Raw genomic sequence first — 54,670 nt, forward strand, 5'->3', positions numbered from 1 at the left:
ACGTGACCATCGTGCGCGCCGCGCAGTTCCACGAGTGGTCGGTCGACTTCTTCGAGGCGGGCTCGGCGCTCGGCGCGATCCCGGTGGTGCTCGGCGGCCGCCTGCAGCCGGTGGCGGTGAGCGAGGTCGCCGACCTCGTCGCCGACGAGGCGCTCGCGCCCTCGGGCGAGCGGATGCTCGAGATCGCGGGCCCGCAGGTGCGGGTCTCGCGCGACCTGGCGAGGGCCTGGCAGGCGGCGACGGGGGCGCGCGGCCTGATCGTCAACGGCCCGTTCCCGCCGTCGATGGTCGACTACCTGCGCTCGGGCGCCAACCTCTCGGAGCAGCGCAAGGGCACCGTCACCTTCGAGGAGTGGCTCGCGCGCCGTCGCTGATCCCCAGCGCCCGGGCCGCGTCGGGCGCGCGTGGGCGGTCGCGCCTAGGGTGGATGCGTGACGGCCGCGAAGGGGGACGCGTGACGGACGCGACGCACGACGGCTGGGCCCCGCCCAGCGACGACGACGCACCCGAGCCCTGGGACTCGTGGGGCGAGCCCGACGACGGCTGGGTGCCGCCGACGGACGACGACGCGCCCTCCACCGGGCACGGCGGCACGCGGACCGCGGTGCGCCGCGCTCCCGCGCCGGCGCGCGCGCCCGGCGTCGCCGCGACCGCCAAGGCCGCCACCCCGCTCGAGGCGCTCACGCGCGTGTGGGGCTACGACGCGTTCCGCGGGCAGCAGGCCGAGGTCATCGACGAGGTCGTCGCCGGCCGCGACGTGGTCGTGCTCATGCCCACGGGCGGCGGCAAGAGCCTCTGCTACCAGATCCCCTCGCTCGTGCGCGAGGGCACGGGCGTCGTCATCAGCCCGCTCATCGCCCTCATGCACGACCAGGTCGACGCGCTCGAGCAGCTGGGCGTGCGTGCCGCGTTCCTCAACTCCACGCAGTCGATCGACGAGCGGCGCGACGTCGAGCGGCGGCTGCTCGCGGGCGAGCTCGACATGCTCTACCTCGCGCCCGAGCGGCTGCCGGTGGCGCAGAGCCTGCTCGACGCGGCCCCCATCGCGCTCTTCGCGATCGACGAGGCCCACTGCGTCAGCCAGTGGGGGCACGACTTCCGGCCCGACTACCTGCAGCTGTCGGTGCTCGGCGAGCGCTGGCCCGACGTGCCGCGCGTCGCGCTCACCGCGACGGCCACCGCCGAGACGCGCGCCGAGATCGTCGAGCGGCTCGGCCTGCGCGACGCGCGCGTCTTCGTCTCGAGCTTCGACCGGCCCAACATCCAGTACCGCATCGCCCCCAAGCAGGACGCCAAGGCGCAGCTGCTGCGCATCATCCGCGACGAGCACCCGGGCGCCGCCGGCATCGTCTACTGCCTCTCCCGCAAGTCGGTCGAGGGCACGGCCGAGTGGCTGCGGGCGCAGGGCGTCGACGCGCTGCCGTACCACGCGGGCCTCGACGGCGCCGTGCGCGCCCGCAACCAGCAGCGCTTCCTGCGCGACGACGGCGTGGTGATGGTCGCGACGATCGCCTTCGGCATGGGCATCGACAAGCCCGACGTGCGCTTCGTCGCCCACCTCGACCTGCCCAAGTCGGTCGAGGGCTACTACCAGGAGACCGGCCGTGCCGGCCGCGACGGGGAGCCGTCGACCGCGTGGCTCGCCTACGGGCTGCAGGACGTCGTGCAGCAGCGCCGCATGATCGCCGACGGCGACGGCGATGCCCAGCGCAAGCGCAACCAGACGCTGCACCTCGACGCGATGCTCGCGCTCTGCGAGACGGTCGAGTGCCGCCGCCGGCAGCTGCTCGGCTACTTCGGCGAGCCGAGCGAGCCGTGCGGCAACTGCGACACGTGCCTCACCCCGCCCGACTCCTACGACGGCACGGTGCCGGCCCAGAAGCTGCTCTCGACCGTCGTGCGGCTGCAGCGCGAGCGCCGGCAGTCGTTCGGCGCCGGCCACCTGGTCGACATCCTCGTCGGGGCCGAGACCGAGCGCATCCGCCGCCTCGGGCACGACCAGCTCGCCACCTACGGCATCGGCGGCGACCTGCCGGCGACGCAGTGGCGCGGCATCGTGCGGCAGCTGCTCGCGCAGGGCCTGCTGCAAGTGCAGGGGGAGTACGGCGTGCTGGCGCTCACGGATGCGTCGGCGGCGGTGCTCGCGGGCGACCGGCAAGTGCGCCTGCGGCACGAGGCGAAGGCACTCCCGAAGGCGGCCAGGCGCTCGGCCAGCACCGCGCAGCTCGACGACGCCGACCAGGGCCGCTTCCAGGCGCTGCGCGCGTGGCGCGCGACGACGGCGAAGGAGCAGGCGGTGCCCGCCTACGTCGTCTTCAACGACCGCACGCTCGCGGCCATCGCCGAGCGGCGCCCCACGAGCCTCGTCGAGCTGTCGACCGTCTCGGGCGTGGGCGAGTCGAAGCTCGAGCGCTACGGCGAGGCCGTGCTCGAGGTGCTGGCGGCGGCATGAGCGAGCGGGTGCGGCTCGACGTCTGGATCTGGGCGGTGCGGCTCGTCAAGACGCGCGCGGCAGCGACGGCAGCCTGCCGCGGCGGGCACGTGAAGCTCAACGGCCAGGCCGCGAAGGCGGCGCAGCCCGTGCGGGTCGGCGACGAGGTGCGGGTGCGCATCTCGGGCTTCGACCGCGTGGTCGGCGTGCAGCAGCTGCTGTCGAAGCGCGTGAGCGCGCCGCTCGCCGCCGCCGCGATCGACGACCGCTCGCCGGAGCGGCCCACGGCGATCGACGCGGCGCAGGTGCCGCGCCGCGCGAAGGGCGCGGGGCGGCCGTCGAGCCGCGAGCGCCGCGAGATCGATCGGCTGCGGGGCCGCGCGGGCTGAGGGCTACGTCGTGACGACGAGCCCCATGACGAGCCACAGGAGCGCCGGCACCGTGAGCGATGTGCCCAGCACGAGCGCGGTGACGCCGAAGGCGAGCAGCGGCCGCGACGACGAGTCGTCGCGGCGCCGCGAGCCGCGCACGAGCAGGAGCGCGCCGACGACGAGCAGCAGCACGCCGGCGATGATGCTGAGCACGGCGAGCGGGGTGAAGGTCATCAGCGACATGGCGCGAGCGTAGCCCGCGGGGGCGGCGGAGCCCCCGCCGGCCGCCGCGCGGCGCCCGGCCCGGCCCGCGCATCCCGCTTCGATACCCTGGAGCACGTGCCCAGAACCGACATCTCGCCCCTGATCGCCCGCTCCTGGCTGCTCGTGCCCGCCTCGAAGCCCGAGCTCTTCGAGATCGCGCAGGCGAGCGACGCCGACGCGATCATCATCGACATCGAGGACGCGGTGGCGGCCAAGGACAAGGCGCAGGCCCGCGCCGACACCGTCGAGTGGCTGTCGACCGGCCACCGCGCGTGGGTGCGCATCAATGATGCCGCGAGCGAGTTCTGGAGCACCGACTGCGCGGCGCTCAAGGACGTCGAGGGCCTCGAGGGCATCATGCTCGCGAAGACCGAGTCGGCGAGCCACGTCGACGACACGGCGGACCGCCTGCCCGAGGGCACGCGCATCCTCGCGCTCGTCGAGACGGCCCGCGGCGTGCTGCACGTCGAGCGCATCGCGAACGCGCCCGCGACCTTCCGCCTCGCGTTCGGCACCGGCGACTTCAAGCGCGACACCGCCACCGGAGACGACCCGATCGCGCTCGCCTACGCGCGCTCGCAGCTCGTGATCGCCTCGCGCGCGGCCCGTCTGCCGGCGCCCATCGACGGCCCGACCCTGTCGACGGATGCGCTGGCCGACGGCACGAGGCTCGCGAAGGAGATGGGCATGTCGGGCAAGCTCTGCCTCACGCACACGCAGGCCGCCGCCATCAACGCGGGCCTCGCCCCGAGCCCGGAGGATGTCGCGTGGGCGCACGGGTTCGTGCGCGCGTTCGAGGAGTCGGGCGGGAAGATCACCGACGGGAGCGACCTGCCGCGGCTCGCGCGCGCCCAGAAGATCCAGGCGCAGGCGCGCGACTTCGGCATCGAGGCCGAGGCGACCGCACTGGAGCAGCTGAACTACTGAGCGGCGCACGCCGAGCACGGCAGAGGGCGGGGCGCCGAAGCGCCCCGCCCTCTGCGGTTCGAGCCGGTCGGCTCAGCGGAACGTGTCCTTGACGTCGTCGCCGGCGTCCTTCACGTGCTCGCCCGCCTGCTTGGCGTTCGCGACGTTCTGGTCGTGCTGACCCTGCGCCTCGAGGCGCTCGTTGTCGGTCGCGTCGCCGATGCCCTCCTTGGCGTTGCCGACTGCTTCCTTGGCTGCGTTCGAGATCTTGTCGTCGAGACCCATCTCAACCTCCTTGATCGGTGGGAGTCCGCCCGGTCTGAGCGGCTCCGGGGTACAACGTAGGCGGCGAGCCTGGGAGCCTGCTCAGGATGCGTCGGGCCGGGCCTCGCGCCCGGCGGCCGCCGGCCGCACGACGGGGATCGACGACGTCGTCACGGGAGGGGCGACGGATCCGGGGGCCGACGCATCCGCCTCGAGCTGCGCCTGGGCGGCGCGCTCGCCCATGGCCTCCTCCATCGCCGACTTCTGGCGCAGCGGCGGCGCCTTGAAGAAGAACGACAGCACGAGCGCCACCCCGACGACGGCGAGCGCCACCCAGAAGGGCCCGCTCGTGGCGTTGGAGAAGCCGTCGAGGAACGGCGCGGCGAGCCGCGGGTCGGCGGTGTTGAGGAACGAGGAGTCCTCGTTGAGCGCGCCGCCGATGCGCTCGGGGTGCTGCAGCACATCGAGGATGCGCTCGTTGCCCGGGTCGGCGAGCACCGCGGGATCCTGCATCGCCGCGGCCAGGTCGGTGCGGAGGTCCTGGCGGCCGAACGCGGTCTGCAGCGTCTCGGGCAGGCGCGCGAACAGCATCGAGAAGACGACCGCGACGCCGGCCGTGCCGCCGAGCTGGCGGAAGAACGTGGCGGCGCTCGTCGCGACGCCCATGTCCTTCGGCTGCACGGCGTTCTGGCTCGCGATCGTGAGCGTCTGCATGAGCTGCCCGAGGCCGAGGCCCAGCAGCAGCTGGCCGAGCAGCAGCACCCACAGCGGGCTGTCGAAGCGCAGCGTGACGAGCACGCCGTAGGCGACGGCCATGATCGCGAGCCCCGCGACCGGGAAGAAGCGGTAGCGGCCCGTGCGGGCGACGATCTGCCCGGAGGCGATCGACGCGATCATGAGGCCCAGGATCATCGGGAGCGTGGCGAGGCCCGCCTCGGTCGGGTTCATGCCGTGCACGATCTGCAGCACGAACGGGATCATCATCATGCCCGCGAACATGCCGAAGCCGGTGAAGACGCCGAGCACGGTCGCCATCGAGAAGGTGCTGCTGCCGAACAGGTGCAGCGGGATGAGCGCGGCATCGCCCATGCGGCGCTCGACGGCGATGAACGCCACGACGCCGAGCACGCCGACGACGTAGCAGGCGATGGCGGCGGGCGACGCCCATCCCCACTCCCGGCCCTGCTCGGCCACGAGCAGCAGCGGCACGACGCCGATGGCGAGCAGCGCCGCGCCCCACCAGTCGATGCGCACGCGCTCGTGGTGGGCGGGCAGGTGCAGGAACCGCCAGACCATCGTGAGCGCGGCGACGCCGATCGGCAGGTTGACGAGGAACACCCAGCGCCAGCCCTCGAGGAAGAGGATGCGGTCGGCGCCGGCGAGCACGCCGCCGATCAGCGGCCCGAGGATCGACGAGACGCCGAAGACGGCGAGGAAGTAGCCCTGGTACTTGGCGCGCTCGCGAGGGCTCAGCACGTCGGCCATGATCGTGAGCGGCAGCGACATGAGGCCGCCGGCGCCGAGGCCCTGGATCGCGCGGAACGCCGCGAGCTGGATCATGTCCTGCGCGAACGACGACAGGATCGAGCCGAGCAGGAACAGCACGATCGCGATGAGGAAGAGCGGCCTGCGGCCGAAGATGTCGCTGAGCTTGCCGTAGATGGGCGTGACGATCGTCGAGACGATGAGGAACGCGGTCACGACCCACACCTGCAGGTCGAGGCCCTGCAGGTCGTCGGCGATCGTGCGCATCGAGGTGCCGACGACGGTCTGCGAGAGCGACGACAGGAACATCGCGATCATGAGGCCGGCCAGCACGAGCATGATCTGGCGGTGGGTCATCAGGGGTGCGTCGGGCGCGTCGGCGCCCTCGACGGAGCGCGACTCGCGCTGCGACATGGGGGTCCTGCTCTCAAGGATTCGCGTGTGGGGAAGATCGTTAGTCTAGCGAATGGTCTGCGTGGGCGCCAGCCCGGCGCCACGGATGGCACGATGGATGCGTGCGGCGAGCGAGCGTGGTGGTGGCGGTGACGGCGGCGCTGGTCCTGGGCGGCTGCGCCGAGCCGGCCGACCCGGCACCGACGGCCTCGGCGCCCGCCTCGCCGAGCGCATCCGTCGCCCCGACGCCGACGCCGACGCCGACGCCCTCGCCGAGCCCGAGCGTCCCGCCGACGCCGGAGGCCGCGCCGACCGTGACGCCGAGCCCCTCGGCGACGCAGCAGCCGCCGCCGCCCCAGGCCGACGGGAGCGCGTCGAGCCTGCAGGTGCTCGTCAACAAGCGCCGGCCCCTGCAGCCGCAGGACTACGTGCCGGAGGTCGTCGCGGTCTCGATCTCGCGCGACGTCGACGGCGGCGGCGAGTGGGTGCGGCCCGAGGTCGATGCGGCCCTGCGCGAGCTCGACGCCGCGATGCGCGCCGAGCTGGGGGAGGGGCTGCACGTCTTCTCGTCGTACCGCAGCTTCGCGCGCCAGACCGAGCTCTACAACGGCTACGTCGCGAGCAGCGGGCAGGCCGCCGCCGACCGCACGAGCGCCCGGCCGGGCCACAGCGAGCACCAGACGGGCCTGGCCGTCGACGTCGTCGGCACGAGCGGCCAGTGCCGGCTCGACGTGTGCTTCGGCGGCACCGCCGCGGGCCGCTGGGTCGCCGCGGAGGCGTGGCGGTTCGGGTTCGTCGTGCGCTACCCCGACGGGCTGCAGGGCATCACGGGCTACCACTACGAGCCCTGGCACCTGCGCTACGTCGGCACCGACGTGTCGGTCGCGATGCACGAGCAGGGCACCCGCACGCTCGAGGAGCACTTCGGCGCCGGCAGCGCGCCGGACTACGGATGATGGGCATGCGGGCGGCTCGCAGGGTCGCGACGTAGCCTGCCGCCATGGCGAAGGCAGGACGCAGCATCGGCCGCAGCGGCGGCGGCGGAGGGTTCGGCGGCGGGTCGCGCAGCTTCTTCGGGGGCGGGTCGCGCTCGGGCGGCGGCGGCTCGTTCGGCGGCGGCTCCTGGGGGCGATCGTCGAGCTCGCGCTCGCGCAGCTCCTGGAACTGGAGCCCCTCCGCGGGCGGCTCCTCGCGCCCGCACCGCGGCAGCGGCCGCGAGTCGCCGAGCGCCGTCTCGTGGGTGCTCATCATCGCCATCCTCGCGATCGCGCTCTTCCTCACCTACGGCGTCGGCTGACGCGAGCCGGATGCGCCGACGCGTAGCCTGAGCGCATGACGTCGGCGCGCACGCGACTCCCGAGGCCGCTCCTCGCGGTGGTCGCTGCGACCGCGCTGCTGCTCTCCGGCTGCCAGGGGGCGTTCCAGCCCGCCACGGCCGAGCCCGGCGCGACCGCGACCGACCCCGCTGCCCAGCCCGAGGCATCCGCCACCCCGACGCCCACGCCGGAGCCGAGCATCGTCTCGGTGTCGGCGATGGGCGACATGCTGCCGCACGACTCGGTGACCGCCGACGCCCTGCAGCCCGACGGCAGCTACGACTACGGGCAGTTCTTCGACGCCGCGCGGCCGATCTGGGCCGACAGCGACCTCGTCTACTGCAACCAGGAGGCGCCGTCGGCGGGCGTCGAGCTGGGGCTCACCTACTACCCGGCGTTCAACGCGCCGCGCGAGTTCGCCGAGGGCATCGCCGACGCCGGCTGCAACGTGATCGGCTTCGGCAACAACCACACCTTCGACCGCGGCCAGGAGGGCGTCGACCGCACGCGCGCCGTGTGGGACGAGCTCGACCCGCTGCTCTTCTCGGGCGGCTTCCGGAGCCCCGAGGAGCAGGCGGAGGTGCCCGTGGCCGACGTCGACGGGCTCGCGGTGGCGTTCCTGAGCTTCGTCGACCTGTCGAACACGCCCACGAACGACCACGTCGTGACCTGGCTCGACGACCCGCTCGTCGAGCAGCAGCTCGCCGAGGCCGAGGACGTCGCCGATGCGACGATGGTCGCGGTGCACTGGGGGAACGAGTACTCGGCGGTCGTCAGCGACCGCCAGCGCGAGCAGGCGCAGCGGCTCGCCGACCTCGGCGCCGACGTGATCCTCGGCACGCACCCGCACGTGCTGCAGGAGGCCGAGTGGATCGAGCGCGCCGACGGCACGCGCGCGTTCGTGTACTACTCGCTCGGCAACGCGCTCTCGACGCAGATGGCCGTGCCGCGCGTCGTGAGCGCGGTCGCGCAGTTCGACCTCGTCGGGGAGCCCGGCGGCCCGGTCGAGGTGGTCGACCCCGCGGCGGTGCCGCTCTACATGCACTTCGACCTGACGCCCGCGCAGTTCCAGTCGGGCGCGTGGGTCAACCGGCGCAACCTGCAGCTGCACGCGCTCGTCGACGCGGCCGAGCCCATCACGCGCTCGGCGTGGCGCAACGAGCTGACGGTCGAGTCGGGCGTGCAGCTCGTGACGGATGTGCTCGGTCCCGACGTGCGCATCGTGACGGAGTCGTTCGCGCCCTGACCCGGCCCGGCGGGTCGCCCGCTATCCAGCGAGGGCCGTATCGACGATCTGCTTCGCCTCCGCCTGCACCTGCCGCAGGTGCTCCTCGCCCGCGAACGACTCGGCGTAGATCTTGTAGACGTCCTCCGTGCCCGACGGGCGGGCCGCGAACCAGGCGCGCTCGGTGACCACCTTCAGCCCGCCGATCGCGGCGCCGTTGCCGGGCGCCTCCGTGAGCTTCGCGACGATCGGGTCGCCGGCGAGCTCGGTCGCCGCGACCGCGTCGCCCGTCAGCTTCCCCAGCCGAGCCTTCTGCTCGCGCGACGCCGGCGCATCCACCCGCTCGTACACCGGCGCGCCGAAGCGCTCGGTCAGCTCGCCGTAGAGCTGCGACGGCGACTTGCCGGTCACCGCGCGGATCTCGGACGCGAGCAGGCACAGCAGGATGCCGTCCTTGTCGGTCGTCCAGACGGTGCCGTCCATCTGCAGGAACGAGGCGCCAGCGCTCTCCTCGCCGCCGAAGCCGACGGAGCCGTCGACGAGCCCCGGCACGAACCACTTGAACCCGACGGGCACCTCCCACAGCCGTCGCCCGAGCGACTCGGCCACCCGGTCGATCATCGAGGAGGAGACGAGCGTCTTTCCGATCGCGGCGTCGGCGCGCCAGTGCGGCCGGTGCGCGTAGAGGTACTCGATCGCGACGGCGAGGAAGTGGTTGGGGTTCATGAGCCCGCCGTCGGGCGTGACGATGCCGTGCCGGTCGGCGTCGGCGTCGTTGCCGGTGAGGATGTCGAACTCCTCGCGCCGCTCGAGCACCGACGCCATCGCGCTGGGGCTCGAGCAGTCCATGCGGATCTTCTCGTCCCAGTCGAGCGTCATGAACGACCACGTCGGGTCGACGGCCGGGTTCGTCACCGTCAGGTCGATGCCGTAGCGCTCGGCGATGGCGCCGTAGTAGTCGACCGCCGCGCCGCCGAGCGGGTCGGCGCCGATGTGGAGACCGGCGGCCGCGATCGCCTCGAAGTCGATGACCCGGCCGAGCGCCGAGACGTACTCCTCGCGGAAGTCGTAGAGCTCGACGCGGTGGTCGCTGCCGCCGGTCACCTCGACGCGCTGCACGCCCTCGAGGCCGGCGGCGATGAGCTCGTTGGCGCGCTTCGCGATCCACCCGGTCGCGTCGGAGTCGGCCGGGCCGCCGTGGGGCGGGTTGTACTTGAAGCCGCCGTCGCGCGGCGGGTTGTGCGACGGGGTCACGACGATGCCGTCGGCGCGGTCGTCGTCGGATGCCTCGGCGTTGTACGCGAGGATCGCCCGCGAGACCGCGGGGGTCGGCGTGACCGAGCCGCGCGCATCCGCCATCACCCGCACGCCGTTGGCGACGAGCACCTCGAGCGCGGAGCGCTCCGCCGGCAGCGACAGCGCGTGCGTGTCGCGGCCGATGAAGAGCGGCCCGGTGATGCCCTGGCTAGCGCGGTACTCGCAGATCGCCTGGGTGATCGCGAGGATGTGCGCCTCGTTGAAGGCGGTGTCGAGGGCGCTGCCGCGGTGGCCGCTCGTGCCGAACGCGACCGCCTGGTCGGGGTTCGTCACGTCGGGCGTCAGCTCGTAGTACGCGCGCTCGAGGGCGGCGACATCGATGAGGTCGTGGGGCTGGGCGACGGTGCCGGCTCTGCTCATGGCACCATCCAAGCACCGCGCGCCTGAGCCGCGGCGGCGGGATCTCACCCGTTGTCGCCGCCCGGCGCCGGTGCCACACTGTGGCCGTGGAAGACCGGGCGAGGGCGCTGGACGCCGCGCACCGCAGCGCGACGGCATTCCTCGGCACGCTCGACGAGCGGCCGGTGTGGCCGCGCGCGAGCCTCGACGAGATGCTCGACGTCTTCGGGGGTGCGCTGCCGGAGGAGGGCGCCGACCCGGCGGCGGTCGTGGAGGAGCTCGCGCGCGGCGCCGACGCGGGCCTGGCCGGCATCCCCGGCCCCCGCTTCTTCGGCTTCGTGATCGGCGGCACGCTGCCGGCGGCGCTCGCGGCCGACTGGCTCGTGTCGGCGTGGGACCAGAACTCCGGCTCGGCGATGCTGACCCCGGCGACGGTGGCGCTCGAGCGGGTCGCGGGGCAGTGGATGCTCGACCTCTTCGGCCTGCCGGCTACGGCGAGCGTCGGCTTCGTCACGGGCGGCCAGGTCGCCAACTTCACGTGCCTCGCCGCCGCCCGCAACGCCGTGCTCGCGCGGGCGGGCTGGGACCTGGCCGACCTCGGGCTGCACGGCGCCCCCGCGATCCGCCTCGTCGTCGGCGCCGACCGCCACGGCTCGATCGACCGCGCGGTGCGCTTCCTCGGCATCGGCCGCAGCGAGATCGTCGTCGTCGACGCCGACGACGAGGGGCGGATGCGCCCGGATGCCCTCGAGCGCACGCTCGAGCACGGCGAGGGGCCGCTCATCGTCTGCCTGCAGGCGGGCGAGGTGCACACGGGCGCCTTCGACGACTTCGCCGCGCTCATCCCGATCGCGCACCGCAATGCGGCGTGGGTGCACGTCGACGGCGCCTTCGGGCTGTGGGCGGCGGCGAGCCCGGCGCTGAGGCACCTCACCGAGGGCATGGCGCAGGCCGACTCGTGGGCGACCGATGCGCACAAGACCCTCAACGTGCCCTACGACTGCGGCATGGCGATCGTGCGCGACCCGGCCGACTCGATCGCGGCCTTCCGCACCGGCGGTGACTACCTCGTCTACACCGGCCTCGATCCGTGGGACGTGACCCCCGAGCTCTCGCGCCGCGCGCGCGGCGTGCCCGCCTGGGCGGCGCTGCGCAGCCTCGGCCGCACCGGCGTCGCGGCGCTCGTCGACCGGCTGCGGGCGAACGCGCTCGCGATGGCCGAAGGGCTCGGCGCGATCGACGGCGTCGAGGTGGTGGCCGAGGTGCCGTACACGCAGGTCATGTTCCGGATGGGCTCCGACGAGGCGACGCGGGCGCTCGGCGCCGCGATCCTCGCCGAGGGCACCGCGGTCGTGACGGGCGCCGAGTGGCGCGGCCGAGCGGCGCTGCGCTGCTCGATGTCGTCGTGGGCGACGCGACCGGCCGACGTCGAGCGCACGCTCGCCGCGATCCGCGCCCTCGCCGCCGCCTGACGTCGCGCCGCCGCGACCTAGGCTGGAGCCATGACCCAGCCCCGCGTCGTCACGTTCCTCGGCCCCCGCGGCACGTTCACCGAGGCGGCGCTCGAGCAGGTCCCCGGCCTCGAGGGCGCCGAGCGGGTGCCGGTCGCGAACGTCGCCGAGGCGATCGCGGCGGTCTCCGAGGGCCGCTCCGACGCGGCGATGATCGCGATCGAGAACTCGATCGAGGGCGGCGTCACCGCCGCCCAGGACGCGCTCGCCGCGACCCCGGGCATCCGCATCCTCTCCGAGCACGTCGTGAGCGTGAACTTCTCGCTCGTCGCACCCGCGGGCACGCGGCTCGACGACATCCGCGTCATCGCCGCCCACCCCGTCGCGTGGGCGCAGTGCGCCGGCTGGCTGCAGCGCGAGCTGCCGGGCCGCGCGCACCTGCCCGCCGCCTCCAACGTGACCGCGGCCGCCGACCTCGGCAGCGGCACCGCGCAGGCGGCGCTCTCGACGCCCACCATCGGCCACTGGGTCGAGGGGCTCGACGTGCTCGCCGACCGGATCGGCGACAACCCGGATGCGGTGACGCGGTTCCTGTTCGTCGGCCGCGCGGGCGCGCCCGGCGAGCCGACCGGCTCCGACAAGACGAGCCTCGTGGTCGAGCTGCCGAGCGACGAGCCGGGCATGCTGCTCGACATGCTCGAGCAGTTCGCCACCCGCGGCGTCAACCTCTCGCTCATCCAGTCGCGGCCCATCGGCGACCGGCTCGGCCGGTACCGCTTCGTCATGGACGCGGACGGGCACATCCGCGACGAGCGGGTGGCGGATGCGCTGCTCGGCCTCAAGCGCTTCAGCCCGTCGGTGACGTTCCTGGGCTCGTACCCGCGGGCCGACGGCCAGCGGATCGAGGTCGAGCACCGCTACTCGGACGCGTCGTTCGAGGACGCGCGCGACTGGCTGCGGGGGCTGCTCGCGGGGGAGCCGGACGCCTGATCGCTCGGCTCTGTTACGCGATATGACGATAGGAGCCATAAGCCTGCGTTAGGTTGGTCGGCGGCCCACTGCCCCCGACAGGAAGACAGGCTCACCGTGATCCTCACCGGTCTCGCGCTCGGCGCACTCCTCGGCTTCGCCCTGCAGCGGGGGAGGTTCTGCGTCACCGGCGCCTTCCGCGACGTGTGGCTCGTGCGGCAGTCGCGCTGGCTCACCGCCTTCTTCGTCACCATCGCCGTGCAGTCGGTCGGGGCCTTCGCGCTCGACGCCGCGGGCGTCATCGAGCTCGGCGGCGGCGCCTTCCCCTGGCTCGCGGCGATCCTCGGCGGGCTCGTGTTCGGCTTCGCGATCGTCTACGCCGGCGGCTGCGCCACCGGCACCTACTACCGGGCCGGCGAGGGCCTCATCGGCTCGTGGATCGCGCTCGGCGGGTACGCGCTCGCCGCGGCGATCATGAAGCACGGGCCCGGCGCGCCCGTCGTCGAGGCGCTGCGCGGCGTCTCGGCGCCCGTCGGCACCGTGCACGAGCTGCTCGGCGTGAGCCCGTGGTTCCTCGTCGCCCTGCTCGTCGCCGGCACGGCCGCAGCCGTCTGGCACCACCTCCGCAAGGACGCCGCCCGTCCGAAGCCGGTGCAGCTGCCGGCGCGGCGCACGGGCCTCGCGCGCATCCTCTTCGAGCGGCCCTGGAACGCGTTCGCCACGGCGCTCGTGATCGGCCTCATCGGCATCGCCGCGTTCCCGCTCTCGTGGGCGACCGGCCGCGAGTCGGGCCTCGGCATCACCACCCCGAGCGCCGACATCGTCGCCTTCCTCGTCACGGGCGACGTCGAGCTCGTCGACTGGGGCGTGATGCTCGTGCTCGGCATCCTGCTCGGCTCGTTCATCGCCGCGAAGGGCTCGGGCGAGTTCCGCGTGCGGGTGCCCGACGCCCAGACGGTGCTGCGCTCCACCGGCGGCGGGCTGCTCATGGGCGTCGGCGCCGCGATCGCGGGCGGCTGCACCATCGGCAACGCCATGGTGGGCTCGGCCACCTTCACGCTGCAGGGCTGGGTCTCGTTCGCGGCCATGCTGCTCGGCACCGGCATCGCCGTGCGCTTCGTGTTCGGCGCCAGGCGCGCCGACCGCACGGTCGCGGCACCGACGCCCGTCGGCGTCTGACGTCCCGCGCATCCGTCGACCATCCGCACCCTGCGGCCACCGCATCCATCGACCACTCGTCCATCCACCATCAGGAGGAATCGTGACCGTCCACGTGCTCGAGACCGAGGGCCAGGTGTGCCCGTTCCCGCTCGTCGAGGCGAAGCGCGCCATCGCGGGCATCGCATCCGGCGACGAGCTGCGCATCGACTTCGACTGCACCCAGGCGACCGACTCGCTGCCGCGCTGGGCGGCCGACGAGGGCTACCCCGTGACGGCCTTCGAGCGCACCGGCGACGCGAGCTGGACCATCACGGTGCAGAAGCCCTAGACCGCGACGCCCTCGTGCGAGCGGCGGTGCGGCACGCGCACCACGAGCGCGTCCTCGCGGACGCCGGCGCGCAGCGCGATCGCGTCGCCGACCACGTCGCCGTCGACCTGCACGGCGCGGGGCTCCTCGAGCCGCGCGTGCGTCTCCTTCGCCTGGCCGTAGCCGAGCGCGGCGCCGGTGCGCTGGCGCCCGAGGTGCCCGGTGCGGCGCAGCAGCTTCGTGACGAGCAGGTTGTTGCGGGCGACGTACCCGGCGACCTGCAGCCAGCCGCGCGCACCCTGCGGGCGGATGAGCGCGATGTCGAGCATGCCGTCGTCGACGACCGCATCGGGCAGCACCACGATGCCGTTCGTCACCGTGCCGCAGTTGCCGATCAGCATCGTGTTGACCGTCGAGCGGGTCGTGCGGCCGCCGTCGAGGCGCACCTGCACGCGCACCTTGTCGAGCCCCGAGATCACGCGACCCGCGGCGTCGACGTAGGCGAGCCATCCGACCTTCTTCTTCAGCTCCTCGTCGGTCTTCTCGATCATCTCGGCGTCGAGGCCGAAGCCGACCATCACCGCGAACGCGTGCTTCGAGCGGGTGCCGTCGGGAGCCTCGATCTCGAGCTCGCCGAGGTCGATCTCGCGCTCGTCGCCCTCGAAGGCGTTCACGACCGCGTTCTTCAGGCTCGTCACGTCGATGCCGAGGTTGCGGGCCAGCAGGTTGCCGGTGCCGGCCGGGATGATCGCGAGCGGCACGTGCGCGCGCGTCACCGCGTCGGCCGCGACTCGCACCGTGCCGTCGCCGCCGGCGACGAGCAGCAGGTCGACGCCCGCGTCGAGGGCCGACCGCACGGCGGCCTCGCCGGCGTCGTCGGCGGAGGTCTCGAACCAGATGGGCTCCGACCACTCGAGCGGCTGCGCCGACTCGACCTGGACCGCGAGCTCGTCGCGGTCGATCTTGATGGGGTTGTAGACGATCCCTGCGCGCATGCTCGAACAGTACCCCGCGGATGCTGGGCCGCAGCAGTCGGGGCGTTCACCTGCCGCTCGTAGACTTGGGGCGTGATCGATCCCCAGCTGCTGCGCGAGCAGCCCGACCTCGTCAAGGCCAGCCAGGAGCGCCGCGGCGACCCGGTGTCGTACGTCGACGAGGCGCTCGAGGCCGAGCGCGCCCGCCGCGCCGCCATCACCGAGTTCGAGCGGCTGCGCGCCGAGCAGAACGCGCACGGCAAGCTCGTCGGCGCGGCCGCCAAGGAGGACCGGCCGGCGCTCATCGAGCAGGGCAAGGCGCTCGCCGCGGGCGTCAAGGAGGCGCAGGCGCGCGTCACCGAGGCCGAGGCGGCCTTCGACGCCGCCGTGTCACGGCTCGGCAACGTCGTGCACCCCGACGTGCCCGCCGGCGAGGAGGCCAACTTCGTCACGCTCTCGACGCACGGCGAGGAACGCGCGTTCGACTTCGAGGCGCGCGACCACGTCGAGCTGGGCGAGAGCCTCCAGGCCTTCGACATCGTGCGCGGCGCCAAGGTCGCGGGCAGCCGCTTCTACTACCTGACCGGCATCGGCATGCGGCTCGAGCTGGCGATCATGCTCATGGGCCTCGACCAGGTGCTCGCCGACGGCTTCACGCCGCTCACGACGCCGACGCTCGTGCGGCCCGAGATCATGCGCGGCACCGGCTTCCTCGGCGAGCACGCCGACGAGGTCTACCACCTGCCCGCCGACGACCTCTACCTCACGGGCACGAGCGAGGTGGCGCTCGCGGGCTTCCACGCCGACGAGATCGTCGACCTCGAGCAGCCGAGGCGCTACGCCGGCTGGTCGACCTGCTACCGCCGCGAGGCGGGCTCGGCGGGCCGCGACACCCGCGGCATCCTGCGCGTCCACCAGTTCAACAAGCTCGAGATGTTCTCGTACGTGAAGCCCGACGAGGCCGAGGCCGAGCACGACCGCATGCGCGCGCTGCAGGAGCGCATGCTGCAGGCGTGCGAGCTCGACTACCGCGTCATCGACGTCGCGGCCGGCGACCTCGGCTCCTCCGCCGCCCGCAAGTTCGACATCGAGGCGTGGATCCCGTCGCAGCAGCAGTACCGCGAGCTCACCTCCACCTCGAACTGCACCACCTTCCAGGCGCGCCGCCTCGGCACCCGCTACCGCACCGAGACCGGCCGCACGGCGCCCGCCGCGACGCTCAACGGCACCGCCGCGACCACGCGCTGGCTCGTCGCGATCCTCGAGACGCACCAGCAGGCCGACGGCTCGGTGCGCGTGCCCGCCGCGCTGCAGCCCTACCTGGGCGGCATGGACGTCATCGAGCCGGTCGGCGCGAGCGCCTGATGGAGCCGCTGCTGATCGGCCTCGACATCGACGGCACCGTCGTGCACGAGGACGACTCGCTCTCGCCGAGGGTCGCGGATGCGGTGCGCCGCGTCGTCGAGGCCGGTCACGTCGTCGTGCTGGCCACGGGCCGCTCGCAGGCGACCACCGAGTCGACCGCGGTGCGGCTCGCCATCGAGCCGAGCCACCTCGTGTCGGCGAACGGCGCACTCGTGCTCGCGCGCCGCGGCGACGCGTACGAGCCGGTGCACGTCGAGACCTTCGACCCGTCGGACGCCCTCCGCACGATCGCGCAGGGGCTGCCCACCGGCTCCTTCATGGTCGAGGACGCCACGGGCCACCGCCGCTACACCGACGGCATGGTCGACTGGAACCTCGACGTCGCCGAGCGCGTCGAGTTCGAGGACCTGCTCGAGGTGCCGGCGCTGCGCGTCGTCGTGATGAGCCCCGACCACGAGGTCGACGAGTTCCTCGAGATCGTCGAGGGGATGGGCCTGCACAAGGTGTCCTACGCGATCGGCTACTCGTCGTGGCTCGACATCGCGCCGGAGGGCGTCAACAAGGCGACGGGGCTCGAGCACGTCGCCGAGGACCTCGGCATCCCGCGCGACCGCATCGTCGTCGTCGGCGACGGCCGCAACGACATCGAGATGTTCGAGTGGGTCGCCGAAGGCGGCGGCAGGGCCGTGGCGATGGGCCAGGCGCCCGACGAGGTGAAGGCCGCGGCGACCGAGGTCACCGCCGACGTGCAGGGCGACGGCCTGGCGCTCGTGCTCGAGGGGCTGCTCGTCCGGGCCTGAGGCCGCGATGGCGCGGCGAGGCCCGACCCCGCACCCACAGGATCCCGACAGCCCGCCGGTAGGTGGCGCATCCGCTCCGGCCGTAGAATCGTCCGAAGCCCCGCCGCATCCCAGCCGCGGAGGGAGCATCGGGAGGGCTGTCCGAGCGGCCGATGGAGCCGGTCTTGAAAACCGGTGGGCAGCGATGCCTCGTGGGTTCGAATCCCACGCCCTCCGCACCGCCGACAGCACGACGCACGAGAGGGGCAGGCCATGGCAGACGAGCGCACCGGCTCGGTCGTCGACACCACGGCGATGGCGCCCCGGCACGGCCGCCTGCGCCGGCACTCCGGCCTCGCGCACGTGCTGCGCTGGCTCGGCCTCGGCATGGCCGTCGTGCTCGTCGCCGTCGTCGGCGTCGCCGGCATCTCGCTGCTGCGGCTGACCACGGGCATCGCCACCGTCGACCTCGGCGGCGACGTGCCGCCCGCGCAGGCCGGCTTCGCGCCCTACGAGGGCGGGTTCACGATCCTGCTCGTCGGCTCCGACCAGCGCGAGGGCCAGGGCGCCGAGTTCGGCGAGGGCGCGTACGACGGGCAGCGCCTCAACGACGTCACGATGCTGCTGCACGTGAGCGACGACCACAGCCTCGCGCGGGTCGTCTCGTTCCCGCGCGACCTCGTGGTCGACTTCCCGGCGTGCGAGGACCCGGAGACGGGCGAGGTCGCCCCGGCGGCCGACGGTGTGCAGTTCAACCAGGCCCTCAACCGCGGCGGGCTCTCGTGCGTGGCCGAGGTCGTCACCGACCTCACGGGCATCGAGGTGCCGTACGCCGCGATGATCACGTTCCAGGGCGTCATCTCGATGTCGAGCGCCGTGGGCGGCGTGCCCGTGTGCTTCGCCGGCCCGATCGACGACCCGTGGACGGGCCTGCAGATCCCGGAGGCCGGCGTGCACGAGCTGGAGGGCGAGCAGGCGCTCGCGTTCCTCCGCTCGCGGCACGGCGTCGGCGACGGCTCCGACCTCGCGCGCATCTCGTCGCAGCAGGTGTTCCTGTCGTCGCTCGTGCGCACGCTCCAGTCGGATGCGGTGCTGACGGACGTGACGCGGCTGTACGCGATCTCGCAGGTGGCGATCGAGAACATGACCCTCTCGTCGGGCCTCGGCGACGTTGGCACGATGGTGTCGATGGCGCGGGTGCTCGCCGACATCCCGCTCGAGACGATGCAGTTCGTGCTCTACCCGAACGTGCCCGAGGGGGTGCGCGTGGTGCCCGACGAGGAGCGCGCCGACGAGCTCATGCGGCGCATCCGCCTCGAGCAGCCGATCGAGCTCGGCGAGGACTCGCTCGGCGTCGGCTCGACCGACGAGACGCCGGCGCCGACCGATGGCCCCGACGCGACCGCGACGGCCGAGCCCGAGGCCACCGAGACGGCGGCGCCGACCGAGACGCTCGAGCCGGGCGCGACCCCGACCCCGACGCCCACCGACGAGCTCGACGGCGTCATCGGCCAGGACGCGTCGCAGGAGTCGTGCGTGGTGCCGTTCGGCGGCTGAGGCGGCTCAGCAGGCTCAGCCCAGCAGGTCCTGGCGCGCCTCGGGGATGCCGTGGCGGTTGGGGCGCTCCGCGCGACGGGCGGCGAGGAGCATCGGCAGCGAGCCGGGGCACCAGCCGCGCACCGCGCCGACGAGCACGAGCGCCGCGAACGCGCCGACAGCCCCGGCCAGCAGGGGCTGGTCGAGGCTGTCGAGCGCGAAGGCGGCGAGCAGCAGGCCCACGAGGGCCTGCGCGATGCGCTCGCCGCGGCCGGCGCCGCAGGCGCGAGCTCGCGCCGGGCGACGGCCGTCGGTCATGACGCGGGCTGCGAGGCGCGCTGCTCGGCGATCTGACGACGCACGTCGTCCATGTCGAGCCCGCGCACGGCCTCGATGACGGAGTCGAGCTGCGGAGCGCCGAGCGCGCCGGGCTGCGAGAAGACGAGGACGCCCTCGCGGAACGCCATCAGCGTCGGGATGGAGGTGATGCGGAAGCCGGCGGCGAGGTCCTGCTGGGCCTCGGTGTCGACCTTCCCGAAGTGGATGTCGGGGTGCTTGGCCGCCGCCTGCTCGAAGATGGGCGCGAACATGCGGCAGGGGCCGCACCAGCCGGCCCAGAAGTCCAGCAGCACGATGTCGTTGCCGGTGATCGCGGCCTCGAGGTTCTGTGCGGTGATCTCGTGAGTGCTCATGGTTCGAGTATACCCCCTGGGGTATTTTTCCGCTAGGGCTGGACGATCGGGAGGCCGGTGGCGGCCGCCGCCTGGTCGAGCGAGCCGAGGTTGGTCACGTCGTCGAAGCCGGCCTGCTCCATGAGGGCCTCGGCCTGCGCGGCGCGGCTGCCCGAGCGGCAGTAGACGAGGTAGGCGGCATCCGGGTTCATCTCGGGCAGCGCCGCGGCGAGCTCGCCGCTGCTGACGTCGCGCAGCTCGGCGCCCTCGAGGTGGCCGCCGGCGAACTCCTCGGGCGTGCGCACGTCGAGCACGATCGTGTCGGCGGCGATGGGGGCGGATGCGGTGGGCTCGGCGGCGCTGGCGCAGCCGACGGCCGAGACGGCGACGGCGAGCACGGCGACGAGCGATGCGATGGTGCGGGGCGTGGTGGCCATGGTGGTTCCTTCGGTGGTGGGGAGGGTGCGGGGGAAGCGGTTCAGGAGGCGGCGCAGACGCCGCCGGGGCAGTGCTGGGGCGGCGTCGTGCCGAAGGTGCGCTGGAGGGCGCAGCCGACGCAGATGCCGAAGGCGGTCTCGGCGAAGAGCATGCCGAGGCAGAGGGCGCAGAGCGCGAGGGTGACCCAGAGCGGGGCGCCGAGCACGCCGAACGGCTGGAGCGGCGCCTGCGAGCCGGTCGCCGCGGCGAGCCCGAAGGCGATGCCGCCGGCGAGCAGCAGCAGGCCGGCGGCGGCGCGCACGGCGCGCTCGTCGACGACGGGCACGGCGTAGCCCGGCAGGTGCCGCCCGATGCGAGGGGCATCTGCCGGGCCGGTCGTCGTCATCGCGCCATCGGGAGGTCCGCCTCGACCCACGCGAGCATCCCGCCCTGCATGTTGTCGACGGCGAAGCCGGCATCCTCGAGGAACATCGCGGCGCGGCCCGAGCGGTTGCCGGAGCGGCAGATCGCGATGACCGGGCGCGCCTTGTCGAGCTCGTCGAAGCGGTACGGCAGGTCGCGCAGCGGGATGTGGCGGGCGCCGGGGATCATCCCCGCGGCGACCTCGGCGTCCTCGCGGACGTCGACCAGCTGCGCGTCGCCGCCGAGGCGGCGCTGCACGTCGTGCACGGTGATGTCAGCCATGCCGCTGCCTCACGCCGCCGCGCCGGCGAGCACGGGCTCGTTGCCCGCGACCGCCACCCAGCCCTGGTACGAGCCGTCGAGCTCGGCCACGTCGAAGCCCTCGCGCCGCAGCGCGCTCGCGACGACGCTGTTGCGCACGCCGCTCTGGCAGTACGTGACGATCGTGCCCTCGGCGGGCAGCTCGTCGGTGTGCCACAGGGCGCGGCCGCCGCTCAGGTGCTCGGAGCCGGGGATGCTGCCGTCGGCGTGCTCGGTGCGGTTCCGCACGTCGAGCAGCAGCACGTGCGGGAAGTCGCCGAGCGCGTCGGGCGAGACGAGCTTCGGCTCGACGAGCTCGAGCCCCTCGAGGCTCGTCACGAAGCCGGCGACCCGGTCGATGCCCACGCGCACCAGGTGGTCGCGCAGCTCGGCGGCCTCCTCGGCGTCGGCGGCGAGCAGCACGAGCGGGCGCTCCTCGGTCTGCGGGTCGTAGACCCACGCGCCGTAGCTCGCGGCCTTGGCGACGCCCGGCACGTTGAGCGAGCGGGGCACCGTGCCCTCGTGCACCGCGTGGTGGTCGCGGCTGTCGACGAAGATCGCCTCATCGGCTCCGAGGGCCGCGGTCAGCTCTGCCGCGGTGTACTCGCGCAGCTCGCCGCTGCCCTCGAGCAGCGCCGGGCCGACGCGGTTCTCGGTCTTCATGCGGGCGAAGTAGGCGTGCGCATCCGGCTGGCCGCCGAGCAGGTCGTCGATGAAGCCCTGCTCGTCGTCGTTGCGGAGGTAGGTGCTCCACCACGAGAACGCGCGCTCGTAGCCGACGGTCGACGCGGGGATCGCGCCGAGCGCCTTGCCGCACGCGCTGCCGGCGCCGTGCGCGGGCAGCACCTGCACGTAGTCGGGCAGCGTGAGGAAGCGGTCGCGGAGGCTCGCGAAGAGGTCCTTCGCTCCCTGGAAGCGGGTGTCGACGCCGCCGGCGGCCTCGTCGAGCAGGTCCGGGCGGCCCAGGTCGCCGACGAAGACGAAGTCGCCGGTCAGCATGAAGCCGGGCTCGTCCGCCTGCGCGCCGTCGGTCACGAGGAAGGAGAGGTGCTCGGGCGTGTGGCCCGGCGTGTGCACGGCCTCGACGGTGATGTTGCCGAGGCGGATGCGGTGGCCGTCCTTCATGCGCACGGCGTCGTCGAAGCCGTCGCCGTAGGTCCAGTCGGGACCGCCCTCGTCGGAGACGAACATCGTGGCGCCGGTGGCGGCCGCGAGCTCCCGGGTGCCCGACAGGTAGTCGGCGTGGATGTGCGTCTCGGTCACGGCGGCGATCCGCATGCCCTTGCGCTCGGCGAGCTCCAGGTAGACGCGGATGTCGCGGCGCGGGTCGACCACGACGGCCTCGCCGCTCGCCTGGCAGCCGATGACGTAGCTCGCCTGCGCGAGGTCCTCGTCGTAGATGCGTTCCAGCAGCATGGTGCTCCTTCTCTCGCTGTCAGTGGTGGGCTGCGCTGCTCAGCAGCTGCAGCGGTCGGCCTGCGCGACGCCGGCCAGCGCCTCGTCGACGTGCTGGCCGCAGCCGGCCCAGGTCGGCTTGCCGCAGGTGTCGCAGGTGATGCGCATGCACATGGTGTGGTCCTCTCGTCTGTCTGCTCTTGATACCCCGGGGGGTATGTCTCTACGATACCCCGAGGGGTATCCTTGTTGTCAACACCACGAAGGAAGCAGGTCAACATGGCGAGCGAACTGGCAGCCGGGCTCGACGCCGAGGCGCAGCGCAAGATCATCAACCGGCTCCGCCGCGCCCACGGGCAGCTCGGCGCCGTCATCGCGGCGGTCGAGCAGGAGGCGCACTGCCGCGACATCGTGCAGCAGCTCTCCGCGGTCTCGAAGGCGGTCGACCGGGCGGGCTTCCTCGTCGTCTCGACCGCGCTCCGCGAGTGCCTGACCGATCCCGAGGGCGACGACACCGCGCAGGTGGAGGAGCTCGAGAAGCTGTTCCTGTCGCTCGCCTGATCGGGCCCGCTCGCCCGGCGGCGAAGCGCATCCGCACCCTTTGGTAGCATTGCGGTCGGCCTGCCTGACGGCGGGCCGAGGAGACGTCGCATAGTCCGGCCTAGTGCACCACCCTGCTAAGGTGGAGTCCCCAATAGGGGACCGAGGGTTCAAATCCCTCCGTCTCCACGCATGCCCCTTCGTCTCGCCACGAAGGGGCATCGTCTGTTTCGGATGCGTCAGCGCGGCTCGTCGCGTCGCTGGCGCCCGGCACGCGCGCCCGGATACGCTCCGAACGGCGGTTCGCCGTCGCCCCTTGCCGCACCAGCATTGGACGCCGCATGCTCCGCAGACTGCTCGCCGTCACCGCCGCCGCCGCGCTCGCCGTCACCGGCATGGCCGCCGTGCCCACCGCGGCACCCGCCGCTGCCACGGGGGCGGTGCAGCTGCCCACCGGCGAGGTCGTGCCGGTCGAGCACCTCGACGAGGTGCGGGCCGTCTTCGACGCCATCAACGACTACCGGCAGGCGCAGGTGCCGCCCTTGCCGCGCCTGCGCTTCGCGCCCGACCTCTTCGCGCTCGCGCAGAGCTGGAGCGACCAGATGGCCGCGACCGGCAGCTTCGTGCACCGCCAGCAGCACTGGACCCTCTACCCGCCGGGCCTCACAGGCGGCGGCGAGATCATCGCCGCCCGCACGGGCGACAACGCCGCCGGACTGGTGCAGCAGTGGATCGACTCGCCGCCGCACCGGTCGATGATGCTGGAGCCGCGCCACTCCGTGATGGGCGTCGGCATCGCCTTCGGGCGCTACCTGTACGGCACCACGAACTTCGGCACCACACCCGAGGGCAGCCCGACGCCGACCTTCGCCTCGATCGACGACTGGATCGCGAGCGGCGGCGAGGTCTCGCGCCACGACGTCGTGGGTGCGCTCCGCGACGTCGGCGCATCCGCCCCCGACAGCATCCGCGTCTCCGGCTGGGCGTTCGACTTCACCCGGCGCGACCTCGCCTCGAGCGTGACCGTGACGGTCGACGGCACCCGTTCGGTGACGGTGGATGCGAGCGCTCGCCTCTGGCCCTGGGGTGCGGGGGAGTGGCGCGAGGGCCACGACTTCGAGGCGAGCATCGCGGGCGCGCCGGGCGCCGTGCATCGGGTGTGCGTGCGTGCCGAGGACTCGTTCGGCGCGGGCCAGCCGGAGTCGCTCGGCTGCCGCACGGTCGAGATGCCGATCGAGGCCGCGCGCCTCGCCGGCGCCAACCGCTACGAGACGGCCGTCGAGGTCTCGCGCGCCTACAACGACCCCGCGGCGGTCGACACCGTCTACCTCGCCACCGGCGAGCGCTATCCCGACGCCCTCGCGCTCGCGCCCGCCGCCGCCCGGGCGGGCAGCGCGCTGCTGCTGACGCCGCAGTCGGCGCTGCTGGACGTCGTCGCCGACGAGCTGCAGCGGCTGACACCGGATGCGGTGGTCATCGTGGGCGCGGAGGACTCGGTCTCGGCCGAGGTCGAGGCTCAGGTCGCCGCCGCGCTGCCGGGCGCGACGGTGGAGCGGCTGGCCGGATCGAACCGCTATGAGACGGCGGTGATGATCGCGCGCGAGGTCTTCCCCGACGCGACGACCGCCTACGTCGCATCCGGTCGCCTCTTCCCCGACGCGCTGTCGGCCGCGCCGGTCGCTGCCGCGGCGGATGCGCCGGTGCTGCTGACGCCGGCGGGGAGCCTGCCGGAGAGCGTGCGCGCCTACCTCGAGGAGAGCGGCATCGCGGCGACCGTCGTCGCGGGCGGCGAGCCCAGCGTGTCGGCTGATGTCGAGGCGCAGCTGCGCGAGCTCGTCGGGGCGGCGCCGGAGCGGCTCGCCGGCAGCGACCGCTACGAGACCAACCGGCTGCTCGCCGCATCCGCCGGTCTGGCGGGCTCGCCGAACGTGCTGCTCGCCTCGGGGCAGAACTTCCCCGACGCGCTCGCGGGCGCCGCGATCGCCGCGGGCGCGGGCCCGCTGCTGCTGGCCGGGCGGCTCTGCGTGCCCGACGGCACCGTCGCGATGATCCGCGAGCAGTACCGGCCAGAGCAGCTCGTGGTGCTCGGCGGCGAGCCGACGCTGTCCGCCGCCTCGGCGGCGCTCACGCGCTGCGGCTGAGGCCCGCGGCGGCCGGCGCTGGGGCCCTCTGCGAGATTTCTCAGCAGCGGAACGCGATGACCGCTACGCTTGCCGTGGCGCAGGACGATTCTTGTTCTGCGCTTTTCGCGCGGCTCAGGCCGCACAGCATGATTGAAGGAAATATGGCAACCGGCACCGTCAAGTGGTTCGACTCCGGCAAGGGCTTCGGCTTCATCGCTCCGGACGACGGCGGCAAGGATCTGTTCGCTCACTACAGCCAGATCCAGTCCAACGGCTTCAAGACCCTCGAAGAGGCTCAGGCAGTCGAGTTCGAGATCGTTGAGGGCAACAAGGGCCCGCAGGCTGCGAACATCCGCCCCCTGTGAGCCTGGGCGCGTCCATGACGCGCCTCGATTCGCGTCGACGGCCAGTGATCGGGTAGTCTGATCGCTGGCCGTTCGGCCAAGCGCCCGTAGCTCAACGGATAGAGCATCTGACTACGGATCAGAAGGTTGGGGGTTCGAGTCCCTCCGGGCGCGCACTGTGTTGAGACAGTAGAAGGCCACTTGCGGAAGCAGGTGGCCTTCGTGGTTGGCGCAGGTGTCCAAGAACGCGTCCAAGAACGTCGGATCCAGCGGCTAGCGGCACAGCGCCCTTGTCAGTCCCAGACTGTCCCGATGAGGCGGTGTGGCAAGTCCTCCGGAGCGGCACAGCAGGCGGTGTCGGCCGCCGAGCATGCCGGCGCTCCGTCCCGCCTGTCGTGGGAGCGAAGCGGTACGGTCCAAAGAGGACCCGTCCGAGGAGACTGCATGTACTACCTGATCCGTCCCGAGATCGCGGGAGCTGCGTTGTGCACGGTCCGTTCGTTCAGGGATCGCGCGCCGTCGACGGTTCCCGCACGCGCACTGTCGAACCTGTCCAGAGCTTCCGGATTCACAGTGTCCTGCGGGATCGCGTGAAAGCGATTCTCCGAGGCGGTGTCGGGCCCCTAATGGCGACTCCCAGCCGAATTATGAGCTGGCGGCTTTTGGGGTTGCGCTTCACGCCCGCGGTCACCTGCTCGATCTGATGTATCGCACCGCCGCGAGGCGAGAATCGGATACTGTCGGAGCAACCTTGCGTGAGGTGCACGTCAGTCTAAGGAGCCAAGGTTCTACTGCCGCAGCACTGCAGACGCCACTGATGGAGGAGCAGCCTTGCCCCGTAGCACGCCCGCGCTTGCTGCCGCCGCGATCGCACTGATCGCCCTCACCGCATGCGCGGCGACACCCCCGCCGGCACAGACCCCCGCACCTGCTGCCGAGTCGACTCAGGCGCCCGCGCCGAGCGCCGACCCGATGGCCGACCGCGACCCGACCGACGAGTTCGTGCCGCTCGAGGTCGTCACCGACGAGTACGGCACCTACCAGCGGCAGACGCTCGCCGACGACGCACCGCAGCTGCAGTGGGACGAGGAGCTCGTCGTATTCGACCTGCTCGAGGAGCACGGCTTCACGCCCGAGCAGGCGCACGGGGCGCAGCAGATCGCCGCCCGCTACTTCGCCGAGGAGTTCCTGGACAATGAGCGGCTCGACAATTACAACGCGCAGACCACACAGGAGTGGTTCGACGAGCTCGAGTTTCCGGTCACCCCGTCCTTCCGTGACGGCTCGATCGAGTCCGACGAGCCCTTTGCTGCTGGCCTCGCCCTCGGCGCATGGCTGCCGGAGAACACGTCGCGCGACGGCGGGCCGCGCGGCACGAGCACCTTCAGCGTGATCGGGGTAGAGGCGTTCGTCTCTGACGCTCCATACAACGTCCCGCAGATCAACCTCGGCTTCGATTTCACGCGGCAGCTGGAAACCACCGATGAAGCCGCGCTCGAGCTGTGGCGACGGCTCAGCCCTGACATCTCGGACGCCGAGCGCGAGGCGCGAGCGCCCGAGCTGTTCGACGGCGATGGCCGTGCGCAGATCGACGCAATCGGCAGCCTCTGGATGGGCTACGACCCGGTGCAGCGCGGCCTCGCGAGCACCGCCGGCAACTGGGTCCCCTACCTGCAGCCCAGCGGCACCTCGCTGTACCCGGACGTCGACGACCTGAAGTAGCGCCAGCGCACCCCTCCAGAGCGACAGGCACCCCAGCGCAGTCGCACCCACCGCCTGTCACGAAAGGCACCCCATGCGCCGTACCCGCGCCGCCCTCGCCCTCTCCGCATCCGCGATCGCGCTCGCAGTGGTGGGATGCACCGCCGCCGCCGAGCCCGCTCCGGGCGCCGACAGCGACTCGCCGGCACCGGAGGCCTCGGAGTCCGAGCCGCTCGCCCCGGTCGACGCCTACCCGGACGACGAGTTCGTCCCGCTCGAGCAGGTCACCGACGAGTACGGCACCTACACGCGCATGACGGTCGACCCCGAGTCGTCGCTGCTGCGCGCCGGCGACGGCGAGGCGGTGCAGGAGCTCCTGGCCGCGGGCGCCACGCAGGAGCAGCTCGACGCCGCGCAGCGCACCGCGGTCACTTACCTCGTGGAGAACTACCTCGACGGCACCCGCCTCGACAACTTCGCGCAGGACGAGGTCGACTGGATCGACGAGCACGCCGCGGACACGTTCGGCATCCCGCTGGATGAAGCGCACGACAGCCTGCTCTACGGCGGGCTCGCCGTGACCGACGTCGCGCCCGAGCCGATCAATCGCACCGGCGGTCAGCGCTTCCAGCTGGAGCTCCAGCCGCTCGAGCCGCTCGCTGCGTACGACGACGCAGGCACACCCGACGCCAGGCGCTGGTTCAACGTCGGCATGGTCTACGACGCCACCGCCGAGAGCACGGACGAGCTGGTGCTCGCCGCGGTGGTCCGCAACACCGGGCTCAGCGAGGCGGAGGTGCTCGAGCGCTTCCCGGCGCTTGCCGACGGCGACCCGGCCGCCGAGCTGCTCATCGCCGGTCACCACTGGCTCTTCGTCGACCTCGACACCAGCAAGATCATGCGTGCCCAGGGCGAAACCGACATCTACGAGGTCGCCTCCGGGCTGAGCCTCCACAGCGCGGAGGACAGGCTCGAGGATCGTGCGCCGACCGACTTCCTGTGGGGCGGCCAGTGAGCGCCTCCCTGCGCGCCGGCGCCGCGGCCGCGGTCGAGCACCTCTGCGACGAGGGCTGACCCTGGACGCGCTCGACCTCGCGCAGCTCGTGCTGCGAGTGCTGCTCGCCGTGGCGTTCATCGCGCTCGGGCTGTCGGCTCGCTGGTGGCGCATCCAGAAGCTGCTGATCGAGACGGCGATCCCGAGCTCGCTCATCGGCGGCGAGGGCGCGGCCGCGGGCCGGCGGGCCATGGCGATCGCGAACGGCCTGCTCGCGGCGAGCGTCATCGGCGGCGCTGGGCTGCTCGCGCCGTGGGAGCCGGTGCGCCTCGCCGCTGGACTGGGCCTCGCCGGCATCGTGCTCGCGGTCGGCATCTCGCGCTTCGTGGACTCGCGCGCGTCGTGGAGCGAGCCGGCCTTCCGGCGCGAGCTCGCGCTCGACTGGAGCGCGTCAGCGGCAGTGCCCGCCCTGATCGTGCTCTCGGTGCTCTAGCCGAGCAGGGGAGCGCCGCTCAACGGTCGCGGCCGAAGCCGGAGAATGAGTCCGCCGCTGCCTTGCCCGCGGGGCCCCACTGGTGGGTGACGTAGTCGCCGCTCGCGCCCCAGGCGTCCTCGTTGTGCTCGTTGTTGCCCCAGAAGATGCCGCCGGTGCCGCGCGTCCAGTCGATCGAGGCGAGAGCCCGCATCAGCGCCCGGGCCAGGAAGTCCTCGTGCGCGCCGGCGACGCTGTAGTTGTTCTCGTCCACCTGCCACGTGAGCTCGCGGCCCTCGATGCCGATGGAGGCGTGCCCGCAGCGGAACTCGGTGGTGCGGTTCGTGGGGCGCGGGCCGACGACGTGGTCGAGGTCGGTGGCGGTGAGGCGGCCCAGGCGCGCGGCGCCGGTGCGGCGGTGGAAGCGGTCGCTGATCGCCTGGTGCGCGTGGCGCTCCGCCTCGGTGCGGGGCTCCGGGAGCACGACCATGTAGCCGCGGCGGGGCTTCTGGTCGGCGTAGTCCGGCTCCCACCGCTTCACTGCGTCGAGCACCGCGTCGTGCATCTCGTTCTGCGCGCGGCGCAGCGCCTGCTTCAGCGGCGCCACCGCGGCGGTCGGGAGGGTGATCTTGCCCTGCTCCCACTCGTTGCGGCTCATCGTGCTCTCCTTCGGTCTCGTGCTCTCGAGACCGACATAGCCGGTGGGCTGGGGAGGGCTAGGGCCTGCCGGCTCGGCTCGCGCGCCACATGCCCCAGCGGCCGAGGGCGGCCAGCGCCACGGCGACGAGCAGCACCTTCGGGAGCACCGGATCGGGGAGCGGGCCAGGGGCCGAGGCCGATGAGGAGGCCGAGCGCGAGCCCGCCGATCGCGGATGCGGCGATGATGACGGCGAGGCCCGCCCACCATGCGGCGGCGCGGGCGCGGTGGATGGGCGTGACGGTCATCCGGCTCCTTCGCTCGGCCTGGCGTCATCCTCCATCTGCGAGCTCCGGTCGGTCAACGAGCCGCGGCCGAAGATCGGCTCAGCGCTTCTGGGCGGACCGGAGCGCTCTCGTCGCTCCAGAATGTGTCCAGCGATCGGGTGTTCACTGTACACGGGTACAATGAACACGGGTACAGTGAATACGGGTACAGTGAATACGGGTACAGTGAACATGCTATCGCTGGACAGTCGGGAGAGCAGCGGGTGAAGCGGGCAGACGCGTCGGCCTTCGGGGTGAGCAGGACCACGCTCGACAAATACATCCGGCAGGGGTGGCTGCAGGTCGATGAACGAGGAGCCGTCACTACCGCGAGAGACATCGACCCGCGACTGGCCCTCGTCGTTCCGTCCACACCCGAGGCGGCGCTCGAGCTGGCGCTGAACGACACCTACTCCCTGCGCGTCACCAAGGGTTCGGCCACCGCCCTCCGGCCCGGCGTGCTGGCGGTCGTGAGCATCGTGGCGGTAGAGCTCTACAGCGTCGAGGCGATCGAAGCACTCTCTGCCCGCACGCGCGAGCTCATCCCGGTCGGTGCCAGCTCCTTCCCGCGAGGGCAGAAGCCCTCACGATGGGCGCTCCGAGCCGTCGAAGCCGCGAACGACGCCGCGCTGGCCGGCGGCGAGAAGCCGAGCGACCTCATGGTGCTGAAGGTCACGAAGTCCGACTCACTCGTGCAACGGAACCGCCGGCTGCGGCGGCCGTTCTACGAATCGGCCGACGATGTGCGCTCTTCGGTTCGTCTTGCGGCGGCGGCCACCGGCTATGCAGAAGGCGCGCCGCGTCAGTCGGTTGCCGCACACTGATCAAAACTGGGTAGAAGGGCACGCATGGCGATCCGCACTGAGCACGGCGCGACGATCCGCGCCTTCGAGGAGCCTGCCCTGGACGTGCTTCGGTCCCGGCATGCGCCGTGGACGATCGCCCTGCTGCGCGAGGCCTTCGGCTCAGAGGCCGTGGCGGTCCCCGCAGAGGACATGATCGCGCTCGTCGAAGCCGGTGCGAACGCCCTGCGCGCCGACGACTACGACGTGCCCGACGACCCGCCCAACCGAGTCGTCCATGCCCTGGTCAAGCGCGGACTGCTCAGTCGCTACAACGACCCTGACGGTCGGCAGATGGTGCGGCCCACCAGCGCGGCCCAGCGGGCGCTCGAGTACGTCCGCGAGCTCAGCGGTGACCACCGCATGATCTCCGCCAGCCGCGTGAAGACGATCGTGGAGGTAGCCCGCGTGGCCGCCTTCGACGCCACCGAGTCGCGCTCGGAGCGCATCGCCGCGCTCGAGCAGCAGCGCGCCGGGATCGACGCCGAGATCGACAGGCTGCGTGCAGGTGGCGAGGTGTCAGCAGTCACGCCCGACGGGTTCGTGCAGGCGTTCTCCAACCTCGTCGATCAGGTCGGCGGGCTTCCGGCCGACTTCCTGGCGATCACCGACAGCCTGGACCAGCTCCGGCGGGATGTGCTCGAGCGCTACCGAGAGGAGCAGCTCTCGCGATCCGACATCGTCGACCTCTACGCCGACCGCACCCGCGGCATGCTGCAGGAGACGCCCGAGGGCCGCGCCTACCTCGGCGCGCACGAGCTGTTCCTCGACGACACGCTGCTCGACAGCCTCCGCGCCCACATCGACGCCCTCGTGCGCCATCCGCACGCCGCGCTCGTCTCGCGCGCGGATCGAGAGCAGGCCATCGCGACCGCGGACACCATCTCCGCCGGCATGAACCAGGTGCTCGAGCGTCGGGACGCGGTAGTGCGGACGATCAGCACCCGCATCCGGGAGCACGACGCCATGCGGCACCGCGAGCTCATGGACGCGCTCGACCGGGCGGCCGCATCCGTCACGCAAGTGCTCGAGCGCACCAGTGGCCGCTGGCGGCGCGAGCTTGCGATCATGCCGGAGAAGGTCGCGCTGAAGCCGTCGCTGCGCGCGTACCCCGACCGCACTCGCCGTTCTCTCCCGAAGCCGCTCGGCGCCGCGAACCACAGGTCCGCCGGCGCGAGCACCACCTGGGACGAGGTGCGCAAGCTCAGCGGACCGCACTTCCCGGAGATCGACGCCGCGATCCGCGCCGCGCGAGAGTCCGGAGGCGCGACCGTGGGCGCGGTCATCTCGCACCTCCCCGCCAGCAGCCGACGCCCGATCGACCTGCTCGGCATCATCCACCGCAGCTTCGCGGGCCGCACGCTCGACCGAGAGCGCGTCACCATGACGCGCGGCGACGGCTCCACCGTCACCTACAGCATCCCGCGCATCGCCATCACCCCCGAGGAGCCGCACCGTGGCTGAAGAGTTCACCGACGAGGAAGCAGAGGTGCTGACACAGCTCGACGCTCAGTTCGAGCAGGAGCTCGACGAAGAGCGCGACGTCACGACCAGCTGCTTCCCGGGCGACACCGGAAGGCTCACGCTCGACGTCCGCAAGGTTCTCGTCCGACTGCTCGAAGGACCCTTCCTCTCCCGAGCCGACAACCCCGCCATGTGGGAGCTGTTCCTCGAACACCGCAACGAGATCGTCTCCCGCATCAACGAGCTCTTCCTCGACGTCGAGGTGAACGAGGACCTGCACGTCGCGTACCGGGTCAATGCGGAGTCCGAGGGGCAGCAGCCGTTCCCGAGCCTCATGCGCCGGTCGCAGTGGAAGCTCTGGGACGTGATGGTGCTTCTCGCGCTTCGCCGACGCTACGAGGCCGACTCGCTGCTGGCGATGGAGGGCGAGCCCATCACCGCGCTCCGTGAAGAGATCGCCGCCGCGGCGCTCGAGCTGCTGCCACCGTCCTACAACGACATCTCGCAGGCACAGACCGGCGTCGACAAGTCGATCAGCGAGATGCGCACCCACAAGCTGCTCCACAAGGTCGGCGAAGGCGAATACCGAATCGACCCGATGATCGCCATCGTCCTCTCAGCAGCCCAGGTGCCGCTCCTCGAGCCCTGGCTCGCCGAGTACGGCATCGGCTCGAGCAACGACCAGGACACGAGCGCCGAAGACGAGCAGGAGCAGGCATGAACCGGTGGACCCTCGAGCAGATGCAGCTCGTCAACTGGGGCGGCTACGACGGCCACCATGTCGTCGACTTCGACGACGACATGACGCTGCTCACGGGCGGCTCCGGCACGGGCAAGTCGACGCTGCTCGACGCCTACACCGTCCTCATCGCCGACAGCACGACGCCACTGAACGGCGCATCGAACGACCTCGCCACGGGGCGCCCGCGAGGCGACGGCCAGCGCAACGTCCTCAACTACATCCGCGGCCGCTACGACACGCTCGAGGATGAGAGCGGCAGCCAGGAGTTCCTGCTGCGAGAGGGGGAGGCGTGGGGCGCGGTCGCCGCGACCTTCCGCGCCGACGAGTCCGAAACCGGCCTGTTCGTCGGCGAGCCGCGGCGCTTCACCGCAATGCGCGTCTACTACGCCGCCGAGGACGCACGATCCGACGGTGCGCTGACCAAGCGCCGATTCACGATCGAATCGGGCTTCGACCTCAGCCTGCTCGAGCAGCACGTCGACCACAAGTTCCAGCCAGCCAAGGTGCGCGCCGCCCACGAGAACCTCCGTGGCTACGAGACGTACCAGTCCTTCGTCGGTGCGCTCACCGAGCACCTCGGCATCGGCCAGTTCGGCAGCGGCGCGGGCGCGATCAATCTGCTCACCCGCGTGCAGGCAGGAGGCCGGATCACCTCCGTCGCGGGCCTCTACCAGCAGTACGTGCTGGAAGCGCCCGCCACCTTCGCTCGCGCCCAGGACGCCGTCCGCATCTTCGACGACTACCAGGCATCGCGCCGGTCCTACCAGACAGCGCTCGAACAGCGGCAGACGCTCGAGCCGATCCGAGATGCGTTCGACGCGCACGCGCAGGCCACGCTCGACATCGCAGCCTCCGACATCCTCCGCCCCGACGACGACAGCGGTCCCTTCGCGCACTGGCGCGCAGGGCAGATCGCGCGCCGCGCAGCGATCGCGACGAACGACGCAGAGGCGGTGCTGCAGGAAGCACTGCGGGCGCGCGACGCGCGACGTGGCGAGGCGGAGGCTGCGAAGACGGTGTCTGAGCGCGCGGAGCAGCTCGTCCACGACGCCGGCGGAGGGAAGCTGGAGGAGCTCGAGCGCGCGGCCCGCCGCGCGACCGAGGACGTCCAGCGCACCGAGCGCGCGCTCGCTGACTTCCGCCGGTACGCACCCGGCGCGTCGGCGCGCATCAGCGACGAAGCGAGCTTCGAGCGCGAGCAGCAGGATGCGCGCCGCCTGCTCGCCGCCGGCGACAGCGCGCAGCTCCAGGCAGAGGCGAAGCTCCTCGCCGCACACCAGGAGCACGCCGCCGCCCGAACCGAGCAGCAGCAGCTCGAGGTCGAGCGGAAGTCGCTCGAGGGACGCAGCTCGAACCTCTCAAGCGGCCTGGTCGAGATGCGCGACCGGATGGCTGCGGCCGCAGGGCTCACGCCCGCGGAGGTGCCGTTCATCGCCGAGCTGATCGACATCGCGCCGGGCGAGGACCGCTGGCGCCGTGCGGCCGATGCCGTCCTCGGCGGGATGGCCCACGTGCTCCTCATCGACGCTCGCCGCTACGACCAGTTCCGCGACGCGATCGAGCAGCTGCGGCTGCCGCGCCGCATGCGGTTCCGCGGCGTGCAGGTAGGTGCCGCGTCGGCGGCGCCGGCCGCGCCAGGCACGCTCGCCTCGAAGCTCGCCCTCGCCGACACCCCGTTCCGCGGATGGCTCAGCCACCACCTCACGCGGGAGGCCGACCACCTGTGCGTCGAGGACGCGCGGCAGCTCGTCGACGATGGGACGAAGCGCGTCACCCTCAAGGGGCAGGAGCGGCACGGCAAGAAGGGCGCGCACGGCGGAGGGCTCGAGCGCGTCATCGGCTTCGACAACCGCGCCCGGCTCGAGGAGCTGCAGCAGCGGGAGCGCGAGGCGGCGCGACGCTGCTCTGAGCTGCAGCAGGCGGTGATGAGCGCCACCCGCGAGCAGGATGAGATCAAGGCGCGCGTGCTCGAGGCGCGCCACCTCGACGCCGCCCAGTGGGCAGACATCGACCTCGCGGCCACCCGTGCTTCGCTCGATCTCGTGCAGGAGCAGATCGCGCGACTGCGTGACGGTGACAGCGACCTGTCGCGAGCCATCAGCGTTCGCGACCAGGCGGCGGCCGAGCATGACGCAGCCCGGGACCGCGCCGCCGTCGCGCGCGACGAGGCTGAGAAGAAGGAGCGGGCGTACGAGCAGGCGATGGCGAAGGAGGCTCGCGCGGAGGACGCGCTCGCAAGGTTCGAGGGGGAACTCGACCAGGCGGCGGCAGACCGACTCGACGCCGACCTCGGAGACGAAGGCCTCGGTGAGGACGAGACCGACCAGGCCAGGATCGACACCGCGCTCGGCAACGTCGCGAAGCGAGCCAGAGCGCTGCGGTACCAGGGCGAGCAGGCGGCACAGGTCGCGACCGAGCGCTACGGGGCAGCCGTGTGGCGCTTCCAGGAGAAGTGGCCCGCGCCGAGCCTCGGGACCGGCTGGCTCTCCTACTCGGAGTACCTCGAGATTCTCCAGCGCCACGAAGCCGACCGGTCGGCGGAGTCGCTGCGGAAGTGGGACGAGGACACCGTCGCCGGCGTCGCCCAGCACCTCAGCGCCCTCCACGCCGCCTTCTCCAGCGCGATGCACGATGTCAAGCGGCGACTGTTCGAGGTCAACGAGCTCCTCGCCGGCGCGCCCTTCGGCGCATCGCGCGGCACGCTGCGCATGGTCGAGCAGGACGCGATCCCGAGCGACGTCGCCCAGCTGAAGTCACGCGTCCGTCGGCTCGCCTCCCACTTCCTGCAGCCGGTGGAGGCTGACCAGCTCGACGAGGTCTACCGGGACATGGCGGGGCTCATCGAGTCGCTGCGCGCCGACCTGGCCAGCGAGCGGCGCCCGATGCTCGACGTCCGCCGCCACATCAAGATCAGCGCCGGCGTGTTCGTCGACGGCGGGCGGGTGGCGAGCTACACGGGCCTGGGTGAGCGCTCCGGCGGCGAGACGCAGGAGCTCGTCGCATTCATCCTCGGCGCCGCGCTCCGCTACCAGCTGGGTGACGGCGAGGGCCGGCCGCGATTCAGCACCGTCATCCTCGACGAGGCGTTCATCAAGGCCGACTCGGAGTTCACGCAGCGCTCGGTCGGCGCGTGGAGGACGCTCGGCTTCCAGCTCATCGTCGGCGCACCGTTCGATAAGTCCAGCACGCTCGAGCCCTTCGCCGGTCTCGTGCTGGAGACCGTGAAGAGCGCCGACCACTACATCCATGTCGTGGACGTGCGGAAGGAGCAGGATGCCGCTGCCTGACGACCTCGCCGCGGCCGCGCGCCTGTCCCGCGACTGGGCGGAGCAGCTGCTCCCCGGGGGAGAGCGAGACTGGCCGCGCTCAGTCGTGCTGCACCCGCCCCTCTCCGACCCGACACCCGAGGGCCTGCAGTCTCTGCGTGACTGGTCGAGCGACGTCGACGCGGCAGCGAACGCTCACGGGCTCCACGTCGAACGGCAGAGCCGACGCATCGGCACGCTCTCCCATCCGGTGCCGCGCCGGCTCAGCGTGCCGTCGTTGGAGCACTCGGCCCGGCTCTCGACGGATGGCCGCGCCGAGCAGATCGAGATCGCCCAGGCACGGCTCGCCCGCCTCGGAGGTGTCAGCTCGGCATCGACCCTGCGCGCCGTCGTCGCGCTCAGCGATCTCGACTTCGAGCTGCTGCTCGCAGTGCTCGGCTGGCTGCGCACGAACGAGGAGACCGGCTTGACCGCCCGGCAGCTGCCGATCGAGGGGGTGCACGGCAAGTGGCTCGACTCGCATGGCAAGCTCGTCGAGCAGCTCCTTGGCCGACCGCTCATGTTCGCGCCGCGCGCGCACACGGTGCCGCTGACCTGGCTCGACCCCGGGCACCGCCGCGCAGGGCGCCGGCACGACTCGTACACCGTCGGCGATGCCGGCATGTCGCCGCCCTACCCGGTCCGGCTCGCGATCGTCATCGAGAACAAGGACACCGCCACCTACTTCCCGCCCATGGCCGGCGCCGTCGCGATTCTCGGCAACGGCAAGAACCTGCCCGTCCTCGCCGACATCCCTTGGCTCGCCGGCGTCCCCGTCGTCTACTGGGGTGACATCGACGCCGCCGGCTACGGCATCGTCGACCAGCTCCGGGCACAGGGGATGCCGGTCACGACGATCCTCATGGACGAGCCCGCCGCCGAGCGCTACGGACACCTTGGCGTCAGGCACCACCCGAACGGCGCCCTCATCACCGAACGGCGCAGGAGCCTCGACCGCCTCGGCCCAGGGGAGCGGGTCGTCTACGAGCAGCTCACCGATCCCGAACGGGCGGATTGGCTCCGCATCGAGCAGGAGCGCATCCCGCTCGACCACGCGGCCGAGGCGCTGCGCGCGCTCGGCCACTGAACGCTCAGCCTCCGATGCCCGGCAGCCGCTAGTCCGGCGCCATCTGCCTCTTCCTTGTGCTGTGCGGTGTACTCGGCGGCGGCGCTCTCGCACCGCGAGCCACAGAGCGGTCGGTGCAGCCGCGGGTGATGACGGCGAGCGTGAACCGAGGGCGCTGCTCCGTCTCGATCTCGGCGGCGGGCTGCGGCTTGGTGGTGCCGTCGCTCCTCGGTTCGTGGCGTGCGGGACGTGTCCTGGACAGGCGGCGAGCGGAGGCCGGCGGCGGGCGTCCGCGTCAGGGCGTGACGATCGCGCTCTCGAGCAGCGCCTCGACCGAGGTGAACTCCTCGGAAGGAATGGATGCCGGTAGGTGTCCCTGCCGGTGATCGAGCGGCACCCTGCTTCGCGTTCACCGGCGCCAACACGCGGCAGACCTGAATCCCAAAGCGACAGCCCCCAGGCAGGATGAAACTGGCCCGCGCGCCAGCGATCCAGCTCGGCGAGAAGCTCCCCCGACAAGCAATGTGGGGTGTCGAGACAGGAACGACTGTGACGAGCATGACGCCCGATGTGGAGCAGATGACAGAGGCGCTGACGGGGCTGCGGGCACGGGCTCGTGAATGCAACCGGCGCGCTGAGGCGGAACGTGACACGGCAGCCGAGGCCGTGCACCGTGCTCGCGAAGTCGAGGTCCTTGTACGTGCCTCTGTGCTTCTCTATGACCTAGCCCGAACCGGGCGCCGCCCGCTCGTAGAGGACTTCGCCGAGGTCGACGGTGTCGCCCCTCTTGACGTCGCCGGCCACCTCGCAGCAGCCGAACAGGAGTACCTGCGAGCCCACCGCTTCGCTCGCGGCTGGCTCTCGGCCAACCCTGAGATCGCGCAGCAGACCCTTCCCTCTGGCCCCGTATTCGACACTCACCTCGAGGCGGTCACGGCACTCATCGCGGTCTCCTACGACATCGAAGGGCGCCATGACCTCACACCGGACGACCTCTACGCGATCTCGACTGCGGCACTCGGCTACCAGCCTGGCCACGGCTGGTACCTGCGCGTGAGCCAGTCGGAGCTCGAGCACATCATCGCGCAACAGGGCGAGGCGTCCGAAGCGACACGGAGCGCGACTACGGACGCACCGCGGTCCGGCTGACTGCGGGTCGGTCGGCAGGAGGCAGAGTCGCTCCCAGCCAGTGGCTGCACGTGCGGCCCACAGTGCTGCCGCTGCCCGCCGTGGCAGCCCTGTTGCTTCCGCCCCCGCGCTCGTCGCCGCTGCAATTACGCTGAACCGACGAGACACCCCACGGAGCCGCAAATGACTTCACGCCGCCTCGCCGCAGCCCTGATCGCGGCAACCGCGCTCGCCCTCACCGGTTGCATCCCCACACCCCACACACTCGGGCTCAGCGCACACCCATACACGGTGCCGCAGCAGGAACCGGAGCGCCTCGAGCCGCCCGCCCCATTCTCGCTAGACACCGCCGCGCGCGGCTGCAGCCCCGACGGGGTCGGCTTCGACGTGCAGAACGAACTGCAGATGACGATCCGAGCCTGGACTGGGCTCGAGCTTGCCGGCGTCCAGCAGCCGGCCGACACTACGGATCTCGACGGCGCAATCTGCGCGATGAGACTGCTCGGCATGGACGACGAGGGCGAGGCGATGCTGTTGCGCTCCGTAGACCTCACCGGCGTCGGCTACTCGATCGGCTGGGACAGCCACTTCGCGACCACCACCTACGAGCCGGGCATCGGCGTGCTGAACATCGTCGTGACACGCTCGAGGTACTGAGGCAGCGGCCACCCAAGAAGGCTCCGGCGGGCGTACGTTTCGCCGCTCTGTGCATCAGCGACTCGGGCTCGCGCGCGAGCATCCCCGCTTCAGTGAATGGCGAGCCAGGCGCGTCCGTGCGGCGGATCCGGAGGTCGCCGACTGCGTCGTGAAGTTGCGTGTGGATGTTCCACTTTGCGCAGGTCAGGGACGGGTGTGTCCGGGCCATGTGCTTGCGTGGTCTGGACTCCAAGCTCGAAGGCTCGCGCTGTCAGTCGGATTCGCGAGATCGCAGAGGACACCGGGCTCTCGATCCGCGCTGTGACACCATCCTCCATGCGGCCAGTCGCGGCACCGCACGCAGAACGCCCCGCATCTCGACGGGACGATGCGGGGCGCTGGGGCTGACTCGGCTACTGCGTGGGCACGAGGACGTGCTGGAGTACGAAGTCGTCGCCGTCGCCGGGCCGCGAGACGTAGACGGTGACCTCGGGCTGGGCGACGTAGTCGGCGTCGGCGTACTGGAAGATGCTGAAGTCGACGCTGTCTCCCGGCGCGACCTCGTGCACGTACTCGGCCTGGTGGTACTCGGAGTGCCAGTTCGCGCCGTCGACCTCGACCGCGGTGATGGTCGGGCCGGCGACGCCGTAGACGAGCTCGCTCCACTCCGCCGTGGCGTCGCCGGTGTTGGTCGCGGTGAACGTGGTCTCGACGAGGTGGCCGTTGCCGTCGGCCGGTGCTGCTGCTGCACCGGAGATCGCGGCGTAGGCGTCGGCGCGGTTCAGGAGCACGGCGTGGGCGACGACGGTCCAGCCGTCGAACTCGAGCGCGGTGCCGGCCGGGTAGGGCGACTCCTCGGAGCCCTCGACGGCGGCCTCCTCGGTCGGCTCGGCGGAGGGAGCCGCGCTGGCTGCGGCCGAGGCCTCGGTGGGCGGTGCGGACGTCGCGGTCGGCTCGGCGGCGGCGCCGGAGCTGCAGGCGGTCAGGGCTGCGACGGCGAGTGCGGCCGCGGCGAGAAGGGACGTGGTGGTGCGGGGCATCTCGATCCTCAAGGGTCTGGGTGCCGCTGGGGCGCGGCAGCCTACTCGTGACATAGGCGGCGCTGGGGAGCGAGCCTGCTCGGAGGCTACCGCGGACGACAACGCCCCGCACCTCGTCGGGCGTTGCGTGATCGGTGGCTCGCTGGCCGTGCCGCCGTCGTTGACGACGACGGGGCAGCGGTCGGTGTGGATCACCAGCTGCGGGAGGCTGCCGGAGGCCCAGCTCTCCGCGACGGCGGTGTACTGACGGTGTACGGGGCCTCGGCGCCGCCGTTGCCCTCGCCGCTCGCGAGCACCTCGTCCCACCACTGGTAGAGCGACGTGGCGCTGCGATGTTCCTCGCCGGGTAGCGGCACCTCGATCAGCAGCCCACCCGAGCCGCAGCACCCCCGATCGCGTTCGGAGCGCCGCGCGCGACACTCCACTCCCGTCGCCCGTCGGGCTTCGCTCACAGTCCAGGAGGTCAGGGGGCGGACAGCGCTCTGCGGTGCCGTCAAACGGACCGTGACATCGGAGAAGGACAGGCGACATCACCGCCGCCCGCCCGAGGACGGGGACGAGACAAAGCGGCTCTCGTTCGAGAAGCCCCGCATCGCCCTCATCGACACCTGCCACGGTTCCTTCTACGACGTCGAGCTGCCGGCTCCGGTCACCGTCGAGGTCTCGCAGCGTCACCCCGTCCCGACCGCGGCGACGGCCGCTACGGCATGGACGAGACCGCAGGGCTCATCGGCGGTGCGTTCAGCGAGAACGTGCCGGAGGCGGTCGAGGAGAGCTGAGCCGCTCGGCGGCTACTGCAGCGGCGCCGAGGACCCCCCGCCTGAGTCGAGTTTCCAGCCGCTGATGAAGCCGTTCGCGAGGTCGGAGTAGGAGAAGTGCAGCCGCAGGCCGGTGACCGTGGTCTTGATGTCGCCGCCGCCGTTCTCGAGGAAGGTCGGGTAGTGCTCCTCAAGCGTCGCCTGCACCTGCTCGTCGGTCTCGAGGTACTCTCCTAGCCAGGCACGCACGGACTCCTCCGAGGCACGCCCCACGGCTTCGGCGTCGAGCTTGACGGTGAGGTAAGACACGCCGGCTTCGGACTCTGTGCCGGCGATGCTCGTCACGGCACCGGTGATCGCGACCCTCTGCTGGCCGTCGCGGGGCGAGTCGGGCCGGAGCCCCTCGAGCACGAGGTCGCCCTCGGTCTCGGCGAACGAGGCGGCGTCGGTCCAGTTCGCGATGGTGACGAGTTTGTTGTCCTTGTACCACTCGGCTGCGTCCATGCCGTTCAGCTCGATCTTCGGGCCGTCGAGCATCTGCTCGACCAGGAAGCGGACGGCGAGCGCATGCGCGCGGCGAGCCTCGGCCTCGGTGAAGCCAGCGAGCTCGACTGACTCATCCACGATCGCCGGGTCGAACGTCGCGAACGGACTGTCCTTGTCGATCGTGACGCGCATGTAGGTGCCGCGCTCGTCCTCGACGAGCTCGAGCGGGATCGTGTGGTCGTCGGGGTAGGCGTCGGCGAGCGGCTCGGGCGTCGGCGTCGAGTTGGCCGGCGGCGCTGCCGCAGCCGAGGGCTCTGCGGCGTCGCTGCTGGTGCAGCCGGCGAGCACGATGGCGGTTGCGGCGACGAGCGCGATGACGGCGGGTCGGTTCACGGCGGGTCCTGTCTCTCGGGGCACGGTCGGATGCCCGCCGCGGCCTTCTTCCGCCACCGTATCCGGCGCGCGAACCGCTGACGGGTCAGACGCATCTGCTGCATATGCGGTGACTCGCAAATGCACCGAGTGAGACACCGGAGCTGATGTGCTCCTTCGTGTTCCACCGCCGTCTGTCGGGCTGAGCGAGGGTGAGGTTCATGGTCCGCCGCGACTCTCGATTGAGGAGCTGTGGCAGATGCAAGGCATGCGAGTGATCGGGCGGGGCTGGACGGCCGTTTTCGTAGGGTCGTCGGTCTGGATCGGCCGGGAGGCGAACGGATGGCGCCCCGAGTTACTGGAACTTCATGCACGATCGCAAGCCGTGCATGAGTCGGCCGGAGGGCTGCGCGTCGTCTGCGCGACAACGGCTTACTTCATCAGCTCCGCTCGTGCGGCGATCGAGCCCGTTTCGCGTTAGCACGCCTGCGACTGCGACTTCGCGTAACGCCACTCCCAACTCGAGCGCAACTGACCGGCAGCGACAGCCCCGCGAGTGCCATGCGGAGCCGTGGACCACCCGCTGTCGCCGCCTGTGCGTGCGGGCGCGCGGTGGCGCCCGGCTCGTCGGGACGACGCCGCGGCTCGACGGTATGAAGCCAAACGAGCCTGATTCGAGGACGCCCCCGCTGTCGCTGGCCTGGCGCACAGCACGCCAGGTCTCCAATACGACTCGCCAAAAACCCCGGGTTAGCCTTCCGGAGCGGTTACGTTGGGTGACATGCAATGCGAAAGCGCGCGGAATGTGTGCACATACCGAACCGAATCGGGATCAGAAGGTTGGGGGTTCGAGTCCCTCCGGGCGCGCACTGTGTTGAGACAGTAGTGAAGGCCATCTGCGAGAGCAGGTGGCCTTCGTGGTTGGCGCAGGTGTCCAGAAGCGCGTCCAAGAACTCTGGCGCGGAGCGAGTGCGGTCGATCGTGAAGCGGCGCTGGCGGCACCGGCCCGGCCCCGCTGAACGGCGAAGTGCGCGCTGCCCGGCTCTGGCTCTTCAGCCCGGCGTGCGCGCGCGCCATCCGTCGCGCGTCTCGTGCGGGCGGCAGGCTCAGCGGTCCGAGTCGGACGGGGATCGGTCCCCGCCTCGAAGCCAGTTGAATGCACCGACGACGGCGCGAGCCGCGAAGTCGCTGACGCCGTCTACGAGGAGCAGGACGATGGTGGCGCCGGCGATGAAGGCGAGAAGGACGAGAACGATCTCCACGGAACTGCGCTCCCCACGTGAGCGGTGACTTTTGCTCAGCATAGCGGCGTGCCTGCTCGAGTGCAATGACGCCCGCTTGTGCGAACAGGTCGGGGTGCAGCTCTTTCGCAACCTTGCCGAGCTCAGGAGGCCGGCGCCGACAGGTGCTCCGCCAGCAGGATCAGCGCGTCGCTGCCAGCGAGATCGCCCGAGACCAGCGGCACCTGCACGATCGGGATGCCCTCGACGGCGGCGCGGAGCCGCGCCAGCTGCTGCTCCTCCTGCGCGCGCCGCGCTGCCAGCAGCGCGCCCGCGTCGGCGGGCGAGCGGCGGTTCACGACGATCGCGGCGGGATCGATGCCGAGCGCCGCGAGCTGCTCGACGACGTCGACCGACTCGGCGACGGGCAGCCGCTCGGCCACCGTGACGACGACGAACGACGTCTGCGCCGCATCCGTCACGACGCTGCGCATGTGCGCGAAGCGATCGCGGCGAGCGACGAGCGTGCGCCGCAGCTCGGCATCGGCGGTCGGCTCCTCGTCCTTGACGCCCACGATGCCTTGCGCGGCGGCGGCGAAGCGGTCGGACCGATCGCGACTGGCGAGCAGCGTGGCGGTCCAGCTGCCGAGCTGCTCGGGGAGCGCGAGCAGGCGCAGGGTGTGACCCGACGGCGCGGTGTCGAAGATGACGAGGTCGTGCGTCTCCTGGCTGCTCGAGACGAGCTCCGCGACGCGCTCGAGCACGGCCGACTCGTGGCTCCCGGGCGCCGACCTCGCCTGGTCGAGGTGCTGCTGGGCCGAGGCGTGGAGGCGCTCGGGCAGCAGGCGCCGCATGGTGGCCCCGACCGCGGCGAAGTGCCGGTCGATGGTCGACTGCGGATCGATCTCGAGCGCATCCACCCATCCGTGGTCGGTCGTGAGCACGCGCACCGGCTCGTCCGAGAGCTCGCGATCCCAGACGTGCCCGAGGTTGTGGGCCGGATCGGTGGAGACGAGCAGCACACGACCGCCGTCGCGGGCGCGCGCCACCGCGAGCGCGGCCGAGACCGAGGTCTTGCCGACTCCGCCCTTGCCGCCGACGAAGAGGATGCGTCGGGAGCGCGCGATCGCTAGCAGCATGCGATGTGGTCCAACGGGGATCGGGGGATGCCGACGCGTCGGTGCCAGGCGTGGAAGTCGTCCCAGACGGCCGGCAGCAGCTCGGCGGAGTAGTAGGCGGCCGGGTCGGGCACGCCGAGCGCCTCGCCGAGGACGACGATCATGAACAGGTCGTCCTCGTCGCGCTGCTCGCGGAGGAAGGTGCGGCGGTACGGGCCGACGTAGAACTCGTGCAGGCCGTCGCGCAGCGCGGCCCAGCGCCGAGAGCGATGCTCCCGGCGCTGGGCCCCGCGGCGGGCGGGGATCACGTGCTCAGACGCGCTCTCGCTCGGCGACGAGCTGGGCGTCCTCGTGCTCGTGCTCCGGCGGCTCCTTCATCGCGCGGCGCATCGCGAGCACGGCCTCGATGCCGACCCAGACGCTTGCGACGATGATGACGACGTCGAGGGCGAACAGCAGCCAGTCGGCGTTGCCGGGTGCCGCGAAGCTCGTGAGCTGCTCGATCGCCGCCCAGAACGACAGCACGAAGACGAGCGTGAGCGGGATGAGCGCCGGCCACGGGTTGCGCCGCTTGCGGATGAGCATGACGGCGATGATCGACAGGGTGAGGGATGCGAGGAGCTGGTTCGTCGTGCCGAAGAGCGGCCAGATGCGCAGACCGCCCTCGCCGCCGAGCCCCTGCGAGAAGGTGAGGCCGAGACCCACCACGACGACGACGAGCGTCGCCGGGACCTTCGTGATCCTGACCTTGAACGCATCCCCGATCTCCTGCACGACGAAGCGCAGCAGGCGCATGCCGGTGTCCATCGTGGTCGCGGCGAAGAGCACCGCCATGGTGGCGAGCACGGTCGCGCTCAGCGACGCGGGCAGGCCGAGGCCGTTCTCCATGAGGGCGCCGCCGCCCTGCACGAAGGCCGTGACGCCGCCGGCGCCGAACTCGCTGTAGATCGACTCCCACTCGGCGGCCGACTGGAAGCCGCCGATCACGGCCAGGATCGTGCCCAGCGACAGCATGCCCTCGCCGACGGCGCCGAAGTAGCCGACGAAGCGCGCATCCGTCTCCTTGTCGATCTGCTTCGACGTCGTGCCCGAGGAAACCATGCCGTGGAAGCCCGAGATGGCGCCGCACGCGATCGTGACGAAGAGCAAGGGCACCATGCTCGGCGTGCCCTCCGGCAGGTTGGTGTTGATCATCGGGGCGACGATGTCGGGCGGGTTCGCCGAGAACAGCGCGCCGATCAGCACCGCGCCGAAGAGCAGGATGAGCCCGACGAAGAGCTGCACGCCGTTGATGTAGTCGCGCGGCTGCAGCAGCACCCAGACCGGCAGCAGCGAGGCGATCGCGCCGTAGACGAACAGCGCGAGGATCCAGAAGGTGGCGGGTGTCATGCCGAGGAACGACTCGGGCAGCACGACCGGGACGCTGTCGCCGACGACGATGAGCGCATACAGGGCGACGACGCCGACGATCGTGACGGGGATGAGCGGCCAGCGCATGCGGTAGACGGCGACGCCGACGAGCAGGGCGACGACGATCGCGCCCCACGTCGGGATGACGGCCGTGGGGGTGCTGATGAGCAGGTTCTTGATGACGACCGCGAAGGCGGCGATCACCATGAGCAGCAGCAGGAAGATCACGACGAGGAACAGGTTGGCGCCGCGCTTGCCGATGTAGCGGCCGGAGAGCGCGCCGATCGACTTGCCCTTGTTGCGCAGCGACGCCCACAGCGCGCCGAGGTCGTGCATGCCGGCGAAGAAGACGGTGCCGAGCGTGACCCACAGGAGGGCGGGCAGCCAGCCCCAGATGACGGCGATCGCCGGACCGACGATCGGCGCGGCACCTGCGACCGAGGTGAAGTGGTGGCCCCACAGGATGAACTTGCTCGTCGGCACGTAGTCGACGCCGTCGTTGAGGTCGTGGGCCGGGGTCTTGAACCCGGAGTCGAGCTGGAAGACCCGTCTCGCGAGGTACTTGGAGTAGATGAGGTAGCCGCCGGCGAACATCGCCAGTCCGATCACCATGAGCACAAGGGAACCCATCGGGGTCTGTCCTTTCGTCGCGCGCCGTTGCGGATGACGTCCGGCGCACTGGACGCCGCACGCTCACGACCTTAGTGGAATCCAGGGGTTCGCCCAGGATCTGCGCATCACGTCGAGTCCCGGGCGCAACGCACCGCGGCCGCGGACCGACCCGGAGGTCGGCCCGCGGCCGCGGTGTGGGAGGGCTGCCTAGAGGCTGCCGCCGCCCATGATGATGAAGTCGTCGTCGCCCATGATGATGAAGTCGTCATCGCCGCCGCGAAGCGTCACGAGCAGGTGGGTGGGAAGCTGCTTGAACACAGACGCTCCTTCTTTCTGTTGGTTGACCCCGTCACCTCTGTTTATAGCCGGTGGGCGGGAGAGTTGCTACTGCTGAATGTAGGGCATTCCGAGGGATTCTCGGAAGATTCGTTTCGCTAGCCCTGCAGCGTGGCGGACTCCAGCTGGATCTCGACCCCGGCGAGCGCCTGCGAGACCGGGCAGGCCGACTTCGCCTCCTCGGCGATGCGGGCGAACTCCTCCTGGTCGATGCCGGGCACGACGCCGGTCACCGACAGCACGCTCGTGGTGATGCCCTTGCCGGGCTCGAACGACACCTTCGCGCTCGTCTGCAGCGACTCCGGGGCGTGGCCGGCCTCGTCGAGCGCGTGCGAGAACGCCATGGCGTAGCAGCTCGCGTGGGCCGCCGCGATGAACTCCTCCGGCGTCGTCGCGCCGCCCTCCTCGGCCCGCGCCTTCCAGGTCACGTCGAAGGTCGACCCGGTGCCGAGCGTGGTCGTGCCCGACCCGCTGCTCAGGGCGCCGCTCCAGCTGGTGCTCGCGTTCGAGGTGATGGCCATGGGATGTCCTCCTTGCGTTCGCGTGCCCGCGGTGCGCGGGCCGACGCCCTCAGGCTACGCACCGCATCCGACCGTCCACTGCGCGCGTGCTTGGATGGAGCCATGACTGAGAAGCCCGAGATCGAGGCCCCCGAGGGCCCTGCACCCACTGAGCTCGAGATCACCGACATCACCGTCGGCGACGGTGAGGAGGCGGTGGCCGGCAAGCAGGTCAGCGTCCACTACGTCGGCGTCACCCACTCCGGCGGCGAGGAGTTCGACGCCTCCTACAACCGCGGCGCGCCGCTCGAGTTCCCGCTCGGCGTCGGCATGGTCATCAAGGGCTGGGAGCAGGGCATCGAGGGCATGCGCGTCGGCGGACGCCGCCGCCTCGTCATCCCGCCGCACCTGGCCTACGGCGAGCGCGGCGCCGGCGGCGTCATCGGCCCGAACGAGACGCTGATCTTCGTCTGCGACCTCGTCGCCGTCAAGTAACGACCCCGCACTGACGCAGGAGGAGGCCCCGAGCGGGCCTCCTCCTGCGTCGTCTGCGCGGGCGGCCGGGCGTCGACCGGCCAGGTGCGCGCTCGGCCGGACTATCCGGTCGGCCGCGCACCTGGCCGGTTGACGGACGAGGGCTCGGAGCGGCGGGCGGCAGCAGGCCGCCGGCTCAGACCGCCTTGCCGGGGTTCAGGATGCCGGCCGGGTCGAACGCCGCCTTCACCGCGCGCTGCAGTGCCAGCTGCCGCTCGCCGAGCTCGTCGACGAGCCACCGACGCTTCAGGATGCCGACGCCGTGCTCGCCCGTGAGCGTGCCGCCCATCGCGATCGCCGCCTCGAAGACCTCGTCGGCGCACGCCCAGATGGCGGGCGACGGCTCGGCTCCGTCGAAGACGAAGGTCGGGTGCAGGTTGCCGTCGCCCGCGTGCGCGGTGGTCGCGAGCCGCACGCCGTGCCGCGCGGCCGCCTCGTCGCACGCGCGGAACATGTCGGCGAGCCGCGACCGCGGCACCGAGACGTCCTCGACGAGCACGGTGCCGAACGACTCGAGCGCCCAGTGCACCTGCCTGCGCACCTGCACCAGCACATCCGCCCTGCCCGGGTCGTCGGTGCGCTCGACGCGCCCGCCGTGGGCGGCCAGGATCTGCGCGACCGTCTCGGAGCTCGCCTCGGCGCCCAGGTCGTCGGTCTGCACGAGCACGAACGCGCCGTGCATCGGCTGCCCGGAGTAGGCGGCGAGCATCGTCACCGCGTCGCGGCCGACGAGCTCCATGATGGCGGGGCGGATGCGCGCGGCCGTGACCGCGGTGCACGCGGCGGCGGCGATGGCCTCGTCCTCGAAGAACGCGCCCACCGTCCAGATGCCGCCCTCGACGAGCGGTCGCAGCTTGAGCGTCGCGCCGACGATGATGCCGAGCGTGCCCTCGGAGCCGATCAGCAGCGCCGTCAGATCGAGGCCGGTGACGCCCTTCACGGTGCGGTGGCCGGTCGTGATGAGGCTGCCGTCGGCGAGCACGACGTCGAGCGCGAGCACCCACTCGCGCGTGACGCCGTACTTCGCGCACAGCAGGCCGCCGGCGTTGGTGGCGATGTTGCCGCCGACGGTCGAGATGGCACGGCTGGCCGGGTCGGGCGGCCACCACAGGCCATGGGCGGCGAGCAGGTCGTTGAGCTCGGCGTTGCGGATGCCCGGCTCGACCACGCAGGACTGGTCGACGAGGGAGACGTGCAGCAGGCTGCGCATCCGGTCGACCGAGACGACCAGCTCGCCCGCGCCGGCGATCGCGCCGCCCGCGAGCCCGGTGCCGGCCGCGCGCGGCACCACCGCGACGCCGTGCTCGCTCGCCCAGCGCATCGCCGCCTGCACGTGCTCGACCGACTCCGCCTCGACGATCGCGAGCGGCGCGGCCGCCGAGCGGTGGCCCGACTTGTCGGCGCGCGCGACGTCGAGCGCCACCGGGTCGGTGACCAGCACGTGGTCGGGCAGCGCCGCCCGCAGCGCCTCGAGGCTCACTTGCGCACCAGGCCGTCGACGAGCTGCCACGCGCCGGCCGTGCCGGCGAAGCGCACCGAGTGGGCGTTGTCGGGCGTGCGGGTCTCGAGGCCGGTGACGTGGTCGGTGAACGCCCGGATGAACGTGCCGTGCGTGACGATCACGAGCGCCTCGACCGGGTTGGCGGCGGCGACCTCGTCGATCGCGGCGACGGCGCGCCGCTGCAGGTCGTCGAAGTCCTCCTCGCCGGGCCAGTCGGTGCCGAAGCGCTCGACCGCCTGCTCCTTCGTGAGGCCCTCCGCCTGGCCGTACGCGCGCTCGATGAGGCTCGGGTAGCGGCCGCACACCTCGAGGCCCAGCGCGGCGGCGATGATGTCGGCCGTGACGGCAGCGCGCTCGAGCGGCGACGAGACGACGGCGTCCCAGTGCTCGCCCGCGAGCAGCCGCGCGGCGGTGTGGGCCTGGGCGATGCCCGTCTCGTTGAGCGGGATGTCGCTCGAGCCCTGCAGGCGCCCGTCGCGGTTGAAGTCGGTCTGGCCGTGGCGGACGAGGGCGATCTGCATGCTCCGAGCCTACGGCGGCGCCGATCCGCCCCATCCACAGCCTCACATCCCGGCCGCTTCGCGCGTTGGCAGGGTATGAGAGGAATGCGGCCATGACCCACACCATCATCGACAGCCCCATCGGCAGCCTCACGCTCGTGCGCGGCGACGAGGGGCTCACCGGCATCTTCATGCCCGACCATCGGCCGGTGCCCGACGAGACGGACTTCGGCGACCGCGACGACGCGGCCTTCGCCGACGCGGCGCAGCAGCTCGCCGAGTACTGGGCGGGGGAGCGCACCGCCTTCGACCTGCCGCTCGCGCCGGTCGGCACGCCGTTCCAGCAGCGCGTCTGGCAGGCGCTGCGCGAGATCCCGTACGGCGAGACCCGCACGTACGGCTGGATCGCCGAGCGCATCGGGCAGCCCACCGCAGTGCGGGCGGTCGGCCTCGCGAACGGCCGCAACCCCTATTCGATCGTCGTGCCGTGCCACCGGGTCGTCGGCTCGAGCGGGGCGCTCACCGGCTATGCGGGCGGGGTCGAGCGCAAGCGGTTCCTGCTCGACCTCGAGCGCGGCGACGGGCTCGCGGGCGCCGGGCTAGATTCGGTCGCGTGACCCGTGCGCCGTTCGAGACGATCGTCGCAGCGCACGGCGCGCGGGTGTGGCGGGTGTGCCGGGCGCTGCTCGACGAGCCCGACGCCGACGACGCCTGGAGCGACACCTTCCTCGCGGCGCTCGAGGCCTACCCTCGGCTGCAGCACGACACGAGCATCGAGGGCTGGCTCGTGACCATCGCGCACCGCAAGGCCATCGACGTGCTGCGCCGGCGCTCGCGGCTCGTCGTCGGCGACGTGCCCGAGCGGCCCGCGCCGCCGCAGGGCCGCGACCTCGACCTGGCCCGCGCGCTCTCGCTGCTGCCCACCCGGCAGCGCGAGGCGGTCGTGCTGCACCACCTCGGCGGGCTGCCGTTCGCCGAGGTCGCGGCCGTGCTCGAGTCGTCGACGGATGCGGTGCGTCGCGCCTCGTCCGACGGCGTGCGGCGCCTGCGTGCACTGATGGGCGGCGGCGACCATGGCTGACCTGCCCGGCGCGATCCCTGCGCCCCCGCTCGATGCGCTGCGCGCGCGCCTCGCCGAGCGCGCGGCGGCGGCGGGGCTCCTCGACGTCGCCTACCGCTCGCTCGACACGGCGCTCGGCACGCTGCTCGTCGCCGCGACGCCCGCGGGGCTCGTGTCGGTCACCTTCGACGGCGCCCATCCCGAGCAGACCCTCGACCGGCTCGCGGTCGAGCTCAGCCCGCGGGTGCTCGAGGCCCCCGCTCGGCTCGACGACGCGGCTCGCCGGCTCGAGCGGCTCATCGCCGGCCGCGCGCGGGCCTTCGACGGCCCGCTCGACCTCTCGCTCGCGCGCGGCTTCGGGCGCGAGGTCGTCGAGCGGCTGCGCGAGATCCCCTACGGCGAGACCCGCTCGTACGCCGAGGTCGCCGCGGCCGTCGGCTCGCCGCGGGCGGTGCGCGCGGTCGGCACGGCCTGCCGGCGCAACCCGCTGCCGATCGCCATCCCCTGTCACCGGGTGGTGCGAAGCAACGGCTCGCTCGGCCAGTACGCGGGCGGTGCCGAGGCCAAGCGCCTGCTGCTGGGCGTCGAGGCCGCCCGGCGCGGGTAGCGTGAATCCATGCCCGCCACCGAGCTCCTCGCCGTCATCGAGCGCGACGGCTTCGTCGAATCCGAGCACCGCGGGGTCGCCGCGCTCGTCGACCCCGACGGCCGCGTCCTCGAGGCCCACGGTCCCATCGACCGCCCGTTCCTCGCCCGCAGCGCGCTCAAGCCCCTCTTCGCGGCCGCGCTCCTCGACGCCGGCCTGATGGAGCTCGAGCCCGCGCACGCGGCGCTCGCGAGCGCGAGCCACTGGGCCGACGACGAGCACGTGACGACCGCGCAGGCGATGGCGGCCGCGCACGGCGTCGACGAGGAGGCGCTCCGCTGCCCGCCGATGAAGGCGCCCGATGGCACGCAGCGGCGCTTCGCCCACATGTGCGTCGGCAAGCACATCGCGATGGCAGCCTCGGCCCGCGCCATGGGTGCGCCCGAGGAGTACTGGGCCGACGACCACCCCATCGAGGCCGTGCTCCGGTCGAGCCTCGCCGAGGTGACGGGCGAGCCGATCAGCGGCTTCGCGCACGACGGCTGCGGCGCGCTCGTCTTCCCGACGACCCCCGTCGGCCTCGCGCGGGCGTTCCGCCGCCTCGCGCCCGACGGCACCGGCGGCCACCGCGCGGTCGGCGACGCGATGCGCGCGCATCCGACCCTCATCGACGGCGCGGGCCGCCCCGACGCGGTCGTGATCGCGGCGACCGGATGCGCGACGAAGTTCGGCGCGGAGGGCACGCAGGCGATCGTGGCCCCCGACGGCACCACGGCGGTCGTGAAGTCGGCCGACGGCGCGCGCCGCCCCGGCGCCCCGGTGGCGCTCGCGCTGCTCGAGCGCGCGGGAGCGATCCCGGCGGGCACCCTCGAGTTGCTCGCGGAGCCGCTCGGCCTGATCCAGAAGAGCGCCGACGAGCCGGTCGGGCGCCTCAGCGTCGTGGTCTGACCGCGGCAGCCGGCCGCCCGCGCGGCGCGCCGGCGAGCAGCGCGGCCGTCTCGAGCGAGAGGGCGATGAGCGGGCCGTGCGGGTAGTAGCCGGTGGCGAGCACACCCGCCACGAGCACCACGAGCGTGACCGCCAGCAGCGCCCTGGCCCACCGTCGCCAGCCCCGCGCGCTCACCGCGGCGAGCACGCCGGCCAGGCCGATGACGACCAGCAGCGGCCCCTCCGCGCCCCAGAGCACGTGGAGCGGCGCCGTGGGAGGGGTGCTGAGATAGCTGATCGGGGTGACGATCGCGCCGAGCAGGATGGTGACGGCGAAGGCTGTTCCGCCCCAGCGGGCGCGCCGAAGATCGGGTAGCAGCGCCGCGCCGATCGCGAGGAACGACACGCCCGTGAGCGCGCCGAAGACGACGTAGGGGTCGTCCACGGCACCCCGCAGCGCCCGCCACGGCTCGAGGCGGCTGAGCGCCGAGACCCACGGGGCGCCCCAGTCGGCCGCGGTCAGCGGCAGCAGCAGCAGCGCCCACAGCCCACCTGCGAGGGAGAGCGCGATGCGCCCGCGCCGGATGGGGTCGGCGAGCTCGGGCGGCGGCGTCGGCGCGGCCCGCGTCCGGGTGGTCACGCGCCATGCCTAGCAGGGCACGCCGCGCGCGGGAAGAGGTGACCGCGGAGCCGCACCGTGCCTAGGCGACGAGCGCCGGCGCCTCCGCGTCCATCCTCGCCGCGCACGCCGCGGCGAACGCGCCGAAGCCGCGCTCGACGACGCCGAGCAGCGTCGGGTCGGTCGCGAGGTGGCGGCGCCACCCGGCCACCGCATCCGGGCTCCGCAGCTGCGAGAGCGTCGGCGAGGCCACGGAGTCCCACAGGCGCATGACGCGGTCGTCGGCCTCGAGGTGGAACTGCATGCCGACGGCCGAGCCGTAGCGGAACGCCTCGTTCTCGACGGTCGCGCTGCGGGCGAGGAGCGTCGCTCCTGGAGGCAGCGACACCACGTCGCTGTTCCAGCGCATCGCGCCGAGCCGGCCGACGTGGGCGCCCAGCCAGGGCTCGGGCTCGAGCACGTCGATGTCGACGATGCCCACCTCGTCGACCGCGCCCTCGCGGTGCTCGGCGCCGAGCGCCCGGCCGAGGATCTGGTGGCCGAGGCACAGGCCGAGCACCGGGATCTCGGCGTCGATCGCTCGGAGCGCCAGGTCGGCCGTCAGCTGCAGCGAGGGGAACGCGTCGACGTCGGCGGCGCTCATCTGCCCGCCGGTGATGACGATGCCGGCGATCTCGTCGAGGGGCGGCAGTGCGGTGGGGAAGACCGCCTCGCGCGTCGGCAGGTGCGACAGCAGCGTGGTCGCGTGGCCGCCCGTCTCGTACTCGATGTGCTTGATGAACAGGACGGAACGCGTCACCTGGGCTCCCTCTCGCGCGGACTAGCCTCAGGATATGACGGTCTTCGCCATGGCCCCCGACGGCGTGCGCATCGCGCTCCACGAGCTCGGCGACCCGGGCGGCGCCCCCGTGCTGCTCATCCACGGGTTCTCGTCGAACGCGCAGCGCAACTGGATCGACACCGGCTGGGGCGACGCGCTCGCCCAGGCGGGGCTCCGCGGGATCGCCATGGACCTCCGCGGCCACGGCGAGAGCGACCGCCCGTCGACCGGCTACGACGTGCCGCGCTTCGTCGACGACGTCGACGCGGTGCTCGAGCAGCTCGCGCTGCCCGAGGCGCCGGGCGCGATCGGCTACTCGATGGGCGCGCGGCTGCTGTGGCGGCACGCCGGCACCCGGCCGCACGCCTTCCGCGCCCTCGTGCTCGGCGGGCTCCCGGCCGGCGACCCCTTCGAGCGCTTCGACGTCGACCTCGCGCATCGCGCCCTCGAGGAGCAGGCCGAGCCGGGCCGCATGGAGTCGTTCATCGTCGAGCTCGCGAGCGTCTTCCCCGAGCACGACCCGGCCACGCTCGTGACGCTCGCGGGCGAGGTCTCGGCGACGCTCTTCGACCCCGCCCAGGCGCCCCCGACGGTGCCGACGCTGCTGATGACCGGCGAGAAGGACGACCGCGCGGACGACACGGCCGAGCTGCTGCCGCTGCTGCGTGACGGCCGGTTCGAGGCGATCCCCGGGCGCAACCACATCAACGCGCCGACCTCCGGCACCTTCCGGCGCACCGCATCCGCGTTCCTCGCCGAGCACCTGGCCGGCGGGCGCTGAGGCAGGGGAGCAGCGCGATGGCCGACCTCGACGCGGTGGCGGCGCGGCTGACGGCGCTGCTCGACCGCTACCGCCCCGAGCTCGTCGACGGCGCCATCTACGGCGTGCCCGCGTGGGTGTGGCCGGGCGCGACCGGCCACGACTACTTCGCGGCGATGAAGCGCAACAGGGCCGACGTCGGCGTCTACCTGATCATCATGGATCGCTACCCCGACGACCTCGCGCTCGCGTCGCCGGCGCTGCAGGCGCGTCGCACCGGCCGGGCCACGCTCTCACTCCGAGCCCTCGACGACGAGCTCGAGCGCGAGCTCGCGGCCCTGCTCGACCGGCTCATGGTGCGCTATCGCGCCGAGCACGGCGGCTGACGGGGCGGATGCGCCGAGGCCGGCGGGCGGGAGGCCGTCCGGAGACGATGCAGGGCCGGTCGGGTTCTCCCGACCGGCCCCAGTCCCTTGCACCAAGTGAGGCTTGAGCCTCCGCTTCCGCTGATCGCCACAGCACAACGATCAACGTGCGACGAACGTATAACGGATCGGTAACGAGCGCGCCCAGATATCCCTGAGAAATCCCTGTGCCTCGTCGGCCGGGGACGCCTCAGAAGCGGTCGGGGCTCGGGCCCGAGGCGAGCACCGTCACGTCGGCGTGGCGGTCGAACCGGTAGCCGGCGCCCCGCACGGTGCGGATGATCTCGGCGTAGCCGCCGAGCTTCGCGCGCAGGCGGCGCACGTGCACGTCGATCGTGCGTTCGTTGGGCCTGTCGTCGGCGTCGGCGTCCCACAGCGCGTCGATGATGTCGCAGCGGCCGACGGTCGAGCCCTCGCGCAGCACGATGTGCTGCAGCAGCTCGAACTCGCGGTAGGTGAGCGGCGCGATGTCGTCGCCGATCGCGACGCGCTTGCGCGTCAGGTCGATGACGATGCCCGGGTCGCCCTCCGCCTCGACGGCGGGCTGCTGCACCGCCGGGTCGCCGAGCGCGCGGCGCACGACCTCGACGTCGCGGCCGCCCGCGCCGGCGGGTGCGAGCGCCACGGCGGCGTGCGTCTCGGCGCTCGGCGCGAGGCGCGAGGTGAGGGCGCGCAGCTCGCCGACGAGCCGTGCGAGCTCGATGTGG

58 protein-coding genes and 3 tRNA genes (2 of these 61 only partly in view) are annotated in these 54,670 nt (G+C 72.3%); 37 read left to right on the forward strand and 24 right to left on the reverse strand.

Features of this window, described 5'->3' with window-relative positions; genetic code table 11:
• From AC1RNL_RS03390 to AC1RNL_RS03400, 3 genes are all read left to right on the forward strand, one after another.
• Window positions 1-374: the final stretch of an SDR family oxidoreductase gene (locus AC1RNL_RS03390; RefSeq protein WP_492934441.1), read on the forward strand. Its footprint begins 385 nt before the window's first position; only the last 374 of its 759 coding nucleotides appear in the window; the start codon falls outside the window, past its left edge; the stop codon is at window positions 372-374.
• 80 nt (window positions 375-454) lie between these two features.
• Window positions 455-2,452, forward strand: coding sequence for a DNA helicase RecQ (gene recQ / locus AC1RNL_RS03395; RefSeq protein ID WP_492934442.1), 1,998 nt, complete (start codon window positions 455-457; stop codon window positions 2,450-2,452).
• The gene (locus AC1RNL_RS03400; protein ID WP_492934443.1) at window positions 2,449-2,820 is read left to right on the forward strand and encodes an RNA-binding S4 domain-containing protein; all 372 of its coding nucleotides are present in this window, start codon (window positions 2,449-2,451) and stop codon (window positions 2,818-2,820) included. The genes recQ and AC1RNL_RS03400 overlap by 4 nt, the downstream gene beginning before the upstream one ends.
• Before the next feature lie 3 nt (window positions 2,821-2,823).
• On the opposite strand, the gene AC1RNL_RS03405 is transcribed toward AC1RNL_RS03400, so the two are convergent.
• Window positions 2,824-3,045, reverse strand: a complete 222-nt coding sequence (locus AC1RNL_RS03405) for a DUF308 domain-containing protein (RefSeq protein WP_128189821.1) — start codon at window positions 3,043-3,045, stop codon at window positions 2,824-2,826.
• A gap of 96 nt (window positions 3,046-3,141) precedes the next feature.
• Here AC1RNL_RS03405 and AC1RNL_RS03410 point away from each other — a divergent pair, with 96 nt between their 5' ends.
• Window positions 3,142-3,993 carry an HpcH/HpaI aldolase/citrate lyase family protein gene (locus AC1RNL_RS03410; protein ID WP_240671359.1) on the forward strand — a complete coding sequence of 284 codons (852 nt, stop codon included), beginning with the start codon at window positions 3,142-3,144 and terminating at the stop codon, window positions 3,991-3,993.
• Between the two features lie 72 nt (window positions 3,994-4,065).
• Here the strand turns inward: AC1RNL_RS03410 and AC1RNL_RS03415 are convergent, their stop codons facing one another.
• Window positions 4,066-4,257 (reverse strand): CsbD family protein, encoded by a 192-nt coding sequence (locus AC1RNL_RS03415; protein ID WP_128189819.1) that lies wholly within the window; start codon window positions 4,255-4,257, stop codon window positions 4,066-4,068.
• Between the two features lie 81 nt (window positions 4,258-4,338).
• Window positions 4,339-6,135: an MDR family MFS transporter gene (locus AC1RNL_RS03420; RefSeq protein WP_492934444.1), complete on the reverse strand. Its 1,797-nt coding sequence runs from the start codon at window positions 6,133-6,135 to the stop codon at window positions 4,339-4,341.
• A gap of 101 nt (window positions 6,136-6,236) precedes the next feature.
• On the opposite strand from AC1RNL_RS03420, the gene AC1RNL_RS03425 reads away from it, so the two are divergent.
• From AC1RNL_RS03425 to AC1RNL_RS03435, 3 genes are read left to right on the forward strand one after another with little or no spacing between them, the layout of a single operon-like run.
• Window positions 6,237-7,070 carry a M15 family metallopeptidase gene (locus AC1RNL_RS03425; RefSeq protein WP_492934445.1) on the forward strand — a complete coding sequence of 278 codons (834 nt, stop codon included), beginning with the start codon at window positions 6,237-6,239 and terminating at the stop codon, window positions 7,068-7,070.
• Window positions 7,071-7,114: 44 nt separating this feature from the next.
• Window positions 7,115-7,411, forward strand: coding sequence for a hypothetical protein (locus tag AC1RNL_RS03430; protein ID WP_492934446.1), 297 nt, complete (start codon window positions 7,115-7,117; stop codon window positions 7,409-7,411).
• 35 nt (window positions 7,412-7,446) lie between these two features.
• Window positions 7,447-8,676 (forward strand): CapA family protein, encoded by a 1,230-nt coding sequence (locus AC1RNL_RS03435; protein WP_492934447.1) that lies wholly within the window; start codon window positions 7,447-7,449, stop codon window positions 8,674-8,676.
• Between the two features lie 21 nt (window positions 8,677-8,697).
• On the opposite strand, the gene pgm is transcribed toward AC1RNL_RS03435, so the two are convergent.
• Entirely contained in the window at window positions 8,698-10,332 is a 1,635-nt protein-coding gene (gene pgm, locus AC1RNL_RS03440; RefSeq protein WP_492934448.1) for a phosphoglucomutase (alpha-D-glucose-1,6-bisphosphate-dependent), read from the reverse strand.
• 86 nt (window positions 10,333-10,418) lie between these two features.
• Here pgm and AC1RNL_RS03445 point away from each other — a divergent pair, with 86 nt between their 5' ends.
• From AC1RNL_RS03445 to AC1RNL_RS03460, 4 genes are all read left to right on the forward strand, one after another.
• Window positions 10,419-11,783: a pyridoxal phosphate-dependent decarboxylase family protein gene (locus AC1RNL_RS03445; RefSeq protein WP_492934449.1), complete on the forward strand. Its 1,365-nt coding sequence runs from the start codon at window positions 10,419-10,421 to the stop codon at window positions 11,781-11,783.
• A gap of 30 nt (window positions 11,784-11,813) precedes the next feature.
• A complete protein-coding gene (gene pheA / locus AC1RNL_RS03450) occupies window positions 11,814-12,752 on the forward strand; it encodes a prephenate dehydratase (RefSeq protein ID WP_492934450.1) in 939 nt (312 codons plus the stop codon).
• Between the two features lie 96 nt (window positions 12,753-12,848).
• Window positions 12,849-13,910 (forward strand): YeeE/YedE family protein, encoded by a 1,062-nt coding sequence (locus AC1RNL_RS03455; protein ID WP_492934451.1) that lies wholly within the window; start codon window positions 12,849-12,851, stop codon window positions 13,908-13,910.
• A gap of 82 nt (window positions 13,911-13,992) precedes the next feature.
• A complete protein-coding gene (locus tag AC1RNL_RS03460; RefSeq protein ID WP_128189812.1) occupies window positions 13,993-14,220 on the forward strand; it encodes a sulfurtransferase TusA family protein in 228 nt (75 codons plus the stop codon).
• Here AC1RNL_RS03460 and AC1RNL_RS03465 read toward each other — a convergent pair.
• Window positions 14,217-15,194: a diacylglycerol/lipid kinase family protein gene (locus tag AC1RNL_RS03465; protein WP_492934452.1), complete on the reverse strand. Its 978-nt coding sequence runs from the start codon at window positions 15,192-15,194 to the stop codon at window positions 14,217-14,219. The two genes, AC1RNL_RS03460 and AC1RNL_RS03465, sit on opposite strands and share 4 nt — an antisense overlap.
• A gap of 72 nt (window positions 15,195-15,266) precedes the next feature.
• On the opposite strand from AC1RNL_RS03465, the gene serS reads away from it, so the two are divergent.
• From serS to AC1RNL_RS03485, 4 genes are all read left to right on the forward strand, one after another.
• Window positions 15,267-16,538 (forward strand): serine--tRNA ligase, encoded by a 1,272-nt coding sequence (serS, locus tag AC1RNL_RS03470; RefSeq protein ID WP_492934453.1) that lies wholly within the window; start codon window positions 15,267-15,269, stop codon window positions 16,536-16,538.
• The gene (locus AC1RNL_RS03475; protein ID WP_492934454.1) at window positions 16,538-17,338 is read left to right on the forward strand and encodes an HAD family hydrolase; all 801 of its coding nucleotides are present in this window, start codon (window positions 16,538-16,540) and stop codon (window positions 17,336-17,338) included. The genes serS and AC1RNL_RS03475 overlap by 1 nt, the downstream gene beginning before the upstream one ends.
• 131 nt (window positions 17,339-17,469) lie before the next feature.
• Window positions 17,470-17,554 (forward strand) — tRNA-Ser (locus AC1RNL_RS03480).
• A 36-nt stretch (window positions 17,555-17,590) separates the two neighbouring features.
• Entirely contained in the window at window positions 17,591-18,874 is a 1,284-nt protein-coding gene (locus AC1RNL_RS03485) for an LCP family protein (protein ID WP_492934455.1), read from the forward strand.
• Between the two features lie 15 nt (window positions 18,875-18,889).
• Here the strand turns inward: AC1RNL_RS03485 and AC1RNL_RS03490 are convergent, their stop codons facing one another.
• The 7 genes from AC1RNL_RS03490 to AC1RNL_RS03520 are packed head-to-tail and all read right to left on the reverse strand — an operon-like array spanning window position 18,890 to window position 22,227.
• Window positions 18,890-19,171: a hypothetical protein gene (locus tag AC1RNL_RS03490; RefSeq protein WP_364195530.1), complete on the reverse strand. Its 282-nt coding sequence runs from the start codon at window positions 19,169-19,171 to the stop codon at window positions 18,890-18,892.
• Window positions 19,168-19,545 carry a thioredoxin gene (trxA, locus tag AC1RNL_RS03495; protein WP_364195527.1) on the reverse strand — a complete coding sequence of 126 codons (378 nt, stop codon included), beginning with the start codon at window positions 19,543-19,545 and terminating at the stop codon, window positions 19,168-19,170. The genes AC1RNL_RS03490 and trxA overlap by 4 nt, the downstream gene beginning before the upstream one ends.
• Before the next feature lie 32 nt (window positions 19,546-19,577).
• Window positions 19,578-19,961: a rhodanese-like domain-containing protein gene (locus tag AC1RNL_RS03500; RefSeq protein ID WP_492934456.1), complete on the reverse strand. Its 384-nt coding sequence runs from the start codon at window positions 19,959-19,961 to the stop codon at window positions 19,578-19,580.
• Between the two features lie 41 nt (window positions 19,962-20,002).
• Window positions 20,003-20,347, reverse strand: coding sequence for a hypothetical protein (locus tag AC1RNL_RS03505; protein ID WP_492934457.1), 345 nt, complete (start codon window positions 20,345-20,347; stop codon window positions 20,003-20,005).
• Window positions 20,344-20,646: a rhodanese-like domain-containing protein gene (locus AC1RNL_RS03510; RefSeq protein WP_492934458.1), complete on the reverse strand. Its 303-nt coding sequence runs from the start codon at window positions 20,644-20,646 to the stop codon at window positions 20,344-20,346. The genes AC1RNL_RS03505 and AC1RNL_RS03510 overlap by 4 nt, the downstream gene beginning before the upstream one ends.
• Window positions 20,647-20,655: 9 nt before the next feature.
• Window positions 20,656-22,080 (reverse strand): MBL fold metallo-hydrolase, encoded by a 1,425-nt coding sequence (locus tag AC1RNL_RS03515; RefSeq protein WP_492934459.1) that lies wholly within the window; start codon window positions 22,078-22,080, stop codon window positions 20,656-20,658.
• Between the two features lie 39 nt (window positions 22,081-22,119).
• Complete coding sequence (locus AC1RNL_RS03520; RefSeq protein ID WP_492934460.1) at window positions 22,120-22,227, reverse strand: DUF8730 family Cys-rich protein; 108 nt, start codon at window positions 22,225-22,227, stop codon at window positions 22,120-22,122.
• A 111-nt stretch (window positions 22,228-22,338) separates the two neighbouring features.
• On the opposite strand from AC1RNL_RS03520, the gene AC1RNL_RS03525 reads away from it, so the two are divergent.
• The 8 genes from AC1RNL_RS03525 (at window position 22,339) to AC1RNL_RS03560 (ending at window position 28,254) form a co-directional block, all read left to right on the forward strand.
• The gene (locus AC1RNL_RS03525) at window positions 22,339-22,620 is read left to right on the forward strand and encodes a metal-sensitive transcriptional regulator (RefSeq protein WP_146355116.1); all 282 of its coding nucleotides are present in this window, start codon (window positions 22,339-22,341) and stop codon (window positions 22,618-22,620) included.
• Between the two features lie 79 nt (window positions 22,621-22,699).
• Window positions 22,700-22,788: transfer RNA gene (locus AC1RNL_RS03530), tRNA-Ser, on the forward strand.
• 152 nt (window positions 22,789-22,940) lie between these two features.
• Window positions 22,941-24,740: a cell wall-binding repeat-containing protein gene (locus AC1RNL_RS03535; protein ID WP_492934461.1), complete on the forward strand. Its 1,800-nt coding sequence runs from the start codon at window positions 22,941-22,943 to the stop codon at window positions 24,738-24,740.
• Between the two features lie 143 nt (window positions 24,741-24,883).
• Entirely contained in the window at window positions 24,884-25,087 is a 204-nt protein-coding gene (locus AC1RNL_RS03540) for a cold-shock protein (RefSeq protein ID WP_092666090.1), read from the forward strand.
• 80 nt (window positions 25,088-25,167) lie between these two features.
• A tRNA-Arg gene (locus tag AC1RNL_RS03545) sits at window positions 25,168-25,240 on the forward strand.
• 798 nt (window positions 25,241-26,038) lie between these two features.
• The gene (locus tag AC1RNL_RS03550) at window positions 26,039-26,788 is read left to right on the forward strand and encodes a hypothetical protein (RefSeq protein ID WP_492934462.1); all 750 of its coding nucleotides are present in this window, start codon (window positions 26,039-26,041) and stop codon (window positions 26,786-26,788) included.
• A gap of 73 nt (window positions 26,789-26,861) precedes the next feature.
• Window positions 26,862-27,782, forward strand: coding sequence for a hypothetical protein (locus tag AC1RNL_RS03555; protein ID WP_492934463.1), 921 nt, complete (start codon window positions 26,862-26,864; stop codon window positions 27,780-27,782).
• An 88-nt stretch (window positions 27,783-27,870) separates the two neighbouring features.
• Window positions 27,871-28,254, forward strand: a complete 384-nt coding sequence (locus AC1RNL_RS03560) for a hypothetical protein (RefSeq protein WP_492934464.1) — start codon at window positions 27,871-27,873, stop codon at window positions 28,252-28,254.
• 19 nt (window positions 28,255-28,273) lie between these two features.
• Here AC1RNL_RS03560 and AC1RNL_RS03565 read toward each other — a convergent pair whose 3' ends face one another.
• Entirely contained in the window at window positions 28,274-28,891 is a 618-nt protein-coding gene (locus tag AC1RNL_RS03565) for a hypothetical protein (protein WP_492934465.1), read from the reverse strand.
• Between the two features lie 529 nt (window positions 28,892-29,420).
• On the opposite strand from AC1RNL_RS03565, the gene AC1RNL_RS03570 reads away from it, so the two are divergent.
• From AC1RNL_RS03570 to AC1RNL_RS03600, 7 genes are all read left to right on the forward strand, one after another.
• Window positions 29,421-30,020: a hypothetical protein gene (locus AC1RNL_RS03570; RefSeq protein ID WP_492934466.1), complete on the forward strand. Its 600-nt coding sequence runs from the start codon at window positions 29,421-29,423 to the stop codon at window positions 30,018-30,020.
• A 24-nt stretch (window positions 30,021-30,044) separates the two neighbouring features.
• Complete coding sequence (locus AC1RNL_RS03575) at window positions 30,045-31,502, forward strand: DUF3375 family protein (protein ID WP_492934467.1); 1,458 nt, start codon at window positions 30,045-30,047, stop codon at window positions 31,500-31,502.
• The gene (locus AC1RNL_RS03580) at window positions 31,495-32,223 is read left to right on the forward strand and encodes a DUF4194 domain-containing protein (protein ID WP_492934468.1); all 729 of its coding nucleotides are present in this window, start codon (window positions 31,495-31,497) and stop codon (window positions 32,221-32,223) included. Before AC1RNL_RS03575 ends, AC1RNL_RS03580 begins: the two co-directional genes overlap by 8 nt.
• A complete protein-coding gene (locus AC1RNL_RS03585) occupies window positions 32,220-35,531 on the forward strand; it encodes an ATP-binding protein (protein ID WP_492934469.1) in 3,312 nt (1,103 codons plus the stop codon). Before AC1RNL_RS03580 ends, AC1RNL_RS03585 begins: the two co-directional genes overlap by 4 nt.
• The gene (locus AC1RNL_RS03590; protein WP_492934470.1) at window positions 35,518-36,636 is read left to right on the forward strand and encodes a Wadjet anti-phage system protein JetD domain-containing protein; all 1,119 of its coding nucleotides are present in this window, start codon (window positions 35,518-35,520) and stop codon (window positions 36,634-36,636) included. Before AC1RNL_RS03585 ends, AC1RNL_RS03590 begins: the two co-directional genes overlap by 14 nt.
• Before the next feature lie 528 nt (window positions 36,637-37,164).
• A complete protein-coding gene (locus AC1RNL_RS03595; RefSeq protein WP_492934471.1) occupies window positions 37,165-37,764 on the forward strand; it encodes a hypothetical protein in 600 nt (199 codons plus the stop codon).
• A gap of 162 nt (window positions 37,765-37,926) precedes the next feature.
• Window positions 37,927-38,400, forward strand: coding sequence for a hypothetical protein (locus AC1RNL_RS03600; RefSeq protein ID WP_492934472.1), 474 nt, complete (start codon window positions 37,927-37,929; stop codon window positions 38,398-38,400).
• A 392-nt stretch (window positions 38,401-38,792) separates the two neighbouring features.
• On the opposite strand, the gene AC1RNL_RS03605 is transcribed toward AC1RNL_RS03600, so the two are convergent.
• From AC1RNL_RS03605 to AC1RNL_RS03630, 6 genes are all read right to left on the reverse strand, one after another.
• Window positions 38,793-39,419, reverse strand: coding sequence for a hypothetical protein (locus AC1RNL_RS03605; protein ID WP_492934473.1), 627 nt, complete (start codon window positions 39,417-39,419; stop codon window positions 38,793-38,795).
• 791 nt (window positions 39,420-40,210) lie between these two features.
• Window positions 40,211-41,056, reverse strand: a complete 846-nt coding sequence (locus AC1RNL_RS03610) for a hypothetical protein (RefSeq protein ID WP_492934474.1) — start codon at window positions 41,054-41,056, stop codon at window positions 40,211-40,213.
• Window positions 41,057-42,419: 1,363 nt separating this feature from the next.
• On the reverse strand, window positions 42,420-43,394 hold the full coding sequence (locus AC1RNL_RS03615; RefSeq protein WP_492934475.1) for an ArsA family ATPase: 975 nt from the start codon (window positions 43,392-43,394) through the stop codon (window positions 42,420-42,422).
• Window positions 43,385-43,681 (reverse strand): cory-CC-star protein, encoded by a 297-nt coding sequence (locus tag AC1RNL_RS03620; protein WP_246992372.1) that lies wholly within the window; start codon window positions 43,679-43,681, stop codon window positions 43,385-43,387. The genes AC1RNL_RS03615 and AC1RNL_RS03620 overlap by 10 nt, the downstream gene beginning before the upstream one ends.
• Before the next feature lie 4 nt (window positions 43,682-43,685).
• Complete coding sequence (locus tag AC1RNL_RS03625) at window positions 43,686-45,413, reverse strand: carbon starvation CstA family protein (protein WP_492934476.1); 1,728 nt, start codon at window positions 45,411-45,413, stop codon at window positions 43,686-43,688.
• 416 nt (window positions 45,414-45,829) lie between these two features.
• Complete coding sequence (locus tag AC1RNL_RS03630; RefSeq protein WP_128189178.1) at window positions 45,830-46,252, reverse strand: OsmC family peroxiredoxin; 423 nt, start codon at window positions 46,250-46,252, stop codon at window positions 45,830-45,832.
• A 102-nt stretch (window positions 46,253-46,354) separates the two neighbouring features.
• Here AC1RNL_RS03630 and AC1RNL_RS03635 point away from each other — a divergent pair, with 102 nt between their 5' ends.
• Window positions 46,355-46,726 carry an FKBP-type peptidyl-prolyl cis-trans isomerase gene (locus tag AC1RNL_RS03635; protein ID WP_364195501.1) on the forward strand — a complete coding sequence of 124 codons (372 nt, stop codon included), beginning with the start codon at window positions 46,355-46,357 and terminating at the stop codon, window positions 46,724-46,726.
• A 175-nt stretch (window positions 46,727-46,901) separates the two neighbouring features.
• Here the strand turns inward: AC1RNL_RS03635 and AC1RNL_RS03640 are convergent, their stop codons facing one another.
• A complete protein-coding gene (locus tag AC1RNL_RS03640; RefSeq protein ID WP_492934477.1) occupies window positions 46,902-48,245 on the reverse strand; it encodes an FAD-binding oxidoreductase in 1,344 nt (447 codons plus the stop codon).
• The gene (locus AC1RNL_RS03645) at window positions 48,242-48,787 is read right to left on the reverse strand and encodes a histidine phosphatase family protein (protein WP_492934478.1); all 546 of its coding nucleotides are present in this window, start codon (window positions 48,785-48,787) and stop codon (window positions 48,242-48,244) included. The genes AC1RNL_RS03640 and AC1RNL_RS03645 overlap by 4 nt, the downstream gene beginning before the upstream one ends.
• Before the next feature lie 92 nt (window positions 48,788-48,879).
• Between AC1RNL_RS03645 and AC1RNL_RS03650 the strand changes: the two genes are divergently transcribed.
• From AC1RNL_RS03650 to AC1RNL_RS03665, 4 genes are read left to right on the forward strand one after another with little or no spacing between them, the layout of a single operon-like run.
• Complete coding sequence (locus tag AC1RNL_RS03650; protein ID WP_492934479.1) at window positions 48,880-49,383, forward strand: methylated-DNA--[protein]-cysteine S-methyltransferase; 504 nt, start codon at window positions 48,880-48,882, stop codon at window positions 49,381-49,383.
• Entirely contained in the window at window positions 49,380-49,847 is a 468-nt protein-coding gene (locus tag AC1RNL_RS03655) for an RNA polymerase sigma factor (protein ID WP_492934480.1), read from the forward strand. Before AC1RNL_RS03650 ends, AC1RNL_RS03655 begins: the two co-directional genes overlap by 4 nt.
• Entirely contained in the window at window positions 49,840-50,433 is a 594-nt protein-coding gene (locus tag AC1RNL_RS03660) for a methylated-DNA--[protein]-cysteine S-methyltransferase (RefSeq protein WP_492934481.1), read from the forward strand. Before AC1RNL_RS03655 ends, AC1RNL_RS03660 begins: the two co-directional genes overlap by 8 nt.
• A gap of 9 nt (window positions 50,434-50,442) precedes the next feature.
• The gene (locus AC1RNL_RS03665; protein WP_492934482.1) at window positions 50,443-51,360 is read left to right on the forward strand and encodes an asparaginase; all 918 of its coding nucleotides are present in this window, start codon (window positions 50,443-50,445) and stop codon (window positions 51,358-51,360) included.
• On the opposite strand, the gene AC1RNL_RS03670 is transcribed toward AC1RNL_RS03665, so the two are convergent.
• Window positions 51,344-51,979 carry a hypothetical protein gene (locus AC1RNL_RS03670; RefSeq protein WP_492934483.1) on the reverse strand — a complete coding sequence of 212 codons (636 nt, stop codon included), beginning with the start codon at window positions 51,977-51,979 and terminating at the stop codon, window positions 51,344-51,346. The genes AC1RNL_RS03665 and AC1RNL_RS03670 overlap by 17 nt on opposite strands.
• 61 nt (window positions 51,980-52,040) lie before the next feature.
• Window positions 52,041-52,757 carry a type 1 glutamine amidotransferase gene (locus tag AC1RNL_RS03675; protein WP_492934484.1) on the reverse strand — a complete coding sequence of 239 codons (717 nt, stop codon included), beginning with the start codon at window positions 52,755-52,757 and terminating at the stop codon, window positions 52,041-52,043.
• Between the two features lie 34 nt (window positions 52,758-52,791).
• Here AC1RNL_RS03675 and AC1RNL_RS03680 point away from each other — a divergent pair, with 34 nt between their 5' ends.
• Both AC1RNL_RS03680 and AC1RNL_RS03685 read left to right on the forward strand, forming a co-directional pair.
• Entirely contained in the window at window positions 52,792-53,559 is a 768-nt protein-coding gene (locus tag AC1RNL_RS03680) for an alpha/beta fold hydrolase (RefSeq protein WP_128189188.1), read from the forward strand.
• 17 nt (window positions 53,560-53,576) lie between these two features.
• A complete protein-coding gene (locus AC1RNL_RS03685) occupies window positions 53,577-53,924 on the forward strand; it encodes a hypothetical protein (RefSeq protein WP_492934485.1) in 348 nt (115 codons plus the stop codon).
• Window positions 53,925-54,153: 229 nt separating this feature from the next.
• Here AC1RNL_RS03685 and AC1RNL_RS03690 read toward each other — a convergent pair whose 3' ends face one another.
• Window positions 54,154-54,670: the 3' portion of a winged helix-turn-helix domain-containing protein gene (locus tag AC1RNL_RS03690; RefSeq protein ID WP_492934486.1), read on the reverse strand. Its footprint extends 248 nt past the window's final position; the window shows 517 of its 765 coding nt (coding positions 249-765); its start codon lies off the right edge, out of view — the gene reads right to left on this strand; it ends in the stop codon at window positions 54,154-54,156.

It is taken from the genome of Agrococcus sp. GW821-FHT14H11, assembly GCF_058803545.1.

Bases quoted from the DNA above. Each gene is read 5' to 3' on its own strand.
- AC1RNL_RS03400 (WP_492934443.1), top strand. From the start codon at position 2,449: ATGAGCGAGCGGGTGCGGCTCGACGTCTGGATCTGGGCGGTGCGGCTC.
- AC1RNL_RS03405 (WP_128189821.1), bottom strand. From the start codon at position 3,045: ATGTCGCTGATGACCTTCACCCCGCTCGCCGTGCTCAGCATCATCGCC.
- AC1RNL_RS03415 (WP_128189819.1), bottom strand. From the start codon at position 4,257: ATGGGTCTCGACGACAAGATCTCGAACGCAGCCAAGGAAGCAGTCGGC.
- AC1RNL_RS03420 (WP_492934444.1), bottom strand. From the start codon at position 6,135: ATGTCGCAGCGCGAGTCGCGCTCCGTCGAGGGCGCCGACGCGCCCGAC.
- AC1RNL_RS03430 (WP_492934446.1), top strand. From the start codon at position 7,115: ATGGCGAAGGCAGGACGCAGCATCGGCCGCAGCGGCGGCGGCGGAGGG.
- AC1RNL_RS03435 (WP_492934447.1), top strand. From the start codon at position 7,447: ATGACGTCGGCGCGCACGCGACTCCCGAGGCCGCTCCTCGCGGTGGTC.
- pgm (WP_492934448.1), bottom strand. From the start codon at position 10,332: ATGAGCAGAGCCGGCACCGTCGCCCAGCCCCACGACCTCATCGATGTC.
- pheA (WP_492934450.1), top strand. From the start codon at position 11,814: ATGACCCAGCCCCGCGTCGTCACGTTCCTCGGCCCCCGCGGCACGTTC.
- AC1RNL_RS03465 (WP_492934452.1), bottom strand. From the start codon at position 15,194: ATGCGCGCAGGGATCGTCTACAACCCCATCAAGATCGACCGCGACGAG.
- AC1RNL_RS03475 (WP_492934454.1), top strand. From the start codon at position 16,538: ATGGAGCCGCTGCTGATCGGCCTCGACATCGACGGCACCGTCGTGCAC.
- AC1RNL_RS03485 (WP_492934455.1), top strand. From the start codon at position 17,591: ATGGCAGACGAGCGCACCGGCTCGGTCGTCGACACCACGGCGATGGCG.
- AC1RNL_RS03490 (WP_364195530.1), bottom strand. From the start codon at position 19,171: ATGACCGACGGCCGTCGCCCGGCGCGAGCTCGCGCCTGCGGCGCCGGC.
- trxA (WP_364195527.1), bottom strand. From the start codon at position 19,545: ATGAGCACTCACGAGATCACCGCACAGAACCTCGAGGCCGCGATCACC.
- AC1RNL_RS03500 (WP_492934456.1), bottom strand. From the start codon at position 19,961: ATGGCCACCACGCCCCGCACCATCGCATCGCTCGTCGCCGTGCTCGCC.
- AC1RNL_RS03505 (WP_492934457.1), bottom strand. From the start codon at position 20,347: ATGACGACGACCGGCCCGGCAGATGCCCCTCGCATCGGGCGGCACCTG.
- AC1RNL_RS03510 (WP_492934458.1), bottom strand. From the start codon at position 20,646: ATGGCTGACATCACCGTGCACGACGTGCAGCGCCGCCTCGGCGGCGAC.
- AC1RNL_RS03515 (WP_492934459.1), bottom strand. From the start codon at position 22,080: ATGCTGCTGGAACGCATCTACGACGAGGACCTCGCGCAGGCGAGCTAC.
- AC1RNL_RS03520 (WP_492934460.1), bottom strand. From the start codon at position 22,227: ATGCGCATCACCTGCGACACCTGCGGCAAGCCGACCTGGGCCGGCTGC.
- AC1RNL_RS03525 (WP_146355116.1), top strand. From the start codon at position 22,339: ATGGCGAGCGAACTGGCAGCCGGGCTCGACGCCGAGGCGCAGCGCAAG.
- AC1RNL_RS03535 (WP_492934461.1), top strand. From the start codon at position 22,941: ATGCTCCGCAGACTGCTCGCCGTCACCGCCGCCGCCGCGCTCGCCGTC.
- AC1RNL_RS03540 (WP_092666090.1), top strand. From the start codon at position 24,884: ATGGCAACCGGCACCGTCAAGTGGTTCGACTCCGGCAAGGGCTTCGGC.
- AC1RNL_RS03550 (WP_492934462.1), top strand. From the start codon at position 26,039: ATGGCCGACCGCGACCCGACCGACGAGTTCGTGCCGCTCGAGGTCGTC.
- AC1RNL_RS03555 (WP_492934463.1), top strand. From the start codon at position 26,862: ATGCGCCGTACCCGCGCCGCCCTCGCCCTCTCCGCATCCGCGATCGCG.
- AC1RNL_RS03565 (WP_492934465.1), bottom strand. From the start codon at position 28,891: ATGAGCCGCAACGAGTGGGAGCAGGGCAAGATCACCCTCCCGACCGCC.
- AC1RNL_RS03575 (WP_492934467.1), top strand. From the start codon at position 30,045: ATGGCGATCCGCACTGAGCACGGCGCGACGATCCGCGCCTTCGAGGAG.
- AC1RNL_RS03585 (WP_492934469.1), top strand. From the start codon at position 32,220: ATGAACCGGTGGACCCTCGAGCAGATGCAGCTCGTCAACTGGGGCGGC.
- AC1RNL_RS03590 (WP_492934470.1), top strand. From the start codon at position 35,518: ATGCCGCTGCCTGACGACCTCGCCGCGGCCGCGCGCCTGTCCCGCGAC.
- AC1RNL_RS03600 (WP_492934472.1), top strand. From the start codon at position 37,927: ATGACTTCACGCCGCCTCGCCGCAGCCCTGATCGCGGCAACCGCGCTC.
- AC1RNL_RS03605 (WP_492934473.1), bottom strand. From the start codon at position 39,419: ATGCCCCGCACCACCACGTCCCTTCTCGCCGCGGCCGCACTCGCCGTC.
- AC1RNL_RS03615 (WP_492934475.1), bottom strand. From the start codon at position 43,394: ATGCTGCTAGCGATCGCGCGCTCCCGACGCATCCTCTTCGTCGGCGGC.
- AC1RNL_RS03625 (WP_492934476.1), bottom strand. From the start codon at position 45,413: ATGGGTTCCCTTGTGCTCATGGTGATCGGACTGGCGATGTTCGCCGGC.
- AC1RNL_RS03630 (WP_128189178.1), bottom strand. From the start codon at position 46,252: ATGGCCATCACCTCGAACGCGAGCACCAGCTGGAGCGGCGCCCTGAGC.
- AC1RNL_RS03635 (WP_364195501.1), top strand. From the start codon at position 46,355: ATGACTGAGAAGCCCGAGATCGAGGCCCCCGAGGGCCCTGCACCCACT.
- AC1RNL_RS03645 (WP_492934478.1), bottom strand. From the start codon at position 48,787: ATGCAGATCGCCCTCGTCCGCCACGGCCAGACCGACTTCAACCGCGAC.
- AC1RNL_RS03650 (WP_492934479.1), top strand. From the start codon at position 48,880: ATGACCCACACCATCATCGACAGCCCCATCGGCAGCCTCACGCTCGTG.
- AC1RNL_RS03660 (WP_492934481.1), top strand. From the start codon at position 49,840: ATGGCTGACCTGCCCGGCGCGATCCCTGCGCCCCCGCTCGATGCGCTG.
- AC1RNL_RS03665 (WP_492934482.1), top strand. From the start codon at position 50,443: ATGCCCGCCACCGAGCTCCTCGCCGTCATCGAGCGCGACGGCTTCGTC.
- AC1RNL_RS03680 (WP_128189188.1), top strand. From the start codon at position 52,792: ATGACGGTCTTCGCCATGGCCCCCGACGGCGTGCGCATCGCGCTCCAC.
- AC1RNL_RS03685 (WP_492934485.1), top strand. From the start codon at position 53,577: ATGGCCGACCTCGACGCGGTGGCGGCGCGGCTGACGGCGCTGCTCGAC.